Annotated in this window: 55 protein-coding genes and 1 pseudogene (2 of these 56 running past the window's edge); 31 read left to right on the top strand and 25 right to left on the bottom strand. The window is 65.3% G+C overall.

Going from position 1 to position 55,380, the window contains the following annotated elements; all coding sequences use genetic code 11:
• From A7X65_RS30150 to A7X65_RS30140, 3 genes are all read left to right on the top strand, one after another.
• Positions 1-1,071 carry the 3' portion of a 3-hydroxyacyl-CoA dehydrogenase NAD-binding domain-containing protein gene (locus A7X65_RS30150; RefSeq protein ID WP_063692154.1) on the top strand. The gene continues 1,026 nt to the left of window position 1, outside the view, so 1,071 of the gene's 2,097 nt are visible here — the last part of the coding sequence; its start codon lies beyond the left edge, outside the window; the stop codon is at positions 1,069-1,071.
• A gap of 7 nt (positions 1,072-1,078) precedes the next feature.
• Positions 1,079-1,489 (top strand): acyl-CoA thioesterase, encoded by a 411-nt coding sequence (locus tag A7X65_RS30145; protein ID WP_063692152.1) that lies wholly within the window; start codon positions 1,079-1,081, stop codon positions 1,487-1,489.
• Between the two features lie 220 nt (positions 1,490-1,709).
• A complete protein-coding gene (locus tag A7X65_RS30140; protein ID WP_063692150.1) occupies positions 1,710-1,901 on the top strand; it encodes a hypothetical protein in 192 nt (63 codons plus the stop codon).
• Between the two features lie 283 nt (positions 1,902-2,184).
• On the opposite strand, the gene A7X65_RS30135 is transcribed toward A7X65_RS30140, so the two are convergent.
• Complete coding sequence (locus tag A7X65_RS30135; RefSeq protein WP_430643655.1) at positions 2,185-2,631, bottom strand: nuclear transport factor 2 family protein; 447 nt, start codon at positions 2,629-2,631, stop codon at positions 2,185-2,187.
• A gap of 211 nt (positions 2,632-2,842) precedes the next feature.
• Positions 2,843-3,295, bottom strand: a complete 453-nt coding sequence (locus A7X65_RS30130) for a nuclear transport factor 2 family protein (RefSeq protein WP_063692148.1) — start codon at positions 3,293-3,295, stop codon at positions 2,843-2,845.
• A 155-nt stretch (positions 3,296-3,450) separates the two neighbouring features.
• Here A7X65_RS30130 and A7X65_RS30125 point away from each other — a divergent pair, with 155 nt between their 5' ends.
• Together A7X65_RS30125 and A7X65_RS30120 are read left to right on the top strand one after the other, a co-directional pair.
• Entirely contained in the window at positions 3,451-4,137 is a 687-nt protein-coding gene (locus A7X65_RS30125) for an HAD family hydrolase (protein WP_063692147.1), read from the top strand.
• A 102-nt stretch (positions 4,138-4,239) separates the two neighbouring features.
• Complete coding sequence (locus A7X65_RS30120; protein WP_063692146.1) at positions 4,240-5,085, top strand: DeoR/GlpR family DNA-binding transcription regulator; 846 nt, start codon at positions 4,240-4,242, stop codon at positions 5,083-5,085.
• A gap of 3 nt (positions 5,086-5,088) precedes the next feature.
• Here A7X65_RS30120 and A7X65_RS30115 read toward each other — a convergent pair whose 3' ends face one another.
• Together A7X65_RS30115 and A7X65_RS30110 are read right to left on the bottom strand one after the other, a co-directional pair.
• On the bottom strand, positions 5,089-5,505 hold the full coding sequence (locus tag A7X65_RS30115; RefSeq protein WP_063692144.1) for a type II toxin-antitoxin system VapC family toxin: 417 nt from the start codon (positions 5,503-5,505) through the stop codon (positions 5,089-5,091).
• Positions 5,505-5,756 (bottom strand): type II toxin-antitoxin system prevent-host-death family antitoxin, encoded by a 252-nt coding sequence (locus A7X65_RS30110; RefSeq protein WP_063692615.1) that lies wholly within the window; start codon positions 5,754-5,756, stop codon positions 5,505-5,507. Before A7X65_RS30110 ends, A7X65_RS30115 begins: the two co-directional genes overlap by 1 nt.
• Positions 5,757-6,037: 281 nt before the next feature.
• Here A7X65_RS30110 and glpD point away from each other — a divergent pair, with 281 nt between their 5' ends.
• The 7 genes from glpD to A7X65_RS30075 all read left to right on the top strand — a co-directional run bounded on the left by glpD (position 6,038) and on the right by A7X65_RS30075 (position 13,751).
• The gene (gene glpD, locus A7X65_RS30105; RefSeq protein WP_063692142.1) at positions 6,038-7,588 is read left to right on the top strand and encodes a glycerol-3-phosphate dehydrogenase; all 1,551 of its coding nucleotides are present in this window, start codon (positions 6,038-6,040) and stop codon (positions 7,586-7,588) included.
• Entirely contained in the window at positions 7,585-8,661 is a 1,077-nt protein-coding gene (locus tag A7X65_RS30100) for an ABC transporter ATP-binding protein (protein WP_063692140.1), read from the top strand. The genes glpD and A7X65_RS30100 overlap by 4 nt, the downstream gene beginning before the upstream one ends.
• 12 nt (positions 8,662-8,673) lie before the next feature.
• Complete coding sequence (locus A7X65_RS30095; RefSeq protein ID WP_063692138.1) at positions 8,674-9,759, top strand: ABC transporter ATP-binding protein; 1,086 nt, start codon at positions 8,674-8,676, stop codon at positions 9,757-9,759.
• Positions 9,759-10,733 carry a carbohydrate ABC transporter permease gene (locus tag A7X65_RS30090; RefSeq protein ID WP_063692136.1) on the top strand — a complete coding sequence of 325 codons (975 nt, stop codon included), beginning with the start codon at positions 9,759-9,761 and terminating at the stop codon, positions 10,731-10,733. Before A7X65_RS30095 ends, A7X65_RS30090 begins: the two co-directional genes overlap by 1 nt.
• Positions 10,733-11,539 carry a carbohydrate ABC transporter permease gene (locus A7X65_RS30085; protein ID WP_063692135.1) on the top strand — a complete coding sequence of 269 codons (807 nt, stop codon included), beginning with the start codon at positions 10,733-10,735 and terminating at the stop codon, positions 11,537-11,539. Before A7X65_RS30090 ends, A7X65_RS30085 begins: the two co-directional genes overlap by 1 nt.
• A gap of 10 nt (positions 11,540-11,549) precedes the next feature.
• A complete protein-coding gene (locus tag A7X65_RS30080) occupies positions 11,550-11,879 on the top strand; it encodes a DUF2160 domain-containing protein (protein WP_063692133.1) in 330 nt (109 codons plus the stop codon).
• A 132-nt stretch (positions 11,880-12,011) separates the two neighbouring features.
• Positions 12,012-13,751, top strand: a complete 1,740-nt coding sequence (locus A7X65_RS30075) for an ABC transporter substrate-binding protein (RefSeq protein WP_063692614.1) — start codon at positions 12,012-12,014, stop codon at positions 13,749-13,751.
• Positions 13,752-13,936: 185 nt separating this feature from the next.
• Here the strand turns inward: A7X65_RS30075 and A7X65_RS30070 are convergent, their stop codons facing one another.
• The 6 genes from A7X65_RS30070 to A7X65_RS30045 form a co-directional block, all read right to left on the bottom strand.
• Positions 13,937-15,037 carry an alkene reductase gene (locus A7X65_RS30070; protein ID WP_063692132.1) on the bottom strand — a complete coding sequence of 367 codons (1,101 nt, stop codon included), beginning with the start codon at positions 15,035-15,037 and terminating at the stop codon, positions 13,937-13,939.
• Between the two features lie 192 nt (positions 15,038-15,229).
• Positions 15,230-15,733, bottom strand: a complete 504-nt coding sequence (locus A7X65_RS30065; RefSeq protein WP_063692130.1) for a DUF1993 domain-containing protein — start codon at positions 15,731-15,733, stop codon at positions 15,230-15,232.
• 190 nt (positions 15,734-15,923) lie between these two features.
• Positions 15,924-17,225, bottom strand: a complete 1,302-nt coding sequence (locus A7X65_RS30060; protein WP_063692128.1) for a lytic murein transglycosylase — start codon at positions 17,223-17,225, stop codon at positions 15,924-15,926.
• Positions 17,226-17,342: 117 nt separating this feature from the next.
• Complete coding sequence (locus tag A7X65_RS30055) at positions 17,343-18,200, bottom strand: L,D-transpeptidase (RefSeq protein ID WP_063692126.1); 858 nt, start codon at positions 18,198-18,200, stop codon at positions 17,343-17,345.
• Positions 18,201-18,325: 125 nt separating this feature from the next.
• Positions 18,326-20,266 carry a glycosyltransferase gene (locus A7X65_RS30050; RefSeq protein ID WP_156528212.1) on the bottom strand — a complete coding sequence of 647 codons (1,941 nt, stop codon included), beginning with the start codon at positions 20,264-20,266 and terminating at the stop codon, positions 18,326-18,328.
• Positions 20,263-21,609, bottom strand: a complete 1,347-nt coding sequence (locus A7X65_RS30045; protein ID WP_063692613.1) for an HlyD family secretion protein — start codon at positions 21,607-21,609, stop codon at positions 20,263-20,265. The genes A7X65_RS30050 and A7X65_RS30045 overlap by 4 nt, the downstream gene beginning before the upstream one ends.
• A gap of 285 nt (positions 21,610-21,894) precedes the next feature.
• Between A7X65_RS30045 and htpX the strand changes: the two genes are divergently transcribed.
• Positions 21,895-22,854, top strand: a complete 960-nt coding sequence (gene htpX / locus A7X65_RS30040; RefSeq protein WP_063692123.1) for a zinc metalloprotease HtpX — start codon at positions 21,895-21,897, stop codon at positions 22,852-22,854.
• 135 nt (positions 22,855-22,989) lie between these two features.
• Positions 22,990-23,625, top strand: a complete 636-nt coding sequence (locus A7X65_RS30035) for a tetratricopeptide repeat protein (RefSeq protein WP_186467674.1) — start codon at positions 22,990-22,992, stop codon at positions 23,623-23,625.
• A 159-nt stretch (positions 23,626-23,784) separates the two neighbouring features.
• Here A7X65_RS30035 and A7X65_RS30030 read toward each other — a convergent pair whose 3' ends face one another.
• Together A7X65_RS30030 and A7X65_RS30025 are read right to left on the bottom strand one after the other, a co-directional pair.
• Positions 23,785-24,141 (bottom strand): hypothetical protein, encoded by a 357-nt coding sequence (locus tag A7X65_RS30030; RefSeq protein WP_063692119.1) that lies wholly within the window; start codon positions 24,139-24,141, stop codon positions 23,785-23,787.
• 164 nt (positions 24,142-24,305) lie between these two features.
• Entirely contained in the window at positions 24,306-25,112 is an 807-nt protein-coding gene (locus A7X65_RS30025; protein ID WP_063692117.1) for a hypothetical protein, read from the bottom strand.
• Between the two features lie 406 nt (positions 25,113-25,518).
• Here A7X65_RS30025 and A7X65_RS42840 point away from each other — a divergent pair, with 406 nt between their 5' ends.
• Positions 25,519-25,812, top strand: a complete 294-nt coding sequence (locus A7X65_RS42840) for an antibiotic biosynthesis monooxygenase (RefSeq protein ID WP_027575542.1) — start codon at positions 25,519-25,521, stop codon at positions 25,810-25,812.
• A 164-nt stretch (positions 25,813-25,976) separates the two neighbouring features.
• Here the strand turns inward: A7X65_RS42840 and A7X65_RS30015 are convergent, their stop codons facing one another.
• Entirely contained in the window at positions 25,977-27,422 is a 1,446-nt protein-coding gene (locus tag A7X65_RS30015) for a helix-turn-helix domain-containing protein (RefSeq protein ID WP_063692115.1), read from the bottom strand.
• Between the two features lie 231 nt (positions 27,423-27,653).
• On the opposite strand from A7X65_RS30015, the gene A7X65_RS30010 reads away from it, so the two are divergent.
• The 3 genes from A7X65_RS30010 to A7X65_RS30000 all read left to right on the top strand — a co-directional run bounded on the left by A7X65_RS30010 (position 27,654) and on the right by A7X65_RS30000 (position 30,279).
• On the top strand, positions 27,654-29,288 hold the full coding sequence (locus A7X65_RS30010) for an isocitrate lyase (protein ID WP_063692113.1): 1,635 nt from the start codon (positions 27,654-27,656) through the stop codon (positions 29,286-29,288).
• A 30-nt stretch (positions 29,289-29,318) separates the two neighbouring features.
• Positions 29,319-29,528 (top strand): DUF4170 domain-containing protein, encoded by a 210-nt coding sequence (locus A7X65_RS30005; RefSeq protein ID WP_008560963.1) that lies wholly within the window; start codon positions 29,319-29,321, stop codon positions 29,526-29,528.
• 196 nt (positions 29,529-29,724) lie between these two features.
• Positions 29,725-30,279, top strand: a complete 555-nt coding sequence (locus A7X65_RS30000; protein ID WP_063692111.1) for a hypothetical protein — start codon at positions 29,725-29,727, stop codon at positions 30,277-30,279.
• Positions 30,280-30,377: 98 nt separating this feature from the next.
• Here A7X65_RS30000 and A7X65_RS29995 read toward each other — a convergent pair whose 3' ends face one another.
• A complete protein-coding gene (locus A7X65_RS29995) occupies positions 30,378-31,259 on the bottom strand; it encodes a metallophosphoesterase family protein (RefSeq protein ID WP_063692110.1) in 882 nt (293 codons plus the stop codon).
• A 92-nt stretch (positions 31,260-31,351) separates the two neighbouring features.
• On the opposite strand from A7X65_RS29995, the gene A7X65_RS29990 reads away from it, so the two are divergent.
• Positions 31,352-31,843 carry an NUDIX domain-containing protein gene (locus A7X65_RS29990; RefSeq protein WP_063692108.1) on the top strand — a complete coding sequence of 164 codons (492 nt, stop codon included), beginning with the start codon at positions 31,352-31,354 and terminating at the stop codon, positions 31,841-31,843.
• Positions 31,844-31,846: 3 nt separating this feature from the next.
• Here the strand turns inward: A7X65_RS29990 and A7X65_RS29985 are convergent, their stop codons facing one another.
• A complete protein-coding gene (locus A7X65_RS29985) occupies positions 31,847-32,224 on the bottom strand; it encodes a DUF2304 domain-containing protein (RefSeq protein WP_063692107.1) in 378 nt (125 codons plus the stop codon).
• A 62-nt stretch (positions 32,225-32,286) separates the two neighbouring features.
• On the bottom strand, positions 32,287-33,015 hold the full coding sequence (locus A7X65_RS29980) for a glycosyltransferase family 2 protein (RefSeq protein ID WP_063692612.1): 729 nt from the start codon (positions 33,013-33,015) through the stop codon (positions 32,287-32,289).
• Positions 33,016-33,280: 265 nt separating this feature from the next.
• Here A7X65_RS29980 and A7X65_RS29975 point away from each other — a divergent pair, with 265 nt between their 5' ends.
• From A7X65_RS29975 to A7X65_RS29965, 3 genes are all read left to right on the top strand, one after another.
• Positions 33,281-34,423, top strand: a complete 1,143-nt coding sequence (locus A7X65_RS29975; protein ID WP_063692106.1) for a hypothetical protein — start codon at positions 33,281-33,283, stop codon at positions 34,421-34,423.
• 53 nt (positions 34,424-34,476) lie between these two features.
• Positions 34,477-34,995 (top strand): GNAT family N-acetyltransferase, encoded by a 519-nt coding sequence (locus A7X65_RS29970; RefSeq protein WP_063692105.1) that lies wholly within the window; start codon positions 34,477-34,479, stop codon positions 34,993-34,995.
• Between the two features lie 117 nt (positions 34,996-35,112).
• Positions 35,113-35,595, top strand: coding sequence for a GNAT family N-acetyltransferase (locus A7X65_RS29965; RefSeq protein ID WP_063692104.1), 483 nt, complete (start codon positions 35,113-35,115; stop codon positions 35,593-35,595).
• A 33-nt stretch (positions 35,596-35,628) separates the two neighbouring features.
• On the opposite strand, the gene A7X65_RS29960 is transcribed toward A7X65_RS29965, so the two are convergent.
• From A7X65_RS29960 to A7X65_RS29935, 6 genes are all read right to left on the bottom strand, one after another.
• Positions 35,629-38,019: a TonB-dependent receptor gene (locus tag A7X65_RS29960; protein ID WP_063692103.1), complete on the bottom strand. Its 2,391-nt coding sequence runs from the start codon at positions 38,017-38,019 to the stop codon at positions 35,629-35,631.
• A gap of 148 nt (positions 38,020-38,167) precedes the next feature.
• Entirely contained in the window at positions 38,168-38,572 is a 405-nt protein-coding gene (locus A7X65_RS29955; RefSeq protein ID WP_063692101.1) for a DUF2946 family protein, read from the bottom strand.
• Positions 38,573-38,937: 365 nt separating this feature from the next.
• The gene (locus A7X65_RS29950) at positions 38,938-41,001 is read right to left on the bottom strand and encodes a hypothetical protein (protein ID WP_063692099.1); all 2,064 of its coding nucleotides are present in this window, start codon (positions 40,999-41,001) and stop codon (positions 38,938-38,940) included.
• Between the two features lie 139 nt (positions 41,002-41,140).
• Entirely contained in the window at positions 41,141-43,954 is a 2,814-nt protein-coding gene (locus A7X65_RS29945) for a DUF4159 domain-containing protein (protein ID WP_063692097.1), read from the bottom strand.
• Positions 43,951-44,895 (bottom strand): DUF58 domain-containing protein, encoded by a 945-nt coding sequence (locus tag A7X65_RS29940; RefSeq protein ID WP_063692095.1) that lies wholly within the window; start codon positions 44,893-44,895, stop codon positions 43,951-43,953. Before A7X65_RS29940 ends, A7X65_RS29945 begins: the two co-directional genes overlap by 4 nt.
• Positions 44,895-45,893 (bottom strand): AAA family ATPase, encoded by a 999-nt coding sequence (locus A7X65_RS29935; RefSeq protein ID WP_063692094.1) that lies wholly within the window; start codon positions 45,891-45,893, stop codon positions 44,895-44,897. Before A7X65_RS29935 ends, A7X65_RS29940 begins: the two co-directional genes overlap by 1 nt.
• Positions 45,894-46,169: 276 nt before the next feature.
• Between A7X65_RS29935 and A7X65_RS29930 the strand changes: the two genes are divergently transcribed.
• From A7X65_RS29930 to A7X65_RS29915, 4 genes are read left to right on the top strand one after another with little or no spacing between them, the layout of a single operon-like run.
• Complete coding sequence (locus A7X65_RS29930; protein ID WP_063692092.1) at positions 46,170-46,781, top strand: DUF1285 domain-containing protein; 612 nt, start codon at positions 46,170-46,172, stop codon at positions 46,779-46,781.
• Positions 46,778-47,449: a CoA pyrophosphatase gene (locus A7X65_RS29925; protein WP_063692090.1), complete on the top strand. Its 672-nt coding sequence runs from the start codon at positions 46,778-46,780 to the stop codon at positions 47,447-47,449. The genes A7X65_RS29930 and A7X65_RS29925 overlap by 4 nt, the downstream gene beginning before the upstream one ends.
• Positions 47,446-47,709 (top strand): DUF6111 family protein, encoded by a 264-nt coding sequence (locus tag A7X65_RS29920; protein WP_063692089.1) that lies wholly within the window; start codon positions 47,446-47,448, stop codon positions 47,707-47,709. The genes A7X65_RS29925 and A7X65_RS29920 overlap by 4 nt, the downstream gene beginning before the upstream one ends.
• 10 nt (positions 47,710-47,719) lie before the next feature.
• Complete coding sequence (locus A7X65_RS29915) at positions 47,720-48,988, top strand: CCA tRNA nucleotidyltransferase (RefSeq protein WP_063692087.1); 1,269 nt, start codon at positions 47,720-47,722, stop codon at positions 48,986-48,988.
• An 86-nt stretch (positions 48,989-49,074) separates the two neighbouring features.
• On the opposite strand, the gene A7X65_RS29910 is transcribed toward A7X65_RS29915, so the two are convergent.
• The gene (locus A7X65_RS29910) at positions 49,075-49,974 is read right to left on the bottom strand and encodes a helix-turn-helix domain-containing protein (RefSeq protein ID WP_063692085.1); all 900 of its coding nucleotides are present in this window, start codon (positions 49,972-49,974) and stop codon (positions 49,075-49,077) included.
• Positions 49,975-50,340: 366 nt separating this feature from the next.
• On the opposite strand from A7X65_RS29910, the gene A7X65_RS29905 reads away from it, so the two are divergent.
• The 4 genes and pseudogenes from A7X65_RS29905 (at position 50,341) to A7X65_RS29890 (ending at position 54,006) form a co-directional block, all read left to right on the top strand.
• On the top strand, positions 50,341-51,237 hold the full coding sequence (locus tag A7X65_RS29905) for an outer membrane beta-barrel protein (RefSeq protein ID WP_156528210.1): 897 nt from the start codon (positions 50,341-50,343) through the stop codon (positions 51,235-51,237).
• Positions 51,174-51,818, top strand: a pseudogene (locus A7X65_RS29900) (TSUP family transporter); the annotation flags it as partial. The gene A7X65_RS29905 and the pseudogene A7X65_RS29900, both read left to right, overlap by 64 nt.
• A gap of 80 nt (positions 51,819-51,898) precedes the next feature.
• Entirely contained in the window at positions 51,899-52,663 is a 765-nt protein-coding gene (locus A7X65_RS29895) for a hypothetical protein (RefSeq protein WP_063692080.1), read from the top strand.
• A gap of 329 nt (positions 52,664-52,992) precedes the next feature.
• Positions 52,993-54,006 carry an ABC transporter substrate-binding protein gene (locus tag A7X65_RS29890; protein ID WP_167358300.1) on the top strand — a complete coding sequence of 338 codons (1,014 nt, stop codon included), beginning with the start codon at positions 52,993-52,995 and terminating at the stop codon, positions 54,004-54,006.
• A 55-nt stretch (positions 54,007-54,061) separates the two neighbouring features.
• Here the strand turns inward: A7X65_RS29890 and A7X65_RS29885 are convergent, their stop codons facing one another.
• Together A7X65_RS29885 and A7X65_RS42135 are read right to left on the bottom strand one after the other, a co-directional pair.
• Entirely contained in the window at positions 54,062-54,859 is a 798-nt protein-coding gene (locus A7X65_RS29885) for a helix-turn-helix transcriptional regulator (RefSeq protein WP_063692077.1), read from the bottom strand.
• A 79-nt stretch (positions 54,860-54,938) separates the two neighbouring features.
• Positions 54,939-55,265 carry a hypothetical protein gene (locus tag A7X65_RS42135; RefSeq protein WP_145667808.1) on the bottom strand — a complete coding sequence of 109 codons (327 nt, stop codon included), beginning with the start codon at positions 55,263-55,265 and terminating at the stop codon, positions 54,939-54,941.
• A 3-nt stretch (positions 55,266-55,268) separates the two neighbouring features.
• Between A7X65_RS42135 and A7X65_RS42835 the strand changes: the two genes are divergently transcribed.
• Positions 55,269-55,380, top strand: partial view of a hypothetical protein gene (locus A7X65_RS42835; protein ID WP_167358299.1) — the 5' portion only. It continues 53 nt past the right edge of the window; only the first 112 of its 165 coding nucleotides appear in the window; its start codon is at positions 55,269-55,271; its stop codon lies beyond the right edge, outside the window.

The raw sequence follows: 55,380 nt of genomic DNA, 5'->3' as shown, positions 1-55,380 counted from the left end.
GCCGGGCAGGGGCTTCGCGTCTCGCTCGCCGACATGAAGCCGGAGCCGATCGCGGGCGCGGTGAAGCGCGCTGCCGAGCTCTACGGCAAGATCATCCGCAGACCGACCGAGGTGCGCGACGCGCTCGATCGCCTGATCCCCGACATGGACGGCGAGGGCGTCCGCAATGCCGATCTCATCATCGAGGCGGTACCGGAAAAGCTCGAGCTGAAGCAGAAGGTCTATGGCGGCCTCGAGCCGCGGATGAAGCCAGGCGCGATCCTGGCGACCAACACCTCCAGCATTCCGCTTCAGGACCTGCGCACCACCTTGGCGCGGCCCGAACGGCTGGTCGGCCTGCACTTCTTCAATCCGGTCTCGCGCCTGCAACTGGTCGAGGTCGTCAGCCATGACGGCAACGAGGCGCAGGTGTTGAAGGAAGCGCTCGCCTTTGTCGGCGCGATCGATCGCCTGCCGCTATCCGTGAAGAGCTCGCCCGGCTTCCTCGTCAACCGCGCGCTGACGCCCTACATGCTCGAAGCGATGGTGATGCTGGACGAGAAGACCGACCAGCGCCTGATCGACGCCGCGGCCGAGCAGTTCGGCATGCCGATGGGGCCGATCGAGCTCGCCGACCAGGTCGGTCTCGACATCTGCCTCGACGTCGGCGACATGCTGCGCGCCAAGTTCGGCGACCTGCTGCCGCCGACGCCGGCCTGGCTGCGCGAGAAGGTCGCCAAGGGCGAGCTCGGCCGCAAGACCGGCAAGGGTTTTTACGTCTGGAAGGACGGCAAGGCGGAGAAGGCACAGCTCGCCGAGACCGGCCCGCGCGTCACCGACCAGATGATCGACCGGCTGGTGCTGCCGATGTCCAACGTCTGCGTCGCAGCCCTTCGCGAAGGTATCGTTGACGACCCTGATACGGTCGACGGCGCCATGATCTTCGGCACGGGTTATGCACCGTTCCGCGGTGGTCCGCTGAATTACGCGCGCACGCGCGGCGTGGAAAACATTGTATCCACCCTGCGTGCGCTGACTGAGCGATTCGGCGAGCGCTTCGCGCCCGATCCGGGCTGGGACAATTTCAAGTGAGAGACGCATGACCGAGAAGACCGACAGCGCACCGCGCGGCGATCTCTGCATCCGCACGCTGGCGATGCCCGCCGACACCAACGCCAATGGCGACATTTTCGGCGGCTGGTTGCTCAGCCAGATGGACGTCGGCGGCGGCGTATTCGCCTCGAAGGTCGCGAAGTCGCGCACCGTGACCGTCGCGATCGAGGCGATGAACTTTCGCAAGGCCGTCTATGTCGGCGATCTCGTCTCGGTCTATGCCAACCTCGTCCGCGTCGGCCGCACGTCGATGACCGTGCATCTGGAAGCCTGGGCGCTGCGGCGCGGGGAGGAGCATCCGTTCCTCGTCACCGACGGCAATTTTACCTATGTGTCGATTGACGAGCACGGCCGGCCGCAGGAAGTCCGCTCGACCGAGACGCCGATCGCGACGTAATCGCGCGCGGCTTTGCGTCCCATCTCACGAAGAGTTGCAGCACGCCAAACGCGGCGCCGATGAGTCAACGCGTCGCGGCTTCGCCAACAACAAGTCATAAAACGGATGAGGTCCCGGCGTACTCAATTGCGTGTCGATTCGGGGTGGAAACCGGTTGATTTGCCCTAGGAACCAAAGGGCAGAGATGCCGTTATCTGCCCGCATTGAGGAATCTACGGGCATGCCGGACAGCTACATCATCGAAGTCAACTCGCAGACCGCGGGCATCGTCGTTCGCGGCCAGGGTGGCTACTGCTTCTTCGCCTCGTCCAACCAGTTCAACCGCCTCGAAGGCCAGCTTTTCCGCAACGCCCGCGAGGCCGAGCGCGCTGCACGCAAGCTGGTTAACGGCGATGTGAAGGAAGCGGCGTAAACGCCTGCCGCCGTGGTTTTCCGACGCGCAGAGCGCGGTCGGAAATTTTTGCAGCCCTTGATGCGGCTGCACTTTCCTTCTCCCCTTGTGGGAGAAGGTGGCAGAGCCCGCCAAGGGGCGACCGTTCTCAAGAGAACGCCGAAGCAAAGCTTGGGCTATGGCGCCGGATGAGGGTATCTTTCCAATTCGCACGATCGTTCGTGAGGATAGATACCCCTCATCCGTCTCGCCACTATCGAGGTGAGCCACCCCTCTCCCACAAGGGGAGAGGGGAAGCGCACCATCACAGCTTCGTCGCGGAGCGCGACAGCAGCTTCCATTCGTCGCCCTGCTTTAGCCAGTTCATCAGGATGTGAAGGCTGTTTGCCACTTTCTGTCCGCCGGTCATCATCTCGGCCTGCCAGTGGAAGCGCACGATCGCGGCGGGGCCGACGATCTTGATGGTCGGGTCCTTGTACGTGATCGACAGGAACTCCGTCTTGCCGTCGGTGGCGTTGGCGACGAAGGCCGCCTTGTCCTCCAGGAAGCCGTTGGAGTGGCTGTAGCTCAGATCATCAGCGCACAACGCGGTGAGCGCCTTCGGATCGGCTGCGATCTGGGCGAGGCGAAATGCCTCGACGTTCCTTGCCACCGCCTCGTGGTCCGCCGCGGCAGTATGATCGCGATTTGATGTCATCGTATTCTCCGTTCTTGATTTTGCGCCCGCTGTTGCACCGCGCGTGGTCGGAATTTTTTGCCGCCCTTGATGCCGCTGCGCTTTCCTTCTCCCCCTTGTGGGAGAAGGTGATATCGGCCGCCTCGGGCGGTCGTTCCTAAGCAAACGCCGAAGCAAAGCTTCGGCGTTCTTAAGAATGGCGGCCGAAGCCGCCTATGCCACCCTCTCCCTCATCCGCCTTCGCCCAGGCTTCGGCGGACATGACGGGAGAGGGTGAATAGTCACATCACAATTTCGTCGCGGCACGCGACAACAGCTTCCACTCGTCGCCCTGCTTCTGCCAGTTCATCAGGATGTGAAGGTTGGTCGATACTTTTTTCCCATCGGCCGCCATTTCCTGCTCGCCCAGCCAGTGGAAGCGGACGATCGCGGTGGGACCCACGACCTTGATGGTCGGGTCCTTGTATTCGATCGACAGGAACTTCGATTTGCCGTCGGTGGCGTTGGTGATGAAGGTTGCCTTGTCCTCGACCTTGCCGCTGGAATGGCTGTAGCTGAGATCGTCCCAGCACAGCGCGCCGAGCGCCTTCGGGTCGGCCGCGATCTGGGCGAGGCGGAAGGCCTCGACCTTCTTCGCCACGGCCTCTTCCTCGGCCGAGGCCGCCAGCACTGGTGTCGTGAGTGCGAGCGCCGAGAGGGCTAGAGTCGAGAGAGCCAGATCGCGTCGGTTGATCGTCATTCGTTTCCTCCTTTTTGATCTTGACCCAAGTGTTGCAGTCGCGCGCGACTTTGTCGAGTGTCGCATTGGGGTCATGTGGATGCGTCATTGCGCGATCGAGGCCGTATTGATACGTCTCGCGCATCGATGCGTCGCGCATTTGGGAAAGTACGGAAATGATCGAGGCAAAACAGGATGCGACGGGCAGGGCGTTGCTGTTCGACATCGACGGTACGCTTGCCGACACTGACCCGTTGCACCTGAAGGCATTCAACCAGGTGCTCGGCCCGCACGGCCATGTCTTCGACCACGCGCGCTTCTCCAGGGAGCTGCAAGGCTTCGCCAATGTCGCGATCGGCGAGCGCTTTCTGCCTCACGAGGCGCCGGAACGGCGCGCCCTGATCCTCGATGAGAAGGAGGAGGTCTTCCGCGCGCTGGTGGCCGGGCAGATCGCCCCGCTGCCGGGCCTGATGGCGCTGCTCGACCGGGCCGACGGCGCCGGCATTCCCATGGTCGCTGTCACCAACGCGCCGCGTCTCAACGCCGAGCTGCTGCTGTCCGGCCTCGGCATCACCCACCGTTTCAAGGCGCTCGTGATCGGCGCCGAGCTGCCGCACGGCAAGCCGCATCCGCTGCCCTATCAGGAGGGGCTGCGTTTCGTCGGTGCGCGGCCGGAGACCTCGGTCGCCTTCGAGGATTCCCGCACCGGCGTGCAATCCGCCACGGCGGCCGGCATTCCGACCATCGGCATCCGCACCAGCCTCAGCCATGCTGACCTGGTTGCGTCAGGCGCGGTCGCCTCCGCCAGCGCCTTCGACGATCCGCAGCTGCTCGCGCATCTGGCGCGCGCCATGACTTGGTAAGAAACGGCGTGGTGAGCGCTGTCGTTAACCGTGATCGGCGCGCGCATTGACCGAAGCCGCGATCCGCCGCACCATGCATCATCCTGACTTGAGGCCGTTGCCGTGACCGGATTGACCCATCGCCAAGCCGAAATCCTCAATATCGCGCGCGCCTCCGGCCGCGTCATGGTCGAGGAGCTCGCGCGCCGGTTCGAGGTCTCGGCGCAGACCATCCGCAAGGATCTCAACGATCTCTGCGAACGGAGATCGCTGACCCGCATCCATGGCGGCGCCATCATCGCTTCGGGCGTGGAAAACCTCGCCTATGAGGCACGCCGCTTCGTCGCCGCCGACGAGAAGAAGGCGATCGGCGCTGCCGCCGCCTCGCTGATCCCGAACGGCTGCTCGCTCTTCATCAACATCGGCACCACGACCGAGGAGGTCGCGAGCGCGCTGACCTCGCACGAGGATCTGCTCGTCATCACCAACAACCTCAACGTCGCGATGCTGCTGTACCGCCATCCCCGCATCGAGGTGGTTGTCGCCGGCGGCACGGTGCGGCGCGCCGACGGCGCCGTGGTCGGCTCGACCGCAACGCAACTCATCGGCCAGTTCAAGGTCGACTACGCCATCATCGGTGCGTCCGCGATTGATGAAGAGGGCGCTTTGCTCGACTTCGACTATCGCGAGGTGCAGGTGGCGCAGGCCATCATCGCCAATGCCCGCAGCGTCATGCTGGTCGCCGATTCCACAAAACTCCGCCGCAGCGCGCCGGTGCGTATCGCTCACATCACCCAGATCCAGACATTCGTGACGGACCAGGAGCTGCCCGAGCGCCTCGCCACCATCTGTCACAGCAAGGGCATCGAGGTGGTGGAAGCGATGCCGAAGGGCGCGGACATCGATGATGCGCCCGCCGATGTCCAGGACGCCGCGCCCGAGGCCGCACCGGTGGTGCGGCTGCGCTAAGGCTCAGCTACGCCCCCACGGGTTGAGCAACGTCACGCCCGTTGGTTCGAAATCCCCGACATTGCGCGTCACGACAGTCAAGCCGTGGACAAGCGCGGTTGCTGCAATGAGTGCGTCGCGTTCAGCCCGCGGGTCGGGTACGTGGAGTTGGGCACAGCGCTGCGCCACGGCCGTATCGATCGCCAGGATTCGCCCGTCGAAGCGGGGCAGAATGTGATCGTTGATCCAGGCGCGCAGGACGGCACCTTGCACCGCGTCTTTGCGCTCGATCAGGCGCGCGCCAAGTTCAATTTCAAGAATCGAGATGACGGACATGAAAAAATTCGCCACAGGCACGGCATTGGCCCAGGCGAGCACATTGTGATCAGCCTTGTCCGGTCGCCTCAGTTCGGAAATGACATTGGTGTCCAGCAGGAACATCAGTCGAGATCGGCGGGCCTGGAGATGCCGCCATCGATTCGAGGCGGATCGAAATCAAAGTCCGCGTTCGTTTGCGCCAGAGCTTCGGCTAGGCTCATGTGTCCACCGCTCAGGCGCAGATAGTCCTCGATCGTCAGCAGGACATGGGCCGGACGGCCGCGATCCGTAATGAAGACGGGGCCCTGCGACGCCGCCTTCTTGGCGCCGCTCGTATCCTGGTTGAATTCCCGGCTGGTCAGGGTGGTCACCATCGTCAGCGCGTCCTCGCCGTAGCAATCCCGTACGGTCAAAAACTATATGTAGATATGTTGCTACATTCAAGGTCTGACAGCCTATGCCGCGGGTCGTGCTGCTCAATCGGCTCATCTGCCTTCGAATTCGCCCGGTATTCTGCCGATTTTCCCGCCGAATTGACGTTGAAAAAGTTCCGCTTTCACTTGCTTTCGCCTCTCTTTCATCTTGCTTTCGTTTTTCGGTGTGATCTAATCAAAAACGAAAGTAACCGCTCGAAGGAACGAGCGGTCGCCGGGGGATGCGTCTGTTGGAGCGTATTTTCGATCTCGCCATCATTGGAGGCGGTGTTAACGGCTGCGGCATCGCGCGCGATGCGGTGGGCCGCGGCAACACGGTTTTCCTGTGTGAAATGAACGATCTGGCGAGCGGGACGTCGTCCTGGTCGACCAAGCTGGTGCATGGCGGCCTGCGCTACCTCGAATATTACGAGTTTCGCCTGGTCCGCGAGGCGCTGATCGAGCGCGAGATTCTCTGGGGCATCGCGCCCCACATCATCCGCCCGCTGCGTTTCGTTCTGCCGCATCACGCCGGCCTTCGCCCGGCCTGGCTGCTGCGCCTCGGCCTCTTCCTCTATGACCACATCGGCGGCCGCCATCTCTTGCCCGCGACGCGCTCGGTCGATCTCAAGCGGGACGAGGTCGGCAAGCCGCTGATCCCGAATCGCTACAGCCGCGCATTCGAATATTCCGACTGCTTCGTCGACGATGCCCGTCTCGTCGTGCTCAACGCGCGCGATGCCGCCGACAAGGGCGCCGAGATCCGCACCCGCACCCGCGCGACGGACATCAAGCAATCCGACGGCGTCTGGACCGTCAGCATGGTCAACACGCTGACCGGCGAGCGTTCCTCGATCAAGGCGAAGGCCTTGGTCAACGCCGGCGGCCCGTGGGTCGAGGACGTGCTCGGCCGCGGTGCCGGCGTCAATGCGAAAGCCAAGGTGCGCCTGGTGCAGGGCTCGCACATCGTGGTCAGGAAACTCTACGATCACGACCGTGCCTACATGTTCCAGAACGCGGACGGCCGCATCATTTTCGTGATCCCGTACCAGGACGATTTCACGCTGATCGGCACCACCGACCGCGACTATGACGGCGACCCCGCCAAGGTGAAGGCGACGGCCGAGGAGATCCAGTATCTCTGCACCGCGGCGAGCGAATATCTGGCCAAGCCGGTGACCCCGGAGGACGTGGTCTGGACCTATTCCGGCGTGCGGCCGCTCTATGACGACGGCGCCAGCGAGGCCAAGGCCGCGACGCGCGACTACGTGTTCGAGCTCGACACGCCCGGCGGGGTGCCGCTGCTGTCGATCTATGGCGGCAAGATCACGACCTATCGCCGCCTCGCCGAGGAGGCGCTGGAGCGGCTCGCGCCCTATCTTCGCAGTGCGAAGGCGCGCGAGGGCTGGACCGGCAAATGGCCGCTGCCGGGCGGCGACATGAATGTGTCCGATATCGACGGCCTGATCGCCGAGCTCCAGCGCGGCTATCCTTTCCTCAGTCATGAGCACGCGCGGCGCCTGGCGCGTGCCTACGGCACCCGCGCCATCAAGCTGCTCGGCGATGCCAAATCGGCCGCCGATCTCGGCCAGGCCTTCGGCGCGACGCTGACCGAACGCGAGGTCCGCTACCTCATGGCCAATGAATGGGCCGTCACCGCGGAGGACGTCGTCTGGCGCCGTTCCAAGCTCGGCCTGCGACTATCTGCCGACGAGATCGCTGCCCTGGACGACTGGATCAGGACCCACGCCGTGCCGCAAACTCCCCTGCTGGAAGCAGGAGGACGCTCATGAGCGTGACACTCGATCACGTGACCCGGACCGTCGAGGGTGTCGCGCACATCCGCGACGTCTCGCTGACGCTCGAGAGCGGCACGCTCAACGTGCTGCTCGGGCCGACGCTGTCGGGTAAGACCTCGATCATGCGGCTGCTCGCCGGTCTCGACAAGCCGACCACGGGCAAGGTCCTGGTCAATGGCAAGGACGTCACCGGTGCCGACGTGCGCCAGCGTTCGGTCGCCATGGTCTATCAGCAGTTCATCAACTACCCTTCGCTGACGGTCTACGAGAACATCGCCTCGCCCCTGCGCGTGCAGGGCAAGCCGCGCGAAGAGATCGAGACGCGGGTGGCGGAAGCGGCAAAGCTGCTGCGGCTCGAGCCGTTCCTGAAGCGTACGCCGCTCCAGCTCTCCGGCGGCCAGCAGCAGCGCACCGCGATCGCACGCGCGCTGGTCAAGGGTGCCGATCTCGTGCTGCTCGACGAGCCGCTCGCCAATCTCGACTACAAGCTGCGCGAGGAGCTGCGTGCCGAGCTGCCGCGCATCTTCGAGGCCTCCGGCGCGATCTTCGTCTATGCCACCACCGAGCCGACCGAGGCGCTGCTGCTTGGCGGCAACACGGTCTGCATGTGGGAGGGCCAGGCGCTGCAGATGGGCGAGACCGCCAACGTCTACCGCCGGCCGCAGACCTTGCGCGTCGCGCAGGTCTTCTCCGATCCGCCGCTCAATCTCGTCGGCATCGAGAAGAAGAACGGGCACGTCGCCTATGCCGGCGGCACGTCCTCGCCGGCCTCGGGCCTCTATTCGTCGCTGGCCGACGGCGCCTATCGCGTCGGCTTCCGCGCCCATCAGCTTGCGCTCGCCAATGGCGAGGCCAACCGCCACGCCTTCCATGCCACTGTCACGGTGACCGAGATCACCGGTTCGGAGAGCTTTGTGCATTTGACCCGCGACGGATCGAACTGGGTTGCGGTGCTGCACGGCGTGCACGAGTTCGAGCCCGGCCAGACCATCGATGCCGTGCTCGACCCCAACGATGTCTTCGTGTTCGATGCGGCCGACCGCCTGGTCGCTGCACCGGCTTCCTGAGGGAGATGCGCCATGGCCCGCATTGACCTCGTCGATCTCGCCCATTCCTACGGCGGCAATGCTGCGCCGCAGGAAAGCTTTGCGCTGAAGCCTGTCACCATGACCTGGCGGCAGGGCGGCGCCTATGCGCTGCTCGGCCCGAGCGGCTGCGGCAAGACCACGCTGCTCAACGTCATCTCCGGCATCATCACGCCGTCGCGGGGGAAAATCCTGTTCGACGGCGTCGACATCACACCGCTGTCAACCCAGAAGCGCAACATCGCCCAGGTGTTCCAGTTTCCGGTGATCTACGACACCATGACGGTGGGGCAGAACCTGGCTTTTCCGCTGAAGAACCGCGGCGTGCCGAAGGCGGATATCGACAGGCGCGTCGCCGAGATCGGCCGCCTGCTCGACCTCGAGCCTTATCTGAACCGCAAGGCAACGCGCCTCACGGCCGACGCCAAGCAGAAGATCTCGCTCGGCCGCGGCCTCGTGCGCAATGACGTCGCCGCCGTGCTGTTCGACGAGCCGCTGACGGTGATCGATCCCGAGCTGAAATGGCAGCTCCGCTCCAAGCTGAAGGCGCTGCATCGCGAGCTCGACCTCACGATGATCTACGTCACCCACGACCAGACCGAGGCGCTGACCTTCGCCGACACCGTCGTCGTCATGCATGACGGCCGCGTGGTGCAGAGCGGCACGCCCGCCGAGCTGTTCGACAAGCCCGCGCACACCTTCGTTGGATATTTCATCGGCTCACCCGGCATGAACATCCTGCCGGCGGAGGTGAGGGGGCGCGAGGCGCGGATCGACGGTCACGTCATTGCGCTCAACCGCAGCTACGACAGCATTCCGGCCGGTGCCAAGATCGAGATCGGCGTCCGTCCGGAGTTCGTCGAGGCCGTCGCGCCCGGGCCGGGCCTGCTCACCGCCAGGATCGAGCGTATCGACGATCTCGGCCGCATCCGTTTTGCGCGGACCCGTCTTGGCGAGGCCAAGCTCGCGGCGCGCGCGCCGGCGGGCTTCACGTCATCCGACGGCACGGCCGGGCTGAAGTTCGACCCGTCGCATGTTCACGTCTATGCCGACAGCCTTCTGGTGGAGGGAGCCGCCTGATGGACAAGACCGTCAACCAAAAAGCCTGGTTCCTGGTGCTGCCGGTGTTCCTGGTCGTCGCCTTCTCGGCGGTGCTGCCGCTGATGACGGTGGTGAACTATTCGATGCAGGACACCTTCGGCAACAACCAGTTCTTCTGGAACGGCGTCGGCTGGTTCAAGGAGCTGCTCGATCCCTCGACCGATCTCGGCGGCCGCTTCCTCGCCTCGCTCGGTCGCAACCTGTTCTTCTCGATGGTCATCCTCGCCATCGAGGTGCCGCTCGGCATCGTCGTCGCGCTGTCGATGCCGCGCCAGGGCTGGACGGTGGCAGCCTGCCTCGTCATCCTCGCGCTGCCGCTCCTGATTCCGTGGAACGTGGTCGGCACGATCTGGCAGATCTTCGGCCGGCCCGACATCGGCCTGCTCGGCTATGTGCTCAACGCCATCGGCATCGACTACAACTACGTCTCCAATGAGATCGACGCCTGGGTCACGGTCATCGTCATGGACGTCTGGCACTGGACCAGCCTCGTCGCGCTGCTCTGCTATGCCGGCCTGAAGTCGATTCCCGAAGCCTATTACCAGGCCGCCCAGATCGACGGCGCCTCGCGCTGGGCCGTGTTCAAGGCGATCCAGCTGCCGAAGATGAACCGCGTGCTGCTGATCGCGGTTCTGCTGCGCTTCATGGACAGCTTCATGATCTACACCGAGCCGTTCGTGGTGACGGGCGGCGGACCCGGCAACTCCACGACCTTCGTGTCGATCGAGCTGGTCAAGATCGCGCTCGGCCAGTTCGACCTCGGCAAGGCCGCGGCGCTCTCGCTGGTCTACAACCTGATCATCCTGATCGTCTGCTGGATCTTCTACACCGTCATGACCAATGCCGGCGTCGAGCGGAAGGTTCAGGCGGAGAGCGAGCCGGCGGCGAAGCCGAAGTCGTCGGCTGCGCTCAAGCCCGCAACCGCGCTCAAGCCAAAGGAAGGAGTGGCCTGATGCATTCGATTCCCGGCCGCCGCCTCATCATGGGGCTGTTCCTGATCTTCCTGCTGTTGCCGATCTACTGGCTCGTCAACATGAGCTTCAAGACCAACGCCGAGATCGTCTCGACGATGACCTTGTGGCCGCACACCCCGACGCTGCAGCACTACAAGCGTATCTTCACCGACGAGAGCTGGTATTCCGGCTACATCAACTCGCTCGAATACGTCGTCCTCAACACCATCATCTCGATCTCGGTGGCGTTGCCGGCGGCCTACGCCTTCTCGCGCTACCGCTTCCTCGGCGACAAGCACCTGTTCTTCTGGCTGCTGTCCAACCGCATGGCGCCGGCCGCGGTCTATGCGCTGCCGTTCTTCAATCTCTATTCGGCGATCGGGCTGTTCGATACGCCCTGGGCCGTCGCGCTCGCGCATTGCATCTTCAACGTTCCGCTGGCGGTGTGGATCCTCGAAGGTTTCGTCTCCGGCGTGCCGCGCGAGATCGACGAGACCGCTTTCCTCGACGGCTATTCCTTCCCGCGCTTCTTCATCAAGATCCTGGTGCCGCTGATCGCGAGCGGCATCGGCGTCGCCGCCTTCTTCTGCTTCATGTTCTCCTGGGTCGAGCTGCTGCTCGCGCGCACGCTGACCTCCGTTCATGCCAAGCCAATCGCGGCGATCATGACGCGCACGGTCTCGGCGGCCGGCATGGATTGGGGCTTGCTCGCGGCCGCCGGCGTGCTCACCATCATTCCGGGCGCTCTCGTGATCTGGTTCGTCCGCAACTACATCGCGAGCGGCTTTGCGCTCGGTCGCGTCTAGGGAGGCATCAATGGAATCTATTGCATGGATGGCCTGGACGCTGCCGACGGCGATTTTCTTCGTGGCGCTCGCCTGCACCCTCGGGGTCATGACCTACCTGGCCGCGGTCTATCCCGAAGCCGAGCGCGTTGGCGTGCTCAGCATTCCGACGACGCGGGGCGATCGCCTGTTCGTTTCCCTGATCACGGCGGCCGTCATCCACCTGCTATGGATCGCCTTCGCCGGCACCGACGCGATCGCCACGCTGCCGATCGGTGAGGAGGGTTTTGAGATTTCGAGCCTGTGGCTCGCATCAGGAATTTCGCTGGCCACGGCCGTGCTCATTTTCCGCACGGTCTGACGCTTCGCGAAGGGACGGCCAGATCCGGGGGCAACCGGGTCTGTATATAAAAGTTTGTCGCTGCAACGGAGGAACAACATGCGACAGTTTAGGAGAAGGAAAGGTCCATTGACCAAGAACAGCTTTCTGACCATGTCCAGCGTCGCCGCGCTTGCGGTGTCGTTCACCGTCTCGGCGCCGGTCCGCGCCGCCGACGATGCCACGATCCAGAAGTGGATCACCGAATTCCAGCCCTCGACCTTGTCGAAGGACGACCAGAAGAAGGAGCTGGAGTGGTTCGCGAAGGCCGCCGAACCGTTCAAGGGCATGGAGATCAACGTCGTCTCCGAGACCATCACCACCCACGAATATGAATCGCAGACGCTGGCCAAGGCGTTCTCCGAGCTCACCGGCATCAAGCTCAAGCACGACATCATCCAGGAAGGTGACGTCGTCGAGAAGCTGCAGACCCAGATGCAGTCCGGCAAGAACGTCTATGACGGCTGGATCAACGATTCCGACCTGATCGGCACGCACTTCCGCTACGGCCAGACCATCGCGCTGTCGGACTACATGACCGGCGAGGGCAAGGACGTCACCGACCCGATGCTCGACGTCAACGACTTCATCGGCAAGTCGTTCGGCACCGCGCCGGACGGCAAGCTCTATCAGCTGCCCGACCAGCAGTTCGCCAACCTCTACTGGTTCCGCTACGACTGGTTCACCAACCCCGACTACAAGGCCAAGTTCAAGGCCAAGTATGGCTACGAACTCGGCGTTCCCGTGAACTGGTCGGCCTACGAGGACATCGCCGAGTTCTTCACGAACGACATCAAGGAGATCAACGGCGTCAAGGTCTACGGCCATATGGACTATGGCAAGAAGGACCCCTCGCTTGGCTGGCGTTTCACCGACGCCTGGCTGTCGATGGCCGGCAACGGCGACAAGGGCATTCCGAACGGTCTGCCGGTCGACGAATGGGGCATCCGCATGGAAGGCTGCCGTCCGGTCGGCTCGAGCGTGGAGCGTGGTGGCGACACCAATGGTCCCGCCGCGGTCTACTCGATCACCAAGTATCTCGAGTGGATGAAGAAGTATGCTCCGCCGCAGGCTCAGGGCATGACCTTCTCCGAGTCCGGTCCGGTGCCGGCGCAGGGTAACATCGCCCAGCAGATGTTCTGGTACACCGCCTTCACCGCCGACATGGTGAAGCCGGGCATCGCCGTGATGAACGCGGACGGTACGCCGAAATGGCGTATGGCTCCGTCGCCGCACGGATCGTACTGGAAGGAAGGCATGAAGCTCGGCTACCAGGATGCCGGCTCGCTCACGCTGTTGAAGTCGACCCCGGCTGACCGCCGCAAGGCGGCCTGGCTCTATCTGCAGTTCATCGTCTCCAAGACGGTGTCGCTGAAGAAGAGCCATGTCGGTCTCACCTTCATCCGTGAATCCGACATCTGGGACAAGTCGTTCACCGAGCGCGCGCCGAAGCTCGGCGGCCTGATCGAGTTCTACCGCTCGCCCGCGCGCGTGCAGTGGACCCCGACCGGCAACAACGTGCCCGACTATCCGAAGCTCGCGCAGCTCTGGTGGCAGAACATCGGCGATGCGTCGTCCGGTGCGAAGACGCCGCAGCAGGCGATGGACGCTCTCGCTGCGGCCCAGGACTCCGTGATGGAGCGCCTGGAGAAGTCCGGCGTGCAGAAGGAGTGCGGTCCGAAGCTGCACAAGAAGGAGTCGGCCGAGTACTGGTTCGCCAAGGCCCAGAAGGACGGCACCATCGCCCCGCAGCGCAAGCTCGCCAACGAGAAGCCGAAGGGCGAGACGGTCGACTACGACACGCTGATCAAGTCGTGGCCGGCGACCCCGCCCAAGCGCGCGGAAGCGAAGTAAGCGCCGTATAGCCTCATCAAATGCGAAAGGCCGGGAGCGATCCCGGCCTTTTTGTTTTGGTGGCTTGCGCGCACCGCCACCACCTCGTCATTGCGAGCGAAGCGAAGCAATCCAGAGTCTTTCCACGGAGGCCGTCTGGATTGCTTCGTCGCTACGCTCCTCGCAATGACGAAGGAGAGAGCGTTCTACTCCGCCGGCTCGGCCGCCAGCGCCGGGTAATCCGTGTAGCCCTTGGCGCCGCCGCCGTAGAAGGTGTTCTTGTCCCAGTCGTTCAGCGCCGCGCCCTTCTTCAGCCGCTCGACGAGGTCGGGGTTGGAGATGAACGGCTTGCCGAAGGCGATGAGGTCGGCCGCGTTCGCGTCCAGCACCTTGGTGGCGAGATCGAAGTCGTAGCCGTTGTTGGCGACGTAGGCGCCGCTGAAGCGCTTGCGCAGGGAGGCATAGTCGAACGGCGCGATGTCGCGCGGCCCGCCGGTGGCGCCCTCGACGACGTGGAGATAGACGAGCTTGAGCGCGCTGAGGCCGTCGACGATGTGATCGTACAGCGCCTGCGGATTGGAATCCGAGATGTCGTTGGCGGGCGTCACGGGCGAGATGCGGATGCCGGTGCGGTCGGCGCCGGCTTCAGCGACGACGGCCTTGGAGACCTCGAGCATCAGCTTGGCGCGGTTCTCGATCGAGCCGCCGTAAGCGTCGGTGCGCTTGTTGGTGCCGTCCTTGGCGAACTGTTCGAGCAGGTAGCCGTTGGCACCGTGGATCTCGACGCCGTCGAAGCCGGCTTCGAGCGCGTTCTTCGTCGCGCGCTTGAAGTCGTCGATGATCCCGGGAATTTCGGAGAGATCGAGCGCACGGGGCTCGGAGACGTCGGCGAAGGTGCCGTTCACGAAGGTCTTGCCCTTGGCGCGGATCGCGCTCGGCGCCACCGGGGCTGCGCCATTCGCCTGCAGATCGACATGCGAGATGCGGCCGACATGCCAGAGCTGGATGAAGATCTTGCCGCCGCGCTCATGGAACTGGTCGGTGACCTTGCGCCAGCCCGCGACCTGCTCCTTGGAATAGATGCCGGGGGTGTCCTGGTAGCCCTGGCCCTGTTGCGAGATCTGGCTTGCTTCGGTGATCAGGAGCCCTGCGGACGCGCGCTGGCTGTAATAGTCGGCGGCGAGCGTGCCGGGGACGAAGGTGCCGGGAACGGCGCGGTTGCGCGTCAGCGGCGCCATCACGAAGCGGTTGGCCAGCGTGATCGGGCCGAGCTTGTAGGTCTCAAACAATTTGGTCGAACGGCTCATGTGAATGCTTCCAGGCGGTGAGAGGTCAATCACACTTGTGCATCGCGATATCCAGCGCAAGTGACGAGCCATACGGAAAGTGCAAGCGAGCTGCGCGGCAAGCCCCGCGCAGCACAATTGATGTGCAATTTCGTCCGCGGCAGCAGAATTCCACTACGCGGCCGTGCGATTGCGCAAATCAGGTCAGGCCCATCAGGTCTGGCCCATGAAATCGCGCTTGCCGACCTCGACGCCGTTGTGGCGCAGGATGCCGTGGGCGGTCGCGCAGTGGAAATAGAAGTTCGGCAGCGAGAACGCGCTCAGGAACTGCTGGCCCTTCAGGGTCGTGGTCCTGTCGGGCCCGGTCGGGAAAGTGACGTCCTTGGCCTCTGCGCCCGCAAACTGTTCCGGCTTGAACGACTTCACATAGTCGATCGTCTTGGCGAGCCGCTGCTTCAATTCCTCGAACGTCTTTTCGGTGTCGGGGTTCGAGGGCACCTCGCTATGGGTCAGCCGCGCACAGCCCTTGGTGGCGAAATCGCTGACGAGCTGGATCTGCTTCGACAGCGGCAGCATGTCCGGAAACAGGCGCGAGCCGAGCAGCACGCTCGGGTCGATCTTCTTCGCCGCGCAATGCGCCTCGGCTTTGGTGAGCAGGCCGGTGAGGCTGTTCAGCATTTGCAGGTAGGCGGGGACGACCGCGTCGTAAAAGGACATGTGATGCTCGCTTCAATGAGTGGAAATCTCAGGAGAAAACCTGAGTCACTCACATGGGAGCCTCATGGAAAAATACAATCGCGGGGAGGGCTTGTGCGATGCGAAAATTCTATCGCGCCACAAACTCGGTGTCATCGCCCGCTTGTGCGCAATTGCGCACTAGGCGGGGCATGACTACGGAGAGACGATTTTACCGCACCACCGCCCCCGGCTGCGCCTGCGCCGTGCCGCCGCGCATCCGCGCGAGCAGCTCGGCGGTCGGCCAGGAATCCGCCGGCAGGCCGAACTTGATCTGCATCGCTTTTACTGCGGCGCGGCTCTGCTGGCCGAGCACGCCGTCCACCTTGCCGACGTTGAAGCCGGCCTGGACCAGCAGCTGCTGCAATTGCTTGAGCTCGCTATACGGCAGTTGCGCGACCGGCTGGGCCGGCTTGCGCATCGGCGGCGCGCCCGCGATGCGGGTGGCGAGATAGCCCGCGGTGGTCGAGTAGATCAGCGAGTTGTTCCATTCGGTATAGGCCGCGAAATTCGCATACGCCATGAAGGCCGGGCCGGAGCGTCCCATCGGCAGCAGCACGGAGGCCGGCAGATTGTCGTTCGGCAGCGCGCGGCCGTCGGGATAGGTGACCCCGAGCTGCGCCCATTTCGAGCGCGGCAGCTGCACGGTGAGATCGGTCTGATCCCACGGCAGGTTCTGCGGCACCTTGATCTCCTCGAGCCACGGCTCGCCGCGGCGCCACTTCAGGCCGTTGGCGATGTAGTTCGCGGTCGAGCCGATCACGTCGTCCTCGCTGCGCAACAGATCGCGCCGTCCGTCGCCGTCATAATCGACGGCATAGTTGACATAGTGCACCGGCAGGAATTGCGTCTGGCCGAGCTCGCCGGCCCAGGAGCCGACCATCTCGTCGGGCGTGAGATCGCCGCGGTCGATGATCTTCAGCGCGGCGATGGTCTCTTTCACGAACATCTCCGAGCGGCGGCAGTCATAGGCCAGCGACACCAGCGATTTCAGCGTCGGCAGATTGCCCATGTTGACGCCGAAATCGCTCTCGAGCCCCCAGAACGCGGCGATCACGGCCGGCGGCACGCCGTATTCCTTTTCCGCGCGCGCGAATGCAGAGGCGTGGTTCTTGATGTGCTGCTGGCCGTTCTGCATGCGATAGGGCGCGGCCATGCGTCCGGCGAACTCGGTGAAGAGCTGGCCGAACACGCGCTGGCCGCGGTCGCGGTTGACGATGCCCTGATCGTAGACGAGGTAGGGTGCAGCCTCCGACATCGTCCGCTGCGACACGCCGGCTGCGACCGCCTGGCTCTTCACGTCGGCGAGGAAGCGATCGAAGCTCGCCCCGTTATGGCACGAGGCCGCGCGCGGCGACGGCGCGCTGGCCTTGGGCGCCGCGGGCCTTGCCGGCGGCGGTGCGAACTGGGCGGAGGCGGTGGCGGAGCATGCAAGGAGCGCGACGGCCGCGATTGCAAATCGGGTCTGGAGCATAAGGGTTCCGGCGGGGAGGGGCAGGCGTGGATTCGCCGGAAGTCTAGGGGAAGTGACGGCCTCAGGCCATCCCTTCAGGGCTCAGGCCCGCTCGCCTTCTCGATAGAGAAATTGCGGTTACTGGGCGTCGGCGATCTTTGCCTGGGGTGACAGCATCTGCGCGTTGGCTGCCAGGGGCCGCTTCGACGACGATGCCGGGTCGGGCGCTCGCGACGCGGCGTCGGGCATCGGGGCCGGGGATGGCCGATTGGCCGGCATTACGATCACTTTCGCACCGACCTTGACCCGCTCGTAGAGGTCCGTGACGTCCTCGTTGGTCAGCCTGATGCAGCCGGACGAGACCCGCTTGCCGATCGTGTCGGGCTTGTTGGTGCCGTGAATTCGATATTCGGTCTCGCCGAGATACATCGCCCGCGCGCCGAGCGGATTGCCGGGACCGCCTGCCATGAACCGCGGCAGATAAGGCTGACGCCCGATCATCTCTACGGGCGGATGCCAGTCCGGCCATTCCGCCTTACGGGCCACAGTCTGCTCGCCGGACCATGTGAAACCTTCGCGGCCGACGCCGATGCCATAGCGCATCGCCTGCCTGTCGTTCAGGACGTAATAGAGGAACGTGTTGCCGGTATCGATGATCACGGTGCCCGCGGGCTGGCGGCTGGCGTAGTCAACCACCTGCCGGACGAATGCGCCGGGACCTTCAGCGGCCTTTGGTGGTTCGACCAGAGGCGCCGGAGCCGGAACCGGAGCAGGCGTCGGCACTGGTACCGATGCGGGAACTGGAGCTGCCACGTAAACCGGAGAGGACGATGCCCGGGCTTGCTGCGCGGCGGGTTTCCGTGCCGGTTGGGCGCTCTCCGGGGACGACAGCAGACCGTATCCCAGTGCGGCGACGGCGACGGCGCCGATGCCAACTCTCGCGACCATCGGTATTGCGAGCGTCTCTGCCTTTCCGCGCTTGGCCCGCTTACCCATGTCGTCCTCCAGCTCACGATGCCTGGAAGACGTACCCAGCAAATTTTAACAAACCTCGAAGCGCTCGGACTCTGAAAGCGTTAACCATCTTTTGCTGTGTCGACGTTCGCGAAGACTGCGTTATCCTATCCGAATAGCCGCATCAGCAGCGCCTTTCCGACCGGCAGCGCCCTGACGCCGCGATAGGCGCGCACATATTCTCCGGCATAGAACGCCCGGATCGCGTGCACGCGCGTGTCCATGCCTTCCTCGAAGCGCACCGCAAAGCCGTCCGCCGTCCGCCGCACCACGATGGCCGCGATCGAGCGGCCATAGATCCGGCATTCGATCGTGCTGCCCGGGAGCGGCGGGGCGGGATCGATCAGCCGCGCGCCGGTGATCGAGATGTCGGCGAGCTTGGCCAGATGCGACCTGCCGTCCTGGCGCAGCAGCACCGGCTCGTTGCGGTCAAAGCGTTCCGCCTTGCGCTTGCGCGGCTGCTCGATGCAGACGAAGCAGACCACGGTGAGAATGAACGCGTTGTAGAGACTCCACGCCAGCGCCAGCCCGCCATAGGCGATGTTCTCGCCGCGCAAATGCAGGATGAAGGCATAGGCGATCGACGCGAGCGTGATGAGGAGCGCGGTGCCGTAGAGTCGCAGCAGCGGCCATTCGACGAACCTGTTGTCGCGGTCACCGCCTTTTGCGGTGACCTTGAATTTGTGTCCCCGCGGCTTCAGCAGGCCGGCCGCCACCGCCTTCAGCACGGCGGGCGCGGCGATCAACTGCGAGACGTCCGTCATCATCGCCAGCGAACGGCCGCGCGACAGCCAGGCCATGGTGAGGCCGTGCCAGACATAGAACGGCAGGAAGAAACGCAGCAGCTCGATAAGATCAGCCTGCACCGCCTTGATGCCGAACAGCAGGAACAGCCATGGCACGATCAAACCCGCCGTCTTCGACGTGTAGACCGCGGACCAGCTCATGAAGGCATCCACCAGCGAGAGCCGGTCGATGAAAGTCAATTTCGACTCCCGCGAGAGCGGGCCGCTGCGGCCGCGGATGATCTGCATGAAGCCAAGGCACCAGCGGGCGCGCTGGGTGATGTATTCCTTCAGCCCCTCCGGCGCGAGCCCGATCGTCAGCCGCTCGTTGAGATAGATGGTGGTGAGGCCGTGTTCCTTCAGGCGCAGCGTGACGAGATAATCCTCCGTGACGGAGTCGGTCGGGAAACCGCCGATCTGCACCAGCCCCTCATAGCGGATCAGAGATGACGTGCCGCAGCAGAAGGCGACGCCCCAGGCGTCCTTGGCCGGCATCAGGATGTCGAAGAAGAAGCGCTGCTCGTCGGGCCAGACGTCGGTCGCGGCGAGGTTGGTCTGGATCGGGTCGGGATTGATGAAGTGCTGCGGCGTCTGCACCACGCCGACCGAAGCATCGTCCATCAGCGAGACGGTCCGGGCGAGGAAGTCGGGCCGCGGCACGAAATCGGCATCGAGGATGGCGACGAATTGCGGCGGCTGCGGCAGCGCGCCGACATGCCGGAGCGCATGATTGATGTTGCCCGCCTTGGCGTGGCGGTTGTCCGGCCGCGTCAGATAGTGGCAGCCTAGCTCGCTTGCGAGCCGCCGCAGCCAGGGCCGCCGGCCGTCGTCGAGCACCCAGACGCGATAATTGCCGTACTCCATCCCGGTCGCGCCGATGATGGTGCGCTCGAGGATCGACCGCTCCTCGTTGTAGGTGCAGATGAAGACGTCGATCAGCGGCGCGTGCGGGTCGGTGGCGCGGCCGTCGATCCTGGCCGCCTTGGTGCGGTCTCGCGTGCGGCTGAGGAACAGCAGCGACAGCGCGACCGCGACGAGCGAGGCGCCTTCCAGCAGCATGAAGGGGTAGCCGATCACGGCGTCCCATGTCAGGTGCGGCGGAGGCAGCGTCGACGTCACGCGCCAATGGAGATAACGGAGCAGCAAAGCCAGCGACACCACCGCCAGCAATGAGCGCGCCATGGTGCTGTCGCGTTTGAGCAGCGGCACGATCGCCATGAAGGCGCCGAGCGCAATCAGGCCGGGCGTCAGTGCCATCGTCACGATGCGCTCGCACGCTGGCCAAACACGACGCGGCCGGTGCGGCCCACCGTGCAGCCGTGGGCGGCGGCATCGGCAAGCGCGACGGTGACGCGATATGGCTCCTTGCTGAGCGCGTCGGGATTGATGGCGAGATTGGCCGGCGCGCCCGCGGCGCCGGTGAGGTTGACGACGGTGCCGGAGATCGGCGCGCCCCCGTCGTTCGGCTCGAACGTGGCGCGGTCCCCGAGCTGCAGGCGGTTGTAGACGCTCTCGGTGACGTTGGCCGTGATGACCGCGCTGCTGCAATCGAGCACCTTGAGCAGCGGCTGACCGGCCTGCACGTCCTCGCCCGGCGAGGTCATCATCTCCCAGACGCGGCCCGCGACGGGCGTCGTGATGTTGGCCTCGGCGAGATCAGAGAAGCGGACCTCCTCGACGATGATTTCGTTGGCGAGCCAGGCGATCTCGGTGTCGGTGCGCGCGAGATCGGCCTCGAGGTCGGCCGCGCGCTGGCGCATCTCCTCCTCGCGCTGCACCGAGCTCGGGCGGTCGTTGTAGCTGTCGCCGAGGAAGGAGCCGTTCTGTGCCGCGGTCAGTTCGACCTTGGCAGCGTCCAGCCGCTTGCGTGCGCCGAGCTCGGTCTGCTGCGACACCGAAAGCTCGCGCGTCAACCGCGCCAGCTCCACGGTCGAGACGTTGCCGGTCTTCGCCAGCGACGAAGCGCGCTCGACGGCGGCGCTGGCCTCGTCCCGCCGCGCCGCCGCCGCCTCGATCGAGGTCTGGATCTCGGCGATGCGGGCCTCCAGCTGGAGCACCCGTCCGTCGCGGAACTGCGCGGCCTGCCGGGCCAGATCCTTCTGCGCGGCCTGCGCGGAGGCGAGCTTGGCGGCAAGGCTCGGCCGCTCGTTCTCCAGGCGCGATTTCTGTCGCCGGAGATCGTCGAGGCGGGTGCGGTCGCCGCGCGAATTCACGACACGCAGGATCACGGTGCCGGCATCCAGCTTGGCCTGATCGGTGATGCGCTGCGCGGCTGCGACGCGGCCGCCGATCGGCGAGCGCAGGGTGACCAGGCGGGAATTCAGCACGGCTTCGACGCTGGAATATTCCCAGATCGCGCGCAGCGGCAGCCAGCCGAACACAGCGACGAGCGCAAGTCCGATCGCGATCTTGGCGCCACGTCGCAGATGCGGCCAGCGCGGTCCGGGTTCGGGTCCTGCCTGCGCTTCGGGCGGGTGGCCGGGCTCGTCATTGGCGAACAGCTGCTCGTGCAGCGCGTCCTGCAATCCTTTCGCGTCGGTCTTCGTGTCCTGAGGGGAGGGTGTGGATGCCGGGTCGACGGAAGCGGCGAACGAGCGATCTGCCATGACGGTCACCTTGTTGACGAAAGGCCAACGGAACCGGTCAATGCGCAAGGTCCGTGCAGCGTGCCCGGTTACCGCGGATTAAGCCCAAGCTGCGCTTTCCAGGTTGCTAAGCCCGCACGCGTGTTTTTGCGCAAATCCCGGTCAAGCTTTAGCGAGGCGGGAAAGGCTGGCCGTGCGGCGATACATCTGCGGCCCGGCGACGCACGAACCTTGCAGTGGTATCCTGCGTTCATACTTCGAAGGTGCCGGCCGGAGGCTTGCCCGCGGCCGCCCCAGGAGACGGCCATGAACTATCTTCGTACCGCAATGCTGCTCGCAGGCCTCACCGCCCTGTTCATGGGCGTGGGCTATCTGATCGGCGGAGCCTCAGGCGCCATGATCGCGCTCGTGATTGCGGCCGCGACCAATCTCTTCACCTACTGGAACTCCGACCGCATGGTGCTGTCGATGTACGGCGCCCATCAGGTCGACCGTTCGAGCGCGCCGGAACTGGTCGGCCTCGTTGCCGAGCTGGCGGGCCGTGCCGGTCTGCCGATGCCGCGCGTGTTCGTGATGGACGAGGCGCAGCCCAACGCGTTCGCGACCGGCCGCAATCCCGAGAACGCCGCCGTCGCCGTCACCACCGGCCTGATGCACCAGCTCAGCCGCGAGGAGCTCGCCGGCGTGCTCGCGCACGAGCTCGCCCACATCAAGCATCACGACACGCTGCTGATGACGATCACCGCGACCATTGCCGGTGCCATCTCCATGCTCGCCCAGTTCGGCATGTTCTTCGGCGGCCACCGCGGCAACAACAACGGCCCGGGCATCGTCGGCTCGATCCTGATGATGATCCTGGCGCCGCTCGGCGCCATGCTGGTGCAGATGGCGATCAGCCGCACCCGCGAATATGCCGCGGACGATCTCGGCGGGCGCATCGTCGGACAGCCGATGTGGCTGGCGTCGGCGCTGATGAAGATCGAGGGCGCTGCGCATCAGGTGCCGAATCTCGAGGCCGAGCGAAACCCCGCGACCGCGCACATGTTCATCATCAATCCGCTGTCGGGCCACGGCGTGGACAATCTGTTCGCCACCCATCCCTCGACGCAGAACCGCATTGCGGCGCTTCAGCGGCTTGCGGCCGAACTCGGCGCGCATGCGGCGCCCTCGGTCGGCGCCAACGAGAATTATCCGTCGCAGGGCCCCTGGGGCCGTTCGTCCTCGCGCGGTCCTTCTGGTGGTCCTTCACGTGGTCCTTGGGGCTGACGGGACCCTCGGGGTTTTGCGCTGGGCTTTGTGACCTGGCGCACACAGGATTGTTGCGGCGGGTGCTAACACCTCGCCGTGAGATTTGCTTCGAAAGGGGATGCGTGGCCGGCCCTCAGCTGGCCACGGTCGAAGATGACCAGAGTTGCCGTACCATTGCTGATCGTCCTGGCCGTGCTCATGGGCCTGTCCACGCATATGGTCGTCAATTGCGGGGACGAGGACGATCCCGACATCTGCGCCGCGGTGATCGGCTTCTCGCCGCTGCGGGGCTCGCTGATCGCCTTTGCCTATGAGGGGCGCGGGCGGATTGCGCTGCGCCATGGCGACTGGCAGCGGGCGATCGCGGATTTCGACGAGGCCATCCATCTCAATCCCAACCGCGCCGCGCTCTATCGCGACCGCGCGCTTGCGCGCCGGCAGAACGGCGATCTGGAGCTGGCCATCGAGGATTACGACGAGGCGATCGCGCATGATCCGAAGCTCGCCGCGCCCTATCACCAGCGCGGCCTCGCGCTCGCCGCCACCGGCGATCTCGACCGTGCCATCCTGAGCTACAACACGGCGGTGCGCCTCGATCCCTCCGATGCGCAGGCCCGCCTCGATCGGGGCCTCGCATTCCTCGCCCGCGGCCAGGCCGACGATGCGCGCGCCGATTTCGAAGCCGCCCTGGCGCTGCCGCCCGGCAAGGATGCCCGGACCCGCGAGGCGGCGCGCGCCAAGCTCGCCGAACTCGCGAGCGCTGAGGCGGCGCCGGCGCCGAGACGGTGAAAAGGATTCTCTCCCTCTCCCCGTTCTTACCGGGAGAGGGTTGGGGTGAGGGGCCTCTCTCCACATACGCGACTGTCGAGGTACCTGTACCCCCTCACCCGGATCGCAAGAGCGATCCGACCTCTCCCCGCAAGCGGGGAGAGGTGAAAGCACCTTCACCTACTTCGCTTTCTTGGCCTTCGCCTTCTTGGCCTTGGCGGCCTTCTTCGCCGGCTTCTCTTCCTTGGCCTTCTTCTCGACCTTCACCGCGACCGGCGTGCTGGCGGCAAGCCGCATCGCGCGGGCGTAGCTGTCGGCGACGTTGTCGGCGGACATCTGCAGGCGCTTGGCGGCGGCGTTAGCCTGCTCCATGGTGGCCTTGGCCATCATCTTGAAGCGGTCGCCGGTCTCCTTGCCCTTGGCCTTGGCCGCAAGGCCGTTGAAGCGATCCCGCCGCTCCTTGGCGCGGGTCATCAGGCCCGTATGCAGCTGTCTGGCCAATTGCCGGATCACGACATCCAGGTCGGCGTCCGCCATGTTCTTCCATCCTCTTGAAAACAGGTATCGATGCGGGCGGGACTATGCAGATCGGGCCCCACCTTGGCAATTGCCGGCCGCCCGTCATCCGCAGCTTCCGGCCCGCAAAACAAAAAAGCCGCGCATTTTTTGCGCGGCTTTTGGGGTGGTTGAGTGCCGCCGCCTTATTTCAGCGAGGCAACCGGGCCGCTCGACGCTGCCGGGTCGGGGTCGAAGCCGAACACGCCGACCAGGTATTTGTAATAGTCCGGCATCTTCTCCTTGATCATCTCGCGCGACTTGGGGTCGTGGAATTCGCTCTTTCCGGAGAGGAAGATGCTGGCGGTCACGGCGAAGAACTCCATGGGGTTCTTCAGCGCGTAGGATTCCTTGGGCAGCAGGTCCTTGGACTTGGCGAGGGCGTAATAGCCGATCACGCCCTTGTTGGCGTAGCCGTCCGGCAGAAGCCGCGCGTGAAAGGCGTGCAGCAGCTCGTGCAGCAGCACGGCCTCCTTCTCGTAACGCATCATGTCGGGCCGCAGCATGATGACGCCGAGGCCCGAATCAACCGCGAGGTCGACTGCGTTGGGATTGGTCCAGCGCTGCTTGGCGGGATCCCAGACCGTCAGCGTCCGCGGCGCGGTGCGCTGCATGTCCGGCGTGACCCGGCCGTAGCAGGCGGTGGCGGCGCCCTCGTCGAGACAGGCGAGCTCGCTCGCGACGATCGGAACCGTGTGGAAGAAGCGCAGCACGCGCGGCGACAGGCCGACGCCCTCGACCACGTCGATCTGGGCCTTCAGATTGTCGGTGAGCTTGTCGACATCCTTGCGGTCGCGGTTCTCGGAAATGTCGAACATGTAGCCGCGATAGCTCTGGAAGCCCGGCGGCAGCGCCTGCGCGGTCTCCCCGGACGCATCGAGCGAGCCGGCAATGGATGGATTGGCAAAGAGCGCGCCGACGATGGTCGCGGTCAGCAGCAACGCAATGCGCATGATGAACCCCCTGATGTCACTTCGCCCGGCAGGATAGGCCGCCGTTATTTGCGAAAAGTGAGTGCGGCGAGACTAGGGCAGCGATGTTGAGGCGTGCTTAACCGCTGGTTGCAGATCACGGGGATGGATTAGGAACGGGTTAACCAAGGCGACGCCGCCGCGAGCGCCGGCCCATCTCCGTCATCCTGAGGTGGCCGCCTCTTGCGGTCCTCGAAGGATGCACGGCCCGGCTGCAATCCGGACCGTGCATCCTTCGAGGCTCCCCCTGGGACGCGATGCGTCCTATGCCTCGCACCTTCAGCGACAACGGCTTCGCCGTTGCGCGGAGATGACGGGGTGGGCACCGAGGGTGTAGATTCACCAGAGGGCAGCAAGCCCCGATTAGACAGCCGGAAGGGAGGAAGCCATGTATGCCGCCATCCGTCAGGCCAAGGCGAAAAGCGGGAGCGCGGAAGAGCTCGCGCGCCGCATCAAGGACGGCGCCGTTCCCATCATCAGCGACGTCGACGGTTTCCGCGCCTATTACGTCGTCTATGCCGGCGACGACACGGTCACCGCGATCTCGATCTTCGACAAGTTCGAGCAGGCCGAGGAGGCCAACAAGCGCGCCATCGCCTGGATCGAGAAGGATCTCGGCCCGCTGCTGGCAGGCCACGCGAGCGCGGCCGCCGGGCCGGTGATCGTGCATACGCTGGCGTGAGGCCTTGTCGCCGAGAGTGACGAGGGGCGGCTGCATTTTTGGTCGTCATGCCCGGGCTTGTCCCGGGCATCCACGTTCTTCTTTGCATGCGAAAGCGCGTGGATGGCCGGGACAAGCCCGGCCATGACGGATGAGAGAGCCGGGACACGAGACCTGCATCCCCCTCACAACTCCCGCGCGTTCGAGAACGCGAAGCTCGACACACGCCGCGTCGTCTCGTCCAGGATCAGCGTGCGCGTGATCGGCGGTTCGGCGCGCTGGGCGCAGTTTTCGCGTTCGCAGAGGCGGCAGTTGACGCCGATCGGCGTGCCCTCGGTTTTCTCCAGGTCCATGCCGGCCGCATAGGTCAGGCGTGCGGCGTGGCGGATCTCGCAGCCGAGGCCGATCGCAAAGCGCGGTTGCGGCAGCGGATGCGGCGCCACGGGACGTCGCACCATCTGCGCGATCGAGAAATAGCGCGTGCCGTCGGACAGCTCGATCACCTGCTTGAGCAGGCGATCCGGCGTGTCGAAGGTCGAATGCACGTTCCACAGCGGACAGGTGCCGCCGAACTTGGAGAACGGGAACGTGCCTGATGAGAAGCGCTTGGAGACGTTGCCGGCATTGTCGACGCGCAGCAGGAAGAACGGAATGCCGCGCGCGTTCGGCCGCTGCAAGGTGGTGAGGCGATGGCAGACCTGCTCGAAGCCGGAATTGAAGCGCTGCGCCAGCACGTGGATGTCGTAGTTGAGCGCTTCGGCGGCGGCGAGGAAGGCCGGGTAGGGCATCATCACCGCGGCCGCGAAGTAATTGCCGAGCGTGATCCTGAACAGCCGCCGTGGCGCATCGTCGAGCGGACCGGCGCGGCCGATGATGGTCTCCATGGCTTGCGCGCATTCGCCAAGCCCGAGCTGGAAGGCGAGCTGGAACGCGCGGCCGGGCGGGTCCACCAGCTCGGAGATCAGCAGCTGGCGGCGATGGCGATCGAAGCGCCTGAGCGTCTCGCGCATCACGTCGACGGGCATGATGCGGGTCTGGATCGAGTGCTTTTCACGCAGACGCGCGACGAGCGCCGCGTAAAGGCTTTCGGCCGGCACGTTCAGCTCGTCGCGCAGGTTTTCCGCGGCCTGCTCGAGTTCCGGAAAATAGTTGCGGTTGGCCTCGATCAGCTCGCGCACGCGTTCGACCGGGTTGGCCTCGAAGCGCGTGCCGACGTCGCGGTCGGCCATCTGGGCCGCGGCCAGCGTCTCGCCCTGGCGTGCCTCGGTATAGGCGGCGTAGAGCCGCTGCAGCGCATGGGTAACGCCGGGACAGAGCTCGGCGAGGTCGCGCAGTTCCTGCTTGGGAACGTCGATCTGGCGGAACAGCGGATCGGAGAAGATCTCGTTCAGCTCGGCGAAGAAGCGATCCTCGTCGGCGGTGGCGAGGTCGCGCAGATCGAGGTCATAGGTTTCAGCCAGCCGGAGCAGGATCTGGGCGGTCACCGGGCGCTGGTTGCGCTCGATCAGGTTGACGTAGCTGGGCGAGATCCCGAGCCCCTCGGCGATCTGGGTCTGCGACAGCCCCAATTGCTGCCGGATCCGCCGGAAGCGTGGGCCGACGAACAGTTTCTTCCCGGACTCGGCGGGCATGTCTCAGATCTCCGTGCGCGTAAAGGACAGTCTAGCTGACCTATTTGTTACATATTTTACAAAATAACATCTATTACATGTTCTGATGTTACATGACATCACCATTCGAATACAAGCCATCTGTACGAGCTTCTCTTTCTCGCGTTTATCTCATGACACGCATTTCGCAATGCATTGTCAAAAATGTCGATGACGAGCTTAGTTCGCCATCACTCGAGAAGGATCAGGCACATGAACTACCAGCCCCGCGGCATCAGCACCCTCCAGGGCCCGTCCTCGTACCAGGACGAGGTCAAGGCGGCCCAGGCGCTCCTCGAGACCCAGCCGACCTGGAACGGCGTGTCGGCCGAAGCTGTCGCGCGCATGCGCCTGCAGAACCGCTTCAAGACCGGTCTCGACGTCGCCCGCTACACTGCGGCGCTGATGCGCGCCGACATGGCGGCCTATGACAAGGACCCGACCAAGTACACGCAGTCGCTGGGCTGCTGGCATGGCTTCATCGCCCAGCAGAAGCTGATCTCGGTCAAGAAGCATTTCGGCGGCAAGACCGATCGCACCTACCTGTACCTCTCGGGCTGGATGATCGCGGCGCTGCGCTCCGAGTTCGGCCCGCTGCCCGACCAGTCGATGCACGAGAAGACTTCGGTGCCGGCCCTGATCGAGGAGCTCTACACCTTCCTGCGTCAGGCGGATTCCCGCGAGCTCAACGACATCTTCCGTCTGCTCGACAAGGCGCGCAAGGAAGGCGACAAGGCCCGCGAGCAGGAGCTGATCGCGAAGATCGACAACTTCCAGACCCATGTCGTCCCCGTCATCGCCGACATCGACGCCGGCTTCGGCAACGCGGAGGCGACCTATCTGCTCGCCAAGAAGATGATCGAGGCGGGCGCCTGCGCGCTGCAGATCGAGAACCAGGTCTCGGACGAGAAGCAGTGCGGCCATCAGGACGGCAAGGTCACCGTGCCGCATGAGGTGTTCATCGCGAAGATCCGCGCGTGCCGCCACGCCTTCCTCGAGCTCGGCATCGAAGACGGCATCATCGTCACCCGCACCGACTCGCTCGGCGCCGGCCTGACGCAGCAGATCGCCGTCAGCCACAAGCCGGGCGACATCGGCGATCAGTACAACAGCTTCCTCGATTGCGAGGAAATCACCGCGGAGAACGCCCGCAACGGCGACGTCATCATCAACCGCAACGGCAAGATGATGCGCCCGAAGCGGCTGCCCTCGAACCTCTACCAGTTCCGTCCGGGCACCGGCGAAGACCGCTGCGTGCTCGACAGCATCACCTCGCTGCAGAACGGCGCGGACCTGCTGTGGATCGAGACCGAGAAGCCGCATATCGAGCAGATCGCCAAGATGGTCGACCGCATCCGCAAGGTCATCCCGAACGCCAAGCTCGCCTACAACAACTCGCCGTCGTTCAACTGGACCATCAACTTCCGTTGGCAGGTCTACGACGCGATGAAGGAAGCCGGCAAGGATGTCAGCATGTACAACCGCGCCGAGCTGATGAAGCCGGAGTACGACAGCACGCCGCTGGCGATCGAAGCCGACGAGCGCATCCGCACCTTCCAGGCGGATTCGGCCAAGCGCGCCGGCATCTTCCACCACCTGATCACGCTGCCGACCTATCACACGGCCGCGCTGTCCACCGACAACCTTGCCAAGGAGTATTTCGGTGACCAGGGCATGCTCGGCTACGTGAAGAACGTGCAACGCCAGGAGATCCGTCAGGGCATCGCCTGCGCCAAGCACCAGAACATGGCCGGCTCCGACATCGGCGACGACCACAAGGAGTACTTCGCGGGTGAGGCGGCCCTGAAGGCGGGCGGCGCCCACAACACGATGAACCAGTTCGGCTAACGCACCACGAGTTTCGAGAGGAGACTGACAATGACCAAAGGCAGCAATTTCTGGGTGATCGGCGGCGAGTTCGGTTCGATGAACTTCCACAAGCTCGTGGAAGGCTCGGCCCAGGTCAAAGGTCCGTTCAAGACCCGCAAGGAAGCCGAGGACTGCTGGCGTGAGGTCTCGGAAGAGAGCCGCCACAAGGCCGGCGTCCGCTTCTCGATCGTGGAAGAGCCCTCGCGCGTCTCGGCTTAAGGGCCGGGTCGCCGACCTGAACTAAGAAGACGTCCAAGGACGGATGGTCCCATCCAGGCTCTGCCTGGGTGGGATCGTCTGTTTTTGGCACAGGTTGCGCGCCTGTGGGTGCCGTAAGTATCTGGAATTATAGGGCCTTTGCGGGTAGCTTGGTTGCTGATAGGTTAACCGCGAAAAGTCGAGGACGAGGCCGACAATGTCAGAGCCCGAGACCAGCGGGACCCATCCCGGCCAGCCGCGCCCGGTGCGGCTGCGCGATGCGCTGCTGCGCGCGCGGATCGAGGCCGCCGACCGGACCGGCGTGGTCGTCGACCTCAGGGACGCCGAGGTGGCGCGGCTCGAGATCCTCAACGACGCGCTCGATCCGCTGTTCGCCCAGGTGCCCGATCAGATCGACCTGTTCGACCGCGGCATCAGCCAGGGCGATACGCCGCGGCTCTGGATCGACGTCGTCGCCCACATCATGATGGGGCGCGACAAGCGGATGTACCGCTTCGTGCAGGACACGCGCTTCGGCCGCATCGTGCTGGCCGAGTCGCACGACACGGCGGTCATCGTCGAGGCCGTCACCGACTATGTCGCGCGGCGCATCGTCGAGCGCGAGCGCGCGATGGTGGTCCCGCCCGAGCCGCAGGCCGAGGTCGCGCCGCCGCCACGACGTTCGCGCTTCTGGCCGTTCGTGCTTGGCTTCGTGCTCGGGGCGGCCGCGCTGTTCGGCCTCGCCTTACTGGCGGCCCTGCGGAGCTGGTGAGGCTTCCTCCGCCGTCATTGCGAGCGAAGCGAGGCAATCCAGGAATCTTTCCGCGGAGGGACTCTGGATTGCTTCGCTTCGCTCGCAATGACAGCCAGCTACACCAACCTCACCTGCTTGATCTGCCCGATCTGGAATCCCGACCCCAGCGCCCGCACGGTCTGCTCGCAGCGCCAGCCGGTGTTGTCTTTCTCGATGCTGAACAGATTATACGCCGCCGCCGGATAGTGGCCGTGCGCGAGCGCGGAGGCCGAGGGCACGCCGATCGCGGGAATGTTGCCGTTGGGACCCTCGAACCACATGGTCGAATGAATGTGGTCGTGCCCGTGCAGGACCAGCTCGACGCCGTGGCGCTTCAGCAGCGCCAGCAGATCGGCGGAGTCCGTCATCCGCTTCTGGCGCGCCTTGGATTTCAGTGGATGATGCACCAGCAGCACGCGAAAGACGTCTTCAGTCGCGAGCCGTTCGAGCACCCGTTCGAGGGCCGCGAGCTGATCGCGCCCGAGCGTGCCCGTTGCCATCAACGGCAGGGTCGGCACCGCCGTGGACAGGCTGATCAGTGCCAGCGGCCCGCGCCGGCGCAGGCTCGGAAATCCGATGCTGCCGTCGTCGCCCGCAAGATATGGCGCGAAGGTCTCGCCGAAGCGATGAAAGGTAGCGCGGACATAGGCGTCGTGATTGCCGGGAATCGTGGTGACGCGGTCGGGCGGCCCGACCCCGTCGAGCCAGGCGCGCGCCGGCGCGAACTCGGCCTCCATGGCGAGGTTGACGAGATCGCCCGTCACCGCGATGTGGTCGGGCGCCTGCGCCCTGACGTCGGCGACGAGCGCGTCGAGCACCTCGCGGCGCTGGTATTTGTGGCGGTTGCGCGTCCAGTTGACGTAGCCGAGCACGCGCTTGCCGGCGAGCTCGACCAGCCGCGGCTTCGGCAGCGGCGGCAGATGCGGGTCGGACAGATGGGCGAGCGTGAAGGAAGTCATGGCGCGCGATTGCCTCGCTATTGCTGCGCTGTAATGGCAAGGTCGCGCGAACTGCGCAAGCAGGGCCTGACGAGGGAATTTGAGAGAGCCTGATGGGGGAGCGTCTGAACCGCGTCCGACGGAAGTTCGAGCCGCTGCTGCGGCGGATCTTCCACACCTGGTTCCTGCTGGCGCGCGGCATGACCCTCGGCGTCCGCGCCGTGGTGCTGGACGCCGAGAACCGGGTGTTCCTGGTCAGGCACAGCTACATCCAGGGCTGGTATCTGCCCGGCGGCGGCGTCGATCTCGGCGAGACCATGGAGCAGGCGATGCGGCGCGAGCTCAAGGAGGAGGGCGACATCGACCTCACCGGCGAGGCCGTGCTGCACGGCATCTTCTTCAACGACCACGTCTCGCGCCGCGACCACGTCGCGGTCTATGTCGTCAGGCATTTCCGGCAGGACCGGCTGCCTGCGCCCAACCACGAGATCGTCGAATGCGGATTCTTCACGGTCACGGCGCTGCCGGAGGGCACCACGCAGGGCACGCGGCAGCGTATCGCCGAGGTGATGGGCGGACAGGAGCTGATCGCGACGTGGCGCTGAGATCTAGCCGCCGGAACGGCCGCGCTCCTTCGCCTGCAGCTCCAGCGCCATCAGGCTCTGCTCCTGGATCAGCGCGCAGTTCTGCCGCTCGAGCTTGTGCAGGCGCGCTGTCATGTTGTGCATGAAGGCGAACACCACGAGGAACAGCGCGCCGAACATCACGACGAACGGGAACACAACGCCGGTCAGGTGGCTGACGAGATAGGCGAGGCTGGGAAACAGCGCGAAGCCCGCGGGGATGATCGCCACCATGGACAGCATCAGGAAGTCGTAGAGATCGAACTTTCCCTGCATCGTCTTCCTCAGCAGCACCAGCATGTAGATCAACGCGAAAGCGGAGATGACGACGACGGTCTCCAGGCTCGGAAGGACGATTGTCATGGCGCTTCCTCAGACTGTTTTGATGGTTGCTGGGTTCGAATGGGGAAACCGGGTTCGCGGCGTCATGGCGCTCGCACCAGGCGCGCGAGCAGGATGTAGCCGAGCACGCGGATCATGTAGCTCGCCGATTTCAGTCCGTCGATCGAGCTGACGCCGGTCTCGCGCGGACGCATCTCGACCGGGACCTCGTTCACCGTTAGCCCTGCGCGCATGGCCCAGGCCAGCGAGATCGGCTCCGGAAAATCCGTCGGATAAGACTTGGCGAAGAAGGCGATGGCGGAACGGTCGAGCAGCCGCATGCCGCTGGTCGGATCGGTGATGCGGCCGCCCGCAAAGAGACCGTTGAGCGCAAGCACGATCAGGCGGATGCCGGCGCGGCGCATGCGCGTGGAGCAGAAGCCGGCATTGTCGATGAAGCGGCTTCCGATGGTGATGTTGGCGGGGTCCTTGCTATAGGCGTTCAGGAGCGTCGCGATCGCGCGCGGATCGTGCTGGCCGTCGCCGTCGATCTGGATGCAGAAATCGAAGTCCTGACGCGCCGCGTATTTGATGCCGGTCTGCACCGCGCCGCCGATGCCGAGATTCTGCGCGAGGCGCGCCACCGGCGAGGAGCGGCTTGCCACCGCGGACGTCGCGTCCGACGAGCCGTCGTCGACGACCAGCGTGTGGTAGTCGCAGCCGGTCGCCGCGACCTCGCTCAGCAAATTGCCGATCGAGTCCGCTTCGTTAAAACAGGGGATGACGAGCAGGATCCGCGGTGCGGAACCCGACGGTGCATCAGCACCGCACATGCCGGTCGAATCCAATTCCCTGTTGGCCACGCCCCCTTGCCCCCGCAAATCCTGGCGCATGATCCGGAAAGATGTCTATCGATTTTCCGAAATTATCATGCCCCAACAATCCTGAGCGTGATGACGATTGATCAAGGTCTGATCGCGCTCCAGCCTTGCTATACTTGCCGATGCTTTTCCTGTACAGGCGGCAGAACCCTTTTCAAGCTGCGCCAGGCGCGCCTGGCAGACCATTATGAGATCCGTAAAAATACTAATTTCGATTTTGTTTCTGGCAATTCTGGCCAGCAATGTTCGCCTCATCTCGTATTGGAGCGAGAGCCGCGGCGTCTATGACGACATCTGCTATCTCAGGCAGGCGCATTTGTTCCAGCGCTTCGGATGGCAGGGGCTCGACACCAATCTCGCCCATGAAACCGACGGCTATCTTGCGGGCAAGTTGCGCAGCATCGGTTATCCGGACTGGAACGACGCGACGCGCGCGCCTTGCCACACCCAGACCGCCGACGGCAGCAAGTCGGTGATGACACCGCCGCCGGGCACTGGGTTCGTGCTGGCACTGTTCCCCGAGGGGTTCCAGGTCGTTCCGCTCTACGCGCTGGCGAACATGATCATCGCCGGATTTGCGCTGTACGGCGTGTGGCGGGCGCGGGAGTCCGTATCGCTGGCGCTCGCCGCATTGTTCGGCCTGCTCTCGATCTACTTCATGATCAATCCGACCAAGGCCAGCTATTCGATGGCGCCGACCATGGTCGTCTGTGCGTTGACCGGTCTTTTCACGGCAAGGCTGTTCGCCGGCCAAGGCCGCCGCTTGCCGACGATCGCCATCGTTGGTGTTCTGCTCGGCCTGTCCGCGAGCTTCAGGATCGCCAACGTCGTGCTTGCGGCCGGCTATTTCCTGTTCTTCGGATTGTCGTTCCTGATCCAGCGCAACCGCGAAAGCTTCGTGTCGGGCCTCGCGCTCGGCTTCGCGTTCCTCGTCGGTTTGTTGCCGGTCTTGGCGGCGAACCTCGTCAATTCGGGCAATCCGCTGGTCTCGGCCTATGGCGGCCCGGACACGGCCCCACCGCACCTCGATCCGGCCGTCCTGCAGGCCTATCTTCGCGACTATACGCAGATGCCGGTGATCCTGATCGCCTGCGTCTGGACTGCGTTGCTGTGGCGTTTTGCAAGCCATGACGGCGTCAGGCAGCTTACGTTGTTGGTCGCCGCGAATTTAGTGCTGAACCTCGCGTTCTTCGCCACGCACCCGGTCTTCACGCAGTATTACGTCATTCCCGTTCTGATGCTGTCGCTCTGGACCCTGCTGTTCGGGTCCGTTCTGACCTCCGGTCCGGCACCGGCGCTGGCCGGCCACAAGCCCGATGGACCCCGGCCCGCCGAGATGTTATCCCGCTCCCCTCGTTGACGCGTTTTCGTGACGCGAACCCGGGTCTATTTCGCTCGAAGACGCATGCCCAAATGAACGATCTCTCGGTCACTATCCTTCCTGAAGCCGCCGGCGATGCCCAGGCGATCGAACGGCTGCACGAGCGCACCTTCGGTCCGGGCCGCTTCGTGCTCAGCGCCTACCGCATCCGCGAGCATGTCGACCATCTGCTCGACGTGTCCTTCACGGCCCGCATCGGCACGCTGCTGGTGGGTTCGGTCCGGCAATTGCCGGTGCTGGTCGGCGACACGCCGGCGCTGCTGCTCGGGCCGCTCACGGTCGAGCCGCCGTTCCGCGACCGCGGCATCGGCCGCCAGCTGATGGAGCGAGCGCTGAAGGACGCCCGGGAGAAAGGCCACCGCCTGGTGCTGCTGGTCGGCGACGAGCCCTATTATAGCCGCGTCGGCTTCAAGCCGGTCCCCAAGGGCCGCGTCACCATGCCGGGCCCGGTCGATGCTGCCCGCATCCTGGTGTTCGAGCTCGTCGACGGCGCCTTCGAGGGCGTGTCGGGGCAGGTGATCCCCGACTGGAGCAAGGCGCGGGCAGGGTAGGGATCGTCTTTCGTAGCCCGGATGAGCGAAGCGAAATCCGGGACAGCGCCTCTGTTGCGACGGGTTTCCCGGATGTCGCTTCGCTCATCCGGGCTACGATCATTCGGAGTCACGGCGATGCAGGTGCGGCCCGCTAGTACCGGTGAGATCGATCATCTCGCACAAGTCTGGCACGACGCCTGGCATGGATCGCATGCCGCGCTGGCACCGCCCGAACTGGTCCGCCTCCGTACGCTCGCAAGCTTTCGCGACCGGTTGGCGGTCATGCTTCCCGGCATCAGCGTTGCGGGGCCAGCCGGCGCACCGCTCGGCTTCTGCGCCATCAGGAATGACGAATTGTACCAGCTCTTCGTGTCGTCGCAGGCCCACGGCACGGGCATCGCCGCGGCGCTGATCGCCGACGCAGAGGCGCGCCTCGCCGCGCGCGGCGTCGAACTGGCGTGGCTGGCCTGCGCCATCGGCAACAATCGCGCTGCGCGGTTCTACGAGAAGAGCGGCTGGCGCAACGCCGGCCAATTCGTGATGATGTCGGACACGTCGAACGGGCCGTTTCCGGTGGATCAATGGCGCTTCGAGAAGCGGCTGACGCGCTCGGCGTGAGTGGTCGGGGCCGTGGCCCCGACCGTCCCCACATCAGAACTTGAAGTTCGCAAACGCCCGCACGCCGATGCCGGGCATCAAGACCTCGTCCTTGGTGTAGGACACCGAGTTGCGGATGCTTTCGTTGAGGAGGTTGTTGCCGACGATGCCGGCGATCATCTCGCGTGCGCCGAACCGGCTCGGATCGAGCTTGGTCTTGTAGCTGACCTCGGCTTTCAACAGATTGTAGCCCGCTGTCGGCGTCTCCGCGATCACGGCGACATTGTCCTGCGCGAAGGCGTGCAACAGGTTGACGCGCATCAGCCAGTTGTCGTCGCGCCAGAACACGCCGCCGCCCATCCGCAGGGGCGGAATGCGCGGCACGTTGGTGCCGTCGCTGAACGTGGCGCGGACGAAGTCGAACTGGTTCTCGATACCCCAGATTCCGCCCTGGAACGCGCCGACGTCGAGCTGCGACTGGAATTCGCCGCCGCGGAAGTTGGCATTGCGTTGCGAATAGACCGCCTGGTTCAGCTCGGCGCCGGGATTGCCGCACGAGGCGAAGTCGTCGTCGCACATCACGCCGGTGAGGCGGCGATAGATGAAATTGTCGAAATGCGTGTAGTAGACGGTCGCCTCGAAACGGAACGGTCCCGTCGCCCTGCGCACGCCGAGCTCGACCGACTTGGCGGTCTCGATGGTGAGATTGGGATTGCCGATGTCGAAGGTCGCCGTCGCATCATGGCCGCCGCGGGAGAACAGCTCGGCCGCCTTCGGCGCACGCTCGACATATTGCGCGGTGATGCTGCCGACCATGCCGCCCGGCAAGTCCTGCAGCAGGCCGATGCTGCCGCTCTTGGGCGTGAAGGAGGGATTGCGCGAGATCGCCGCCTGCGGCGTACCGTCGGGCAGATAGTCCGCGGGGAAGTCGGGCGTCGTGCCGTGCAGCTCGACATGCTCGATGCGTCCGGCGATCTGCGCCCGCGTCGCTTCCGTGAACCTGAACTCGTTGAAGGCGTAACCGGCAACGCGCGTGCTGTTGTTCGGGTCCCACAACCCGTTGAACAGCGTGCCGGGATTGTCCGGGCTCGGCGCGCTCAGTTCCTGATGGCCGACCTGGAAGCCCAGCGCCGTCGTCACCTCGGCGAAGCGCGCGTTGAACGGCATCAACTGCACCTCGGTGCGGATCTCCTGCTCCTTGTTGGTGAAGGTCTGCCGTATGCCGTCGCTGTTGAGGTCGGCGGGGTCAAGCAGGCCAATCTCGTTGTGGCGGTAGTCGGTCGCCCCGGCCCAGAAGCGGATGGTGTCGATCGCGGTCGCGTCGGGGCGGTACTCGCCCTTGACGTTGATCTTGGTCTGGTGACCGTCGATCCGCGTCTGGTGGTCGGCGCCGTCGATGCCCGGGATGTGGTAGAGCGAGTCGTTCTGCGTGATCGCGGCGCCGATATAGCCGCCCTGGAAAAAATAGGAGCCGCCGATCGAGGCGCCGTCCGAGCGCGTCGCCGAGTTCGGCTGGCGTCCGTTCACGGGACGCGTCTGGTCGTTCAGGTAGGGATAGGCGGGAATGTTGTAGTCCGAGGTGGTGCGGCCATAGGCGTCGGCATGGAAGGCGAAATTGCCGCCGCCGGTGTCGAGCAGCACGCCGCTCTCGACGCCGCGATCGACCGAAGAGAACGCCGTGCGCGTCTCGGCGGTAACGCACGGCGACGTCGCGGCGCTTGCGAGCGGGGCCTTGGTCGGCAAGCCCCAGGTCTGGAACGACGGCGCGCAGGACGGCAGCGCATCCGGAATCCGGTTGTTGGTGGCGCTGACGACGCCGCCGATCGAGGTCGAGCCGTAGCGCAGCGCGGCCGGGCCGCGCACCACTTCGACCTGGTTGGTCGCGAGCGGATCGATCGGGACGAAATGATCCTCGCCGAGATCGGAGGCGCCGCCCGAATTGGTGCCGTTCTCGACGATGCCGACGCGGTTGACGTCGAGACCCCGGATGATCGGCCGGCTGGAGGCGCCGGGCGCGAAGCTCGAGCCGGTGATTCCGGGCTTCGAGAACAGGAGATCGCCGAGCTGGCCGCCGCCCTCGCGGCGGATCTCCTCGTTCGGCACCACGGTGACCGTGGCGAACTGGTTGGTCACAACAGGGAGAACGCCCTGCTGAGGCGCGGTCGCCATCGGCGTCGCCGGCGCTGCTTCCGCCGTGCGTTGCTGGCTGCGGGAGCGTCCGGTGCGGGCGACGCGGACCGGGCTGCGGGTCGGCACCACCCGGCGCACGATGGGGCTCGGCGCCGTCACGGTGACGGCCGGGATCTCCGTCGACGACTTGTCCTGGGCAGGCGCCTGTGTCGGTGCCTGTGCGAGCTCCTGGGCGAACGCAGATGTGGCGGCGGCACCGAGCAGGAGCAGGCTCGCTCCGCCCAGACGCTGCACGCGTCGCAATTCAAATGACATGGTCCTGATTCCACTCAGGCGCCGTCCGCATATGGGTGTGTTGATCGGAGGCGGCCTGCCGTCGCGGCGCGACGGAATTCGACTTCAGCTTCTCCCGGCCGATCGCCTGCAAGCGGCGAGGGCGGGCGTGATCAAGTGATGGCTGGAGTCAGGACGCGGGAGGAGCGCGCGGCTGGAACGCCGTGCTGGCCGATTTCAGATGGATGAATTCGGCATCGGTGGTGCGGTAGAGCAGCTCGATCGCCTGCGGCAGCTGCAGCAAAGGCGGCGTCGCCGACAGGACCGTGCCGGCCATCGCGATGATGGCGCAGATGGCGCAATTATCGTCGCCCGGCTGCTCGCGGTCGGGCGCGGAGGGCGATTGCTTCTGGACCGCAAGCCGGTCGGCCGAGCCGGCCGCCTTGGCGCCGTCGGTCTGCTGGAAAGAGCTCGTAGCGAGCGGGGCGGCCTGGGCGAACCAATGGGTATGGCCGAACGTCAGCGCGAATTGCACCAGCATCGCGAACAACGCGAGCCGGGCACCATGCCTGATATGCGACCGGAACCACTTCATCTGCAAACGCCACCCCACATCGCGAGGCGCCAATCCGAGGGCGTCGCGATGTTATAATGTAACATCGCCTGATTGGTCCGCTTATGTCAACGGCAGGGAGATCGGTGGCGGCAGGCGGTCGATCCGATGTGTCGTTCGGGCAACTAGGCAGCTTGCCCGTGGCCCATCCTTCGAGACGCCCGCGGCGGGCCCTCAGGATGAGGTCGGAGTGCGCTGCTGCAATTTCGACAAGCAAAGCTGTCGCCCAGCCTCATCCTGAGGAGACCGCCGCGGGCGTCTCGAAGGACGAGGCGCTTGCTCAGGCCTTGCCAAGCTCAGGCGAAACGCACCGCCATCGCGGTGCGCATCGCATCACGCATCAGGGATCACCGCCCCTCGCGCATCCACGTCGCCGCGAACGCGCCGAGCAGCAGCAGGAGGCCGATCAGGCCGGCGAAGATCGGCAGCACGCCGACGCCCTTCACGACGCTGGCGTCGCGCATGCGCACGCCCATCCAGCCGTCGCCGGCGAAGACGCTGGTCGAGCGCGACGGCACGATGCGCGGCAGCTCGACGCTGTTGCCGTCGACGACGCGCACGGCATTGCCGCCGGTCGCTTGCGTCAGCGGCTTCAGGGTCTCGGTGGTGGAGGTGACCTCCGAAAACTCCTTCGGATTGGTCGGTCCTACATTGATCAGCGCCTTCAGCGTGCCGTCGGTCGCCTGCCACAGGCCGAGCTCGTTGGCGGGCAGGGTGGCGCGCCACTCGCCGGGATCGCCGGCGCTCAGCGTGAGGTCCTGCGACACGCCCGACGGCGAGGTCACGCTCACGGGCTGGACGCTGTCCGACATGGTCTGGCGAACCACGACGAGATTCTTGCCCTGCACCTGGAGGCGCAGTGCCTCCTCGTCCAAATCCGGCTGCTTCATCAGCCAGTGCGACATCCGCCTGAGCAGATCGAGATGCGGCCCGCCGCCTTCATAGCCGCGCGCCCACAGCCAGATGTGGTCAGAGAGCAGCAACGCGACGCGGCCCTCGCCGAAGCGCGACAGGAACAACAGCGGCTTGCCGTCGAGGCCCGTCATCACCGGCGGGTTGACGGAATTGCGGGTGTCGACGGTGCGGAAGAAGCGGCTCCAGCGCGGCGGCTCGGATGCGGAGCCTTCCAGCCCGCGCGTGACCGGATGGCGTTTGCCGATGTCGGACAAATGCGCATAGAACGGCTTCTCGCTCACGCCGACCGGCTCCGCCGGCAGCACCGAATCCAGCGGCGTGCGCCAGATGCTGGTGTTGGAGGCATAGTCGGGACCGGCCGAGACCAGCACGGCTCCGCCCGCGCGGACATAGCGCGCGATGTTGTCGAAATAGGCGATCGGCAGCACGCCCTGGCGGGCATAGCGGTCGAAGATGATCAGCTGGAATTCGTTGATCTTCTGCTGGAACAGCTCGCGGGTCGGAAACGCGATCAGCGACAGCTCGTTGATCGGCGTGCCGTCCTGCTTCTCCGGCGGGCGCAGGATGGTGAAGTGCACGAGGTCGACGCTGGCGTCGGACTTCAAGAGGTTGCGCCAGGTGCGCTCGCCCGAATGCGGCTCGCCCGAGACCAGCAGCACGCGCAGCTTGTCGCGCACGCCGTCGATGGCGACGACGGCGCGGTTGTTGACCGGCGTCAGTTCCTTCTCGAGCGGCGAGGCCTCGATCTCGACGATGTTCGGGCCGGCATGCTTGATGTCGACGTCGACGCTCGCACTCTGGCCGCTCGAGAGCGTGCGCTCGTTGATGACCTCGCCGTCGCGGCGCACCGTGACCTTGGCGCGCTCGCCTGAAACGCCCTGGTCGTCGAGGCGATAGGTGATGGTCTGGGTCTGGCCGACGATGCCGAAGCGCGGCGCGGCCGTGATCGCGATGCGGCGGTCGCGCTCGTCCTTCTGCCCGGTGATCAGTGCATGCACCGGCGCCTGGAAGCCGAGCGCGGCGGCGCTCGCGGGAATGTCGTGGACGCGGCCGTCGGTGATCAGGAACGCGCCGGCGACGCGATCGACCGGCACGTCCGCCAGGGCCGAGGCGAGCGCGCCGAACAGCCGTGTGCCGTCGGTCTCGCCGTCGGCCTGCCCGGCCTCGACGACGCGGACTTCAAGGCCCTTGATCTTCTTCAGCCCGTCGACCAGCGCTTCCTGCGCCTGCGCGGCCTCGCGATTGCGGTTGCCGAAATTCTGGCTCGGGCTCTTGTCGACGACGACCGCCGCGACCGAGGTGAGGGGATCGCGGTCCTCGCGGGTGAAGGAGGGATTGGCGAGCGCCAGCAGGAACAGCGCCAGCGCGGCGACGCGCACGGCTGCGCCGCGCGCACGCGCCACCGCCAGCAGCAGCGCGATGACGACGATCGCAGCCAGCGCGAGCCAGAGCACGATCGAGGGAACAAGCGGCGTGAACGCGATGCCGTAATTCATGGCGTAAGCCTATCCTCGTCATGCCCGGGCTTGTCCCGGGCATCCACGTTCTCCGTGCCGTGCGGCAAGGCGTGGATGGCCGGGACAAGCCCGGCCATGACGGCTTTGTTTTGACTGGTATCGAGTTTCAACACCCGCATCATTGCCCCAGCCGTTCGATCAAGGCCGGCGCGTGTACCTGGTCGGCCTTGTAGTTGCCGGTCAGCGTGTACATCACGATGTTGGCGCCGGCGCGGTAGGCGAACTCGCGCTGGCGCGGGTCGCCGCTGGTCACCGGCAGCATGTACTGGCCGTCGGGACGCACGGCCCAGGCGCCGGCAAGGTCGTTCGAGGTGATGATGATCGGCGAGACGCCGTCGCCGCCGCGTGCCGGGCGCTGCGCGCTGTCGTCGTCCTCATCGCGCGGCAGGGTCTCGACCCAGGTCTGGCCGGTGTTGAAGCGGCCGGGGAAGTCGCGCAGGAGGTAGAAGGTCTTGGTCAGCACGTGCTCGCGCGGCACCGGCTCGAGCTCAGGCACATCGAGCGAGGACAGGATATCGCGCAAGGTGCGCATGCCCGGCGTCTGCGAGGCGCCGTTGTCGCCCGGAGGTGCCTCGTAGGCGTCGCGGGTGTCGAACAGCACGGTGCCGCCCTGCTTCATGTACGCGTCGATCTTGTTGATGGCGTCCTGCGGCGGCTTCGGCGCGCCGGGCACGATGGGCCAGTAGATCAGCGGGAAGAAGGCGAGCTCGTCGCGCGCGGGATCGATGCCGACGGGATCGCCGGCTTCCAGCGCAGTGCGCTGCGCCAGGAACAACGTCAGCCCGGTGAGCCCGGCCTTCACGATGGAATCGACGTCGGCATTGCCTGTCACGACATAGGCGAGGCGCGTCTGCGACACTGCCTTCATCGCGAACTCGTCGGCGGCGCTGTCGGCAAGCGACGGCGCCGGCGACAGCGCGACGGTGCCCGCAAGCACGAGGCTCAGGATGATCATCGCGGGGGCGGCACGGCGGCGCAGCAGCGCGGCAAGGCCGCCGCCGAGCAGCGCGACGATGATGGCGTCGATCAGGAACAGGCCGAGCGCGGTCGACAGCAGCCAGCCGCGCAGATCGCGCGGCTCGGCATTGGTGTAGGTGGCGTGCCGGGCGCGCAGGCTCGCAGTGTTCAGGGCGGCGATGCGGTCGGCGCTGGCAAGCGTGTTCACGGCGAGCGGTCCTTCTGCAGGACCATAGAAGCCCGGCGGATGATCTGATGTGGCGCGGTCGCGGTAATCCGCAGGCAGGGGCTTCGCGGTGGCCGGCGGCGGGCCGAAGGCGCCAAAGCCGTCGAGGATATGCAGCGGCGCCACCGTTTCAGTGGTCCCTTCGCTGGCCACGCCGGCGCCGGGCTTGGAGGTGTAGCCGGACATGTCGACGACACGCCGCAGCATCTCGACGAAGATGCCGGACATCGGCAGGTCCGACCAGCGCATGTCGGCGCTGACGTGGAACAGGCTGACGACGCCCTTGCCGCGATGCTCGCCGGTGACGAGCGGCGTGCCGTCCTCGAGCGAGGCCCAGCTCTTGGTGGCGAGCACGGCGTCGGGCTCGGCCAGTACCTGCCGGCTCACGGTGACGTCCTTGGGCACCACGACGCCGGCGAACGGGCCGTCGGCGGCGAAGGAGGCGAGATGCTGCGGCTTCTCCCAGGTCAGGCTGCCGCCGAGTGTGCGGCCGCCCTTGCGCAGCTTGACCGGCACGAGATCGTCTTCGGCTTGCGCCAGGCGGGGCCCTGCGAACCGCACCAGCACGCCGCCCTGGTCGATCCAGGCATTGAGGCGCTCGCGGATCTCGGGAGCGATGGTGCCGACATCGGCGAGGATGATCATCGGCAGCTTCTGGTCGAGGAACTGCGTGATGCCCTGCTGCGGCGAGCCCTTGTCGGCGAGCCTGACGTCGGCGAACGGCGCCAGCGCGCGGGTGAGGTAGAAGGTCGGCGCCAGCAGCGGCTGCGCGGTCTCGCTGGTCGAGCCCGAGACGATGCCGATGGCGCGGCGGCGCCAGCGCTTGTCCAGCAGCTGTACCGCGCCGGCGGAACGCTCGCCCGAGATCTCGAGCCGGGTGATGTCGTTGCGCAGCTCGACCGGCAGGTCGAACGATGCGTCGGTCTCCTTGTCCTGCGGCCCGAAGGCGAAGCGAGCTTCGCCGATCGGCGAGGCCTTCTGGTCGAGCGCGCGCACGGTGCCGGCGGCGAAGCCGCTGTCGGTGCGCAGCACCTTCACCGTCATCTTTGCTGCGGCGTTCTCGGCGGCCACCAGCGCAAGCGGCGAGGAGGTACCGCCTTCGAAGATGGTCAGGCTGCGATCCCCCAAGGTCTTGCCAAGGCCGGCGACAAACTCCTCGCCGCGGCCGGTGTCGACGCCGTCGGAGAGCCAGGCGATCTCGCAATCGCCGGTGGCTTTCAGGAAACGGTCGACGGCGGCGAGCGTCTCGACGCGGTCGATCGAATAGGGTTTTGGCGCGAGCTGGCGCAGCGCGACGCGCGCGGCGCCCGCCGGCATCAGGGTGATGTCGCGGTTCGGCTCGGACAGCGGCACCAGCGCGATGGCGCGGCGGTCGTTGTCGGCATTGGCGATCAGCTCGTCGGCGGCCCGGACCCTGACGTCCCAGTTCGAGGCCGCGCTCCAGCCGTCGTCGAGCATGATCATCAGCGGCGCCTTGCTGCCGGCAGCTCCAACCTGCGGATTCCAGATCGGCCCGGCGGCGGCGAAAATGACGAGAGCCGCAGCCAAAAGGCGCAGCGCGGTCAGCCACCACGGCGTCCGCGACGGCGTCTCTTCGCGCGGGGCGATGTCGAACAACAGGCGGGTCGGCGGAAACTCGATCCGGCGCGGTCGCGGCGGCATCACGCGCAAGAGCCACCACAGCACCGGCAGGCTGACGAGGCCGATCAGGAGCAGCGGTTCGGTGAAGGCGAGCGGCAATCCCATCATGCGGCCGGCCCCGCCTTGATGGTGGTGGTGCGCGCACCCGATTTGCTCACCTGCATGCCGGCGTGCAGATACAGCAGCAGCTCGGCGGCGGAGCGGTCGGTCGCGTGCGTCGTGAACAGCCAGTCAAGCTTGGTTGTCTCGGCGCGGATCTGGTCGCGGTGCAGCGCGAGGCGCGCGGTGTAGTCTTGCGCCCATGTCTCGGCGCGGCCGGCGGTGATGACGCCAAAGCCTTCCGGCTCGACGAATTCGACGCGGCCGGAATAGGGGAACGATTCCTCGGCGGGATCGACGACCTGCACCAGCGTGCCGTGCGCGCCGGAGCTGGATAGTCCCGCGAGCGTGGTCTTGATCTCTGAGATCGGCGACCAGAAATCCGACAGCACGATGATTTCGGCGAGTGCGGCCGGAACGAAGGACGGCGGCAGGCTGAGGCGGTCGGCATCGTCATGCAGCATCGCCTGCGCCATCTTGTCGATGACGCTGCGGCTCGCGGTCGGTGCCATCAGCCCGGGAATGCCGACGCGCTCGCCGCCGGAGACCAGCAGCTCGGCCAGTGCGAACGCGACGATCAGCGTGCGCTCGAGCTTGGACTCGCGCGCGGCCTTCGAGGCGAAGGCCATCGAGGGCGAGCGGTCCGGCCAGATCCACACCGTGTGCGAGGCTTCCCATTCGAGCTCGCGGACATAGAGATGGTCGTCGCGCGCCGAGCGGCGCCAGTCGACGTTCTGCGCCGGCTCACCGGAGACGAAGCGGCGGTACTGCCAGAAATTCTCGCCGGAGCCCGCGCGGCGCCGTCCGTGCAGGCCGTGAATGACGTTGGCGGCGATGCGGCGGGCTTCGAGCACCAGGCGCGGCAGGGAAGCGGCGAGCGTGCGGCTTTCGCCATCGGCACGTCGGATCGCGATGATCTCCTTCGCCGTGTGCCCGTTCTCTGCCGCCATCAACCGATCCGTGTCTTCAATTGCCGGATCACGTCCGGAATCGTGCGGCCTTCGGCGCGCGCCTGGAACGTCAGCGCCATGCGGTGCTTGAGCACGGGCTCGGCGAGGTCGAGCACGTCGTCGATCGAGGGCGCGAGGCGGCCGTCGATCAGCGCGCGGGCGCGCACGGCGAGCATCAGGGATTGGCTGGCGCGCGGGCCGGGGCCCCAGGCGATGAACTTGCCGGCTTCGCCGCTCTCCGCGCCCGGACGGGCCGAGCGCACCAGCGACAGGATCGCCTCCACCACGGAATCGCCGACCGGCAGGCGGCGGACCAGCCGCTGCGCGGTGATCAGCGCATCCGCGCTCATCGAGCCCTTGGCGAGCGTCTCTTCCGCGCCTGTGGTCTCGAACAGGATGCGGCGCTCGGCGTCGCGGTCGGGATAGTCGACGTCGATCTCCATCAGGAAGCGGTCGAGCTGCGCTTCCGGCAGTGGATAGGTGCCTTCCTGCTCCAGCGGGTTTTGCGTCGCGAGCACGTGGAAGGGTTTTGGCAGGTCATGACGCGCGCCGGCGACAGTAATGTGCTGCTCCTGCATCGCCTGCAGCAGCGCCGACTGCGTGCGCGGTGAGGCGCGGTTGATCTCGTCGGCCATCAGGAGCTGCGCGAACACCGGACCGGAGATGAAGCGGAACGCGCGCTTGCCCGCGGTGCTCTCGTCCAGCACCTCGGCGCCGAGGATGTCGGAGGGCATCAGGTCGGGCGTGAACTGGATGCGCTTGGCGTCCAGACCGAGCGTGACGCCGAGCGTCTCGACGAGCTTGGTCTTGGCAAGGCCCGGCACGCCAATCAGCAGCGCGTGGCCGCCGGAGAGGATCGTGACCAGCGTGTTCTCGACCACGCGGTCCTGGCCGAAGATGACGGAGCCGATCGCCTCTTTCGCCGCGCGAATCTGACCCGACACCTGCTCGGCCGAACGAACGATCCCGTCCTCGAGTTTCTCGACACTCTCCGCCATTCGCTCGCTCCTTCAGCCCGCCATGCGGCTCGCTTGCGTGGTCACGTCAGGTCATCACGCCAGATCATGGGCCTATGCTAGACTTGCAGGAAGGCCATGTATTCGTTGAATTAACCTATCCCCACCTTATCGGCTTCGGGTTATGTACGGCATCACGAAGTGGCGACCTCCCACACCGGATAAATCCGGGGTGGAACCGTCCACCGGCATACAACGTAGACCTGCACCAATCGTGCCAAACGACATCCGTGCCAAATGACAAAGTCAGGGCAAACCATGGCGAACCAAGGGCAGAGCGCCGATCGTGGTCTCGAGGGGCTGACTGCCGCTGCCAAGAGTGCTGCCGGTGCCGAGGGTACCAAAAAAGGGTTACCTCCGGTGCATCTGTGGAATCCGCCGTTTTGCGGCGATCTCGACATTCGAATCGCGTCCGATGGTACGTGGTTCTACATGGGAACGCCAATCGGGCGTCACGCCCTCGTGCGCCTGTTCTCGACCATCCTGAAGCGCGAGGGCGACAAGCATTTCCTGGTGACGCCGGTGGAGAAGGTCGGCATCCGCGTCGACGACGCGCCGTTCATGGCGGTCGAAATGCTCAAGGCGGGCGAGGACAACCATCGCGTGCTGAGCTTCCGCACCAATGTCGACGACTGGGTGACCTGCGACGCCGCGCACCGGCTGCGCTTCGAGCAGGCGGCGGACGGCGGGCTGACGCCGTATCTGCACGTCCGCGCCGATCTCTGGGCCAAGGTGACCCGCGCGCTCTACTACGATCTGGTTGACATGGGCGAGGAGCGGATGGTCGATGGCCAGCCGATGTTCGGCGTCGAGTCGGCCGGCGAATTCTTCGCCATGGCCGACGCGGAGCAGGTGAGGGCCGCGCTTTGAACAAGCCTATTCTGAAGAGCGGCCCCGTTACGACCGGCGCGGCGGATTTCTTCGCCCGCTCGCGGGCCCGGCTCGGCTTCGACGTGCCGCCCGGCCTCTTCGACCCCAACATCATCCCGGCCTCGGGCGATCCCGGCACCGACAAGATGCTGGAGATCATCGCGCGCGAGCAGCCGGTACGCCCCGCGGCGGTGCTGATCGCCGTGGTCGATCGTCCCGAGCCGACCATCCTGCTGACGCAGCGTTCGGCCCATCTCAACGACCATGCCGGCCAGATCGCCTTTCCCGGCGGCAAGATCGACGCGACCGACTCGTCGCCGCTCGATGCGGCGCTGCGCGAGGCCGAGGAGGAGGTCGGCCTGTCCAGGGACTTCGTCGAGCCGATCGGCTATCTCGATCTCTACGGCACCGGCTTCGGCTTCCGCATCCTGCCGACGGTCGCGAAAGTGCGGCCCGGCTTTGCGCTCACCATCAACCATTCGGAGGTTGATGACGCGTTCGAGGTGCCGCTATCCTTTCTGATGAACCCGGCGAACCACCAGCTGCACAGCAAGGAATTCCGCGGCATGGAGCGCTTCTACTACGCCATGCCGTTCGCGGAGCGCTACATCTGGGGTGCGACGGCCGGGATGCTGCGTGTGCTGTATGAGCGGATCTACTCGTCATGATCCGGCCGGTCCTGACCGAGTTCGGAATCTTCCTCATCCCTTTTGCCGTCTATGCGCTGTTCCTGGCCGCCACCCGGTCCGGCCTGTTCGCGCGATCGTCCTGGCCGGTCACCATCGTCGCCCGCCTCGCCCTGGTCGCGCTGGCGCTCGTGATCGCCGGCCTGATCGGCCTTGCGCATTTCTCCGGCGGCGGACCGGAGTCGACCTACATTCCCGCCCATATCGACAACGGCAAGTTCGTGCCGGGCACGGAAAAATAGGGGCTGGGCGATGAGTGCGGAGCCGATCCTTGCACCGATCCTTGCCGATGCGCCCTGGTTGACGGCAGGCGGCACCGCGCGCGTCCTGCAACTGCTCAACGCGGACGGCGAGGAGGCGCGCGTGGTCGGCGGCGCCGTGCGCAACGCGCTGCTCGGCCTCGTGCCCGGCGACATCGACATCGCGACCACCGCCCTGCCGGACGAAGTCGTGCGGCGCGCCAAGGCGGCCGGCATCAAGAGCGTGCCGACCGGCATCGACCACGGCACCGTCACGCTCGTCATCGACAGCCTGCCCTACGAGGTCACGACGCTGCGCGAGGACACCGAGACCTTCGGCCGCAAGGCGAAGGTCGCGTTCGGCCGCGACTGGGTCAAGGACGCCGAGCGGCGCGACTTCACCATGAACGGCCTGTCGGTCGATGCCGCAGGCAACGTGCACGACTATGTCGGCGGGATCGCGGATGCCAGGGCGCGCCGCGTGCGTTTCATCGGCGATCCCGACCAGCGCATCGCCGAGGATTATTTGCGCATCCTGCGCTTCTTCCGCATCCACGCCGCCTTCGGTGCCGGCGATCCCGACCGCGACGGCTCTCTCGCCTGCATCCGCGGACGCGCGGGGCTCGCCAGCCTGTCGGCCGAGCGTGTGCGCATGGAGATGCTGAAGTTGCTGGTCGCAGGCGGCGCCTCCGCGGCCGCGCTGGCGATGGCCGACGGCGGATTGCTGCAGGCGCTGATCGGCGGCGTCGCCTATACCGGGCCGCTCGAAGCGATGATCGCGATCGAGCGCGAGCTCGGCCTGTCCGCCAGCGCCACGCGGCGCCTCGCCGCGCTGACGGTGGCCGTCACGGAAGACGCCAAGCGCGTCGCGACGCGCCTGCGGCTCTCCAATGCCGAGGCCAAGGCGCTGGATTCGATGGGCCATCGCTGGTGGCGCTTCGCCGCGATGGACGAGGCCCATGCACGGCGCTTGCTCTACCGGCTCGGCCCCGAGCGCTATCACGATCGCGCGTTGCTCGGCTGGGCGCGGGCCGCAGGCGAGATGCATTCGCCGCGCTGGCGCGCGCTCGCCGAGCTGCCGCAGCGCTGGACTGCGCCGAAATTCCCGCTGAAGGCCGCCGACTTCATCGCGCGCGGTCTCGCCGAAGGGCCCGCGCTCGGACATGTGTTGACACTCGCCGAGGACGCCTGGCTTGCGGCGGATTTTCCCCTGGAGGAAGCCGCGCTCGCTTCCATCGCCGATCAGGCTGCGGCACGCGTCAGCCGCGACGGGAAAACGTGACCATCGCTTCAGGCTTCGCCGACAGTTGATGGTGTTGTTTGCAGACTTGCGCAGCGCGTCGGGTCCGCGCCCGGCGGAAAGTCCGATTATGGGTCGCTGTGGTTCGTTCCCATGCGATATTGCGTCGGTGAGCAGCCGAAGTGAGCGCGGAAGCGGCGATTGAAGTAGGTCACTTCATTGAAGCCGCAGGCGAAAGCGATGTCACTCACCTTCGTGTCGTCGTAGCGAACGTCCGACAGCATCGCCCGCGCCTTCTGCAGGCGCAGTTCAAGAACGCGCTCCGAGAATGTCGCGCCGCCTTCGAGCAGCAGATCGCTTGCATAGCGACGCGACAGATGAAGGGCATCCGCGATGGTCGTGATCGACAGAGACGGCTCGGCGAAGCGCTTCTCGATGATCGCGATCAGCTCGCGCTGCCGCGCGGCGCGTAAGCCGCGTTCCGCCGCAACCTCCGCGACCTCACCGCGCGCGCCGAGCGCCAGCACGATCAGATCCCCGAGCATGGCCTGCGCGTGACGTGTCAACGCCTGGTCTTCGCAGACCTCATCGGCATCAAGGAGAAAATCGATGGTGCGCTCGAGATGTCGTACCGCCGGATTGGCCGGGTCGAGCAACATGGCCGGACGGTTGTCGGCATGCGGAACGAGCTTCAGAATTTGCGCACGAGGTATGGACGCCAGATTCCAGGCTGTGAGGCCGTTCGTAAAGCTCGAGACCGGTTGGGCGACGTTGAAGGCGACCACGCTTCCCTGTTTCAGCTCAACCCCCTGGTTTCCCACCGTCCATAATTGCGGTTGAGGGCTGCGATAAAAGCCGACGAGAATATCGTCGCGATCATTGGTCACGTGCTTGCGCGTGCGCACGTAATGCCCTGTCGTCGTGGCAAACCGGCTGACGCTCAACTCGCCGAGCAGAACATTCGTCGACGCGGTGTAGAATGGCTGGTCCTCGGCATGCTTCATGTCCGCATTGCCGAGCTGCTCCATCCATATGTCGTGCCACAGGCGGAATCGGGCTCTGTCATTCAGATGTGATGGAAGCTGGTCCGATGAAAATTCAATCTTCGGCATATCCGTCCAAAATCCTCGCGCGCCGGCTCCATTCGTATCATGACCGCGGTGAGAAAGGCATCCACCTACCTTTCCACCAAGCTGCCGCAAAAGCGGACAGTCATGCATCTCAGGTCAAGTTCAGCGCCGGACAGGTCAAGCCTGCGGCGGCCGACCGTTGCGCCCAGACAACATTCACCGGCGATCCCGCTGCCGTGCCGTTTCGATCAACTCCGGCACCTTCGCGGACAAGACGACCCGGGCGCGACCCGCTAGTGATTCCGAACGAGGGACTCGCTGGGAATGCCAAACATGAGAAAATTGATCGCGGCCGGATTTGCCGTTTCAGCCATGATGCTGTCGCCGGCATCGGCTGCCGACCTGCCGGTGAAGGCAAAGCCCGTTCCCGTCTATGACTGGACCGGATTTTATGCCGGTGTGAACGTTGGCTATGGCTGGGCCGATCGAGACCTGAGTTTTGCCCCGAACGATGACGCTACCCGTTCCTTGTCTGTTTCTGACGGCATCCCGCCAGCAGCGTCGTTCAAGACGTCGGGTGCGCTCGGCGGATTGCAGTTCGGCTACAACCGACAGCTCGGCACGGGCTGGCTTGTCGGCCTTGAGGCCGATTTCAACTGGTCCGGCGTCAAAGGCTCAGGCGTCAGTTCCGGTGTCATGCCCCCGGTGCCCATTCCAGGCCCATACTCGGCCCCCTTTGACGAGCGGATCGACTGGTTCGGCACGGTGCGGGCCCGCCTCGGCTACCTGCCGACCAGCACGCTGTTGACCTATGTCACCGGTGGTCTGGCCTATGGTCAGGTCACGCGCAGCGGAAGTTACATCAACGATAGTACCGTTCGTTTCACAGAGAATGGACTGCCCGACAACAGCGGCTTCACATGCGCGAGCGGCGCCACCTGCTTTTCCGGCGTGTCGCGCGACGTAACTGCGGGATGGACCGTGGGCGGTGGATTTGAATACGCTCTCGGAGAGCGCACGACCCTCAAGGCCGAATATCTCTATGTAAGCCTTGCCGGGAAGAAAATCACCGAAACGGCTTTGGCGGTCTTCATTCCCGGCGATACGCCGGCCTCGATCAGCGCCAATGTCGGTCGCGCCACCTTCAGCACCGCGCGGTGCTGGTGCCGCTGGTCGGCGCCGAGCCGGTGGTGCCGATCATCGCGATCTCCGCAATGCTGACCAATGCGAGCCGTGCTGTTGCCTATCTCCGCTATGCCGACCGCCGCCGTGCGCTGATCGTGCTCGCCTGCGCGGCGCTGACGACCGCGCTCGGCGCCTACGGCTACACGCGCCTCACCAATGCCGGCGCCGCGCTGGTGATCGGCAGCATGCTGATCCTGAGCGTGCCGCTGCGCCGCGTGCTGCGTCGGCGTCAGGTCAGGATCGGCGACACTGGACTCGCCGCCGGCTCGGTGGGCTACGGCGTGCTGGTCGGCGGCACGTCAGGTTCGGGCGTGATCCTGCTCTCGCTGCTGATGGCCGCGGGCCTCGAGGGCGCCGCGGTGATCGCCACCGACGCGCTGATCTCGCTCGGCACCGGCCTCATCAAGATCTCCGTGTTCGGCCTCGCCGGCGTGGTGACCGCGCAGGTGCTCGCTTTCGCGCTCCTGATCGGTGGCATCGCGATCCCCGGTGCCTTCCTCGCCAAGGCCTTCGTCGAGCGGATGCCGGTGCACATCCACGCCGCGATCCTCGATGTCGCTGTCATCACCGGCGGGCTGGTGATGATCACGGCGGCGGCGAAGCAACTGATCGCGTAGGTGATGCCGGCATAATCGCGACAAGCTTGACTTCAGCTGACACTTTGTCATTTGTTCAACTACAAGCTGTGGGTCAAGCCATGATCGGATCACGCCTGATATTCTTCTTCGTGCTCGTCGTCGCGATGGCCGGCGGGGCCGAGGTCAAAAGCCAAACCGCCGACAGTCAGCGGCCAAGACTTGCCGAGCGACTGGCCGCAGAGATCGCGCATGAGATGGACGTGCGCGGGACCAGGATGCCGCCCAACACACCGGTCGCGTTTGAATCCGCGACGTCCCACGATCAGGTCGTGGAATTGAGGTGGGTGACAAGAGATCCGTCCCTCTTTTCGGCCTTCAGGAATGGCTTCAACAGCGAGCGGGTCCGCGTAACCAAAGCCACGCGCTACTGCACCGAACGCAATATGGCCGCGATGGCGCAGGGCGTCGTGATCCACGAAATCCTGACGCCCTCCGACGGCAGCGAGCCGCTCGACTACAGGATTGATATGTCCGTGTGCGAGGTGTTGCCGAAACTGCAGCCCGCTGATCCTGCCACGCTTGTGGAACTGGCCAGGAAAGTCGCCAGCGCCGAGGAAGCACGAAAAGCACGGCCGAGTGGATGGTTTCGTCTTGACCAGGCGGCCGCCCACGACGGCGTGGTCGAGGAAAGCTATACAATACGAGACGCGGCCGCCATGAATGCCATGCTTGCAGATCGTGCTCACCACGAGGGCGTCCAGAAGGATTATTTTTGTCCCACGTTTCGTGCGGAAATATTCCGCGGGGTCACGCTACATCTGGTCTACGTGTCGCCGGATGGCAGGCCGGTGTACGATTTCGCAATCAGCCGGTCCAATTGCTGATGCGAGGCGCTTGACGCGACGAAGGTGCCGGCTCACCGCAAGCACGGTCACGTGAATTCCTGATCGCTCAGATGCGGCGCGAAACTCGCCGGCGCGAGTATTCGCAAACGTCGTCTTGCGAGCCTGAGGCGGAAGGCGCCGCGCGCTAGCCACGGGCTGACAAAGCAAGTCCGGCCCCGGCCTGGCCGTCGTCAGCTTTCTCTTCGTCGTCATCTCGACCATCCCCGGGCGAATGCCGCGTGGGGCAAGCGGCTCGCTAAATTGCCGCGCAAACCGCTGGAAGATGCTAACCTCACCCACCCAATAGCGTGGCCCGTACGGGGGGACTCATGCAGCGGCGGGAATTCATCCGATATCTCGGCGCTTTTGGCGCTGCAGCAGGATCGACATTGTTCGGTCGGCACTCGAGCGCACAGCCGGCGCGAAAACGTCCGCTCATCGCATGGGCGGGAGCTCCGCCTCCGGGGGTGACGTTGCCCCAATTCATCGTGGACCTGGCCTTCGGCAATTTCGTCAGGGGGCTCTCCGAGTTCGGCTACGAGCAAGGCCGTAACGTCGATATCGTTCGGCGAACGGACGTCTTCCCCGACCGGCTACCATCGATGGAGGAGATGGTGGCTCTGCTCAAGCCCGATATCATCGTTGTGCCTGCGACACTGGAAGCCGTCGCGGCCCGGAACGCAACTTCGACAATACCGATTGTCTGTCCCGCGCTGGCCGATGCGGTGCATCTCGGCTTGATTGCCAGCGAAGCTCGCCCGGGAGGAAATGTCACGGGCATCGAGCCCTACATCGCGGGTCTGCCGACCAAGCAAATTGAACTCGCGCGCGAGATCGCGCCGAAGTCACGGCGCATCGGGCTCCTGACCAACATGAACGATCCCAAAGGTCCGCCGCAAGTCAGGGATTTGCGGGCAGCCTGTGGGGCCTTGAGCCTCGGCGTGGTCGAAGCCGATGCCAGTGCGGCGAAGGACATTCCGAATGCGCTCGCGGCGCTGGCAAACGAAGGGGTCGATGTCGCCGTTGTCCTTCAGACCAACCTGCTGCTCAACATGAGCGAGCAGATCGGCGCTATCGCTCTCGAAAAGCGGCTGCCGACCGTCTTCGGCTATCGCGAGCACATCATGCACGGCGGCCTTGTGAGCTATGGCGTTGACTTGCGCTGGTGCTATCGGCGCGCCGGCTATTTCGTGGACAAGATCCTGAAGGGCGCCCGCCCGGGCGATCTTCCCATCGAATTTCCCAGCAAGCTGTGGTTGGCCGTCAATCTCAAGACGGCAAGGGCTCTAGACCTGGATGTGCCGGCAGCGCTTCTCGCCCGCACCGACGAAGTGATCGAGTGAGGACGCTGGAAGCCCCCCGGGGGCCGGATCACCATGAGACCGCGGCCGCAGTTCGCTATCGCAGCTTGCCGAGCCACAGCGCGGTGAGCGTCGCGCGATTGCTCACGCCGAACTTGCCGTAGATCGACTTGACGTGGAAGTGGGTGGTGTTCGGACTCTGGTCGAGCTTCTGCGCGATCTGCTTTTCCGTGTGCCCGTCGAGCAGGGCGAGCAATACCTTGCGTTCGGCGGGCGTCAGGGACGCGTTGGCGATGAGCAGGCCGTGGCTGAGCAGTTGTTGCCGTTGAAACCATCTCAAGCCGCGCATCACGAAGCCCAGGAGCTGGGCATCCTGCGCCGTGAAGCGGGGGGCCTGCGCATCGCGAAACACGAACAGGCGAACCCTCACGTCGTCATTGAGCGCAATGCGCACGGAAATGCTGTCGGCGAAGCCGACATCCAGATAGTGCCGCCGATAGTGCTCGCCCTCGAACCACGCCGGCGGCAGCGCTTCGAACAGCAGGCGGACTCGGAACGGCTCGTCTCCCGCCATGGAGATGATCTGGGACAAATCGACGTTGTCGGACCAGAGCTTGTCGTATTGCTTCTGCACGGACGCCGCGACGGCCGGTATCGGGTCCAGCACCCGGACGAGGCGCGGACGCCAGCCGAGCAAGGGATCGGCCCGCTTCGGCGAAGGCAACCGCACCAGCACGCCCCATAGCGCATTGCGTGCCGACAACATCGTGCACAGTGCGGACAGCAGGTGCGTCAGCGCGGCATCGACGTTGCCGACCGAGAAGTCGGCGAGTTGATCCCAGAGTGCGTAGATTTCTTGATTGTGCGGATTGGTGGGATCCGTGGAGAGATGCATGTCATTACCAAAGCATGTGCGGGCCGTGGACCTGCGCGAACATTCATAAGCGACGACAGGCCACCTTTCTAGGTAGTTCTCAGATGTATCGCGCGACGCCATAGTCAGCATGGGTGCTGGGAGGGTCGGTCCTCTCGCCGTAGCGATATTGAGAGAGATCAACGATGCGCACAGCAATGAGCGCGCGCCGGCTCGCTATGCCCGGTGGCGTGAATAGGCGATGGTTTCCCGGCTTTTTCATCACGCTGCCATGCGCAGCTCTGATTTTGCTCGCTGCCTTTGCGCTGCTGCAACCGACCGAGGTGTCGATCCGCCCCACCGGTCCGATGCCGGGCGTCAACGTTCCCTGACCGGAGCGTTCTTCAACGCATTTCGTTCGTTTTGAAATTCGATTTGCATTGGACATTTCATGATCAAGAGCGCCGCCGATCAGGCATTCCTGCTCGTTGCGATTTCAGTCTCCCTTGGAGCGTGCTTCGTCTGGGCTTTTTGGGAGATCGAAGACGGTCGCAGACATCGGC

This window comes from Bradyrhizobium stylosanthis (genome assembly GCF_001641335.1).
GTDB lineage: Bacteria > Pseudomonadota > Alphaproteobacteria > Rhizobiales > Xanthobacteraceae > Bradyrhizobium > Bradyrhizobium stylosanthis.
This window is presented reverse-complemented; position numbering and strand designations above follow the sequence as displayed.

Bases quoted from the DNA above. Each gene is read 5' to 3' on its own strand.
- A7X65_RS29945 (WP_063692097.1), bottom strand. From the start codon at position 43,954: ATGATGGGATTGCCGCTCGCCTTCACCGAACCGCTGCTCCTGATCGGC.
- A7X65_RS30015 (WP_063692115.1), bottom strand. From the start codon at position 27,422: ATGCCCGCCGAGTCCGGGAAGAAACTGTTCGTCGGCCCACGCTTCCGG.
- A7X65_RS29935 (WP_063692094.1), bottom strand. From the start codon at position 45,893: ATGGCGGAGAGTGTCGAGAAACTCGAGGACGGGATCGTTCGTTCGGCC.
- A7X65_RS30110 (WP_063692615.1), bottom strand. From the start codon at position 5,756: ATGGTGACCACCCTGACCAGCCGGGAATTCAACCAGGATACGAGCGGC.
- A7X65_RS29970 (WP_063692105.1), top strand. From the start codon at position 34,477: ATGAACGATCTCTCGGTCACTATCCTTCCTGAAGCCGCCGGCGATGCC.
- A7X65_RS30000 (WP_063692111.1), top strand. From the start codon at position 29,725: ATGTCAGAGCCCGAGACCAGCGGGACCCATCCCGGCCAGCCGCGCCCG.
- A7X65_RS30125 (WP_063692147.1), top strand. From the start codon at position 3,451: ATGATCGAGGCAAAACAGGATGCGACGGGCAGGGCGTTGCTGTTCGAC.
- A7X65_RS30100 (WP_063692140.1), top strand. From the start codon at position 7,585: ATGAGCGTGACACTCGATCACGTGACCCGGACCGTCGAGGGTGTCGCG.
- A7X65_RS30060 (WP_063692128.1), bottom strand. From the start codon at position 17,225: ATGCTCCAGACCCGATTTGCAATCGCGGCCGTCGCGCTCCTTGCATGC.
- A7X65_RS29905 (WP_156528210.1), top strand. From the start codon at position 50,341: ATGCCAAACATGAGAAAATTGATCGCGGCCGGATTTGCCGTTTCAGCC.
- A7X65_RS29965 (WP_063692104.1), top strand. From the start codon at position 35,113: ATGCAGGTGCGGCCCGCTAGTACCGGTGAGATCGATCATCTCGCACAA.
- A7X65_RS30130 (WP_063692148.1), bottom strand. From the start codon at position 3,295: ATGACGATCAACCGACGCGATCTGGCTCTCTCGACTCTAGCCCTCTCG.
- A7X65_RS30065 (WP_063692130.1), bottom strand. From the start codon at position 15,733: ATGTCCTTTTACGACGCGGTCGTCCCCGCCTACCTGCAAATGCTGAAC.
- A7X65_RS30055 (WP_063692126.1), bottom strand. From the start codon at position 18,200: ATGGGTAAGCGGGCCAAGCGCGGAAAGGCAGAGACGCTCGCAATACCG.
- A7X65_RS29985 (WP_063692107.1), bottom strand. From the start codon at position 32,224: ATGACAATCGTCCTTCCGAGCCTGGAGACCGTCGTCGTCATCTCCGCT.
- A7X65_RS30095 (WP_063692138.1), top strand. From the start codon at position 8,674: ATGGCCCGCATTGACCTCGTCGATCTCGCCCATTCCTACGGCGGCAAT.
- A7X65_RS29910 (WP_063692085.1), bottom strand. From the start codon at position 49,974: ATGGAGCAGCTCGGCAATGCGGACATGAAGCATGCCGAGGACCAGCCA.
- htpX (WP_063692123.1), top strand. From the start codon at position 21,895: ATGAACTATCTTCGTACCGCAATGCTGCTCGCAGGCCTCACCGCCCTG.
- A7X65_RS29890 (WP_167358300.1), top strand. From the start codon at position 52,993: ATGCAGCGGCGGGAATTCATCCGATATCTCGGCGCTTTTGGCGCTGCA.
- A7X65_RS29915 (WP_063692087.1), top strand. From the start codon at position 47,720: ATGAGTGCGGAGCCGATCCTTGCACCGATCCTTGCCGATGCGCCCTGG.
- A7X65_RS29960 (WP_063692103.1), bottom strand. From the start codon at position 38,019: ATGTCATTTGAATTGCGACGCGTGCAGCGTCTGGGCGGAGCGAGCCTG.
- A7X65_RS30085 (WP_063692135.1), top strand. From the start codon at position 10,733: ATGCATTCGATTCCCGGCCGCCGCCTCATCATGGGGCTGTTCCTGATC.
- A7X65_RS30030 (WP_063692119.1), bottom strand. From the start codon at position 24,141: ATGGCGGACGCCGACCTGGATGTCGTGATCCGGCAATTGGCCAGACAG.
- A7X65_RS30070 (WP_063692132.1), bottom strand. From the start codon at position 15,037: ATGAGCCGTTCGACCAAATTGTTTGAGACCTACAAGCTCGGCCCGATC.
- A7X65_RS42840 (WP_027575542.1), top strand. From the start codon at position 25,519: ATGTATGCCGCCATCCGTCAGGCCAAGGCGAAAAGCGGGAGCGCGGAA.
- A7X65_RS30140 (WP_063692150.1), top strand. From the start codon at position 1,710: ATGCCGGACAGCTACATCATCGAAGTCAACTCGCAGACCGCGGGCATC.
- A7X65_RS29885 (WP_063692077.1), bottom strand. From the start codon at position 54,859: ATGCATCTCTCCACGGATCCCACCAATCCGCACAATCAAGAAATCTAC.
- A7X65_RS29950 (WP_063692099.1), bottom strand. From the start codon at position 41,001: ATGAATTACGGCATCGCGTTCACGCCGCTTGTTCCCTCGATCGTGCTC.
- glpD (WP_063692142.1), top strand. From the start codon at position 6,038: ATGCGTCTGTTGGAGCGTATTTTCGATCTCGCCATCATTGGAGGCGGT.
- A7X65_RS30115 (WP_063692144.1), bottom strand. From the start codon at position 5,505: ATGTTCCTGCTGGACACCAATGTCATTTCCGAACTGAGGCGACCGGAC.
- A7X65_RS30005 (WP_008560963.1), top strand. From the start codon at position 29,319: ATGACCAAAGGCAGCAATTTCTGGGTGATCGGCGGCGAGTTCGGTTCG.
- A7X65_RS30145 (WP_063692152.1), top strand. From the start codon at position 1,079: ATGACCGAGAAGACCGACAGCGCACCGCGCGGCGATCTCTGCATCCGC.
- A7X65_RS30025 (WP_063692117.1), bottom strand. From the start codon at position 25,112: ATGCGCATTGCGTTGCTGCTGACCGCGACCATCGTCGGCGCGCTCTTT.
- A7X65_RS42135 (WP_145667808.1), bottom strand. From the start codon at position 55,265: ATGTCCAATGCAAATCGAATTTCAAAACGAACGAAATGCGTTGAAGAA.
- A7X65_RS29920 (WP_063692089.1), top strand. From the start codon at position 47,446: ATGATCCGGCCGGTCCTGACCGAGTTCGGAATCTTCCTCATCCCTTTT.
- A7X65_RS30090 (WP_063692136.1), top strand. From the start codon at position 9,759: ATGGACAAGACCGTCAACCAAAAAGCCTGGTTCCTGGTGCTGCCGGTG.
- A7X65_RS29955 (WP_063692101.1), bottom strand. From the start codon at position 38,572: ATGAAGTGGTTCCGGTCGCATATCAGGCATGGTGCCCGGCTCGCGTTG.
- A7X65_RS29980 (WP_063692612.1), bottom strand. From the start codon at position 33,015: ATGTGCGGTGCTGATGCACCGTCGGGTTCCGCACCGCGGATCCTGCTC.
- A7X65_RS30080 (WP_063692133.1), top strand. From the start codon at position 11,550: ATGGAATCTATTGCATGGATGGCCTGGACGCTGCCGACGGCGATTTTC.
- A7X65_RS29995 (WP_063692110.1), bottom strand. From the start codon at position 31,259: ATGACTTCCTTCACGCTCGCCCATCTGTCCGACCCGCATCTGCCGCCG.
- A7X65_RS30075 (WP_063692614.1), top strand. From the start codon at position 12,012: ATGTCCAGCGTCGCCGCGCTTGCGGTGTCGTTCACCGTCTCGGCGCCG.
- A7X65_RS29895 (WP_063692080.1), top strand. From the start codon at position 51,899: ATGATCGGATCACGCCTGATATTCTTCTTCGTGCTCGTCGTCGCGATG.
- A7X65_RS30010 (WP_063692113.1), top strand. From the start codon at position 27,654: ATGAACTACCAGCCCCGCGGCATCAGCACCCTCCAGGGCCCGTCCTCG.
- A7X65_RS30045 (WP_063692613.1), bottom strand. From the start codon at position 21,609: ATGGCAGATCGCTCGTTCGCCGCTTCCGTCGACCCGGCATCCACACCC.
- A7X65_RS29930 (WP_063692092.1), top strand. From the start codon at position 46,170: ATGGCGAACCAAGGGCAGAGCGCCGATCGTGGTCTCGAGGGGCTGACT.
- A7X65_RS29940 (WP_063692095.1), bottom strand. From the start codon at position 44,895: ATGGCGGCAGAGAACGGGCACACGGCGAAGGAGATCATCGCGATCCGA.
- A7X65_RS30035 (WP_186467674.1), top strand. From the start codon at position 22,990: ATGACCAGAGTTGCCGTACCATTGCTGATCGTCCTGGCCGTGCTCATG.
- A7X65_RS29990 (WP_063692108.1), top strand. From the start codon at position 31,352: ATGGGGGAGCGTCTGAACCGCGTCCGACGGAAGTTCGAGCCGCTGCTG.